The organism is Defluviitoga sp. (assembly GCF_035349255.1).
Classification (GTDB): Bacteria; Thermotogota; Thermotogae; order Petrotogales; family Petrotogaceae; genus Defluviitoga.
The window spans coordinates 1-57,671 of record NZ_DAOPSE010000003.1; the positions used below are offsets into that span (position 1 = coordinate 1).

Sequence of the window (57,671 nt, forward strand, 5' to 3'; positions counted from 1 at the left end):
TAAAAAGTGGCGACCTTCAGTTTGACTATGTTTTCACAGAAAAACCTTTTGATGGATTTAGTTTAGCTATGAAAGGCATAGAAAAAGGATATAGAAAGTTGGTTTCTGTAGGGGGAGACGGTACTTTAAATGAAATTGTCAATGCAATTTTAAGACAAAATTTTGTGGAACCATCTGAAATTGCAGTAGGTTCAATAGGTACTGGTCGAGGGAATGATTGGCGTAAAACAATAGGTATTCCCGAAGATTACAATGAGGCTGTAAACATTTTAAAAAAAGAAAAGTATATTTTTCAAGATGTTGGTAAGGTCAGATATATACAAAAAGGAAAAGAAAAAGAAAGATTTTTCATAAATGTTGCTGGAATGGGTTTTGATGCAGAGGTTACTTATAAAGCAAATAAAAAAAGGGGAAGATTCGCTACAAGTCTCTCCTATTCTATGAATCTTCTTAAAACTTTATTTTCATACCGACCTACGAATGTACAAATAATTGCCGATGAAAAAATAGTCTTTGAAAATATGGCATTAACCTTAAATGTTGGCATATGTAAATACAGCGGTGGTGGCATGATGTTTACACCTAATGCTGTTTATGATGATGGACTTTTCGATTTGACGGTAGTTGAAGATGTATCAATTTTTGTAATTTTAAAAAACTTAAGAAAAATATACAATGGATCTTTCATAAAAAATCCTTCTGTGAAAACTTTTAGAGCAAGGACTATAAAAATCTTTTCGCAAGAAAAATTGTACTTAGAAGTTGATGGAGAATCTCTGGGACATGCACCATTTCATTTTGAAATTTTGCCCCAAACCCTTAAGGTTATTGTTGGTTAATTTTTTATCCAAAAACTATACCAATTAAGGCTGTTGCTATAATGATTACTATTGGATTCACATCTGTAAACACTAACAGCAATAAAACTATTACAAAAATCAACAAATTAATTAAGGAGGTAATATTTGTAATACCTATTGTAAAACCTGATCCCAGGATTAACCCTATAACTGCTGGTGCTAAAAATTTAAGTATATTTTGTGGTGTGTTACCAGTCCCATTTTTAAAAAAAGCGGCAATTAGGAGTCCTACAATTAAAGAAGGTGAAATAACTCCTAAAGTTGCAACTACAGAGCCAAGAACACCATAAACCTTATAGCCAACATAAGTGGCACTATTAACAGATATGGAACCAGGGGTTACTTCAGCTATTGCCACTAAATTTAAAAATTCTTCAATACTCATCCAATTATTCTTTACTAGATGTTCTTGAATAAGTGGAATTATCACATATCCCCCACCAAATCCAAATAATCCTATTTCAAAAAATGTACCAAATAATTTTAGTAAAGTAAGCATGGTTAAAATCCTTTCTTTCTAGTAGTTAATTATTTCTTTTATTAAATCTGCTTGATAAGGTACCGATTATAAAAGCTCCAGCAATTATATAAATAGGATTTACATTGAAAACAGTCGTCAAGAAGAAAGAAGTTAAAAAAATTATAAATAAAATTGTTGACCAATTGATACTTTTTGAAAGACTGAAAGCTGCGTATAGAATAAACGCAGCAACAGCGGGTCTTATTCCACTAAAGGCTTTTTCTAAAAGAGCTAATTCTCCCAAATTTGTAAGAGCAAGAGCAATTAATAAAATAATAACAAAAGAAGGTAAAATAACGCCTAAGGCAGAAACTATGGCTCCTAAGACACCTTCTATATTATATCCTAATAAAATGGATAAATTTACCGAGACAGATCCAGGTATTGCTTGGGTTAGTGAAACCGTTTGTGTAAACTTCTCCTTTTCTAACCATTTATTGTTATCAACTATTTCCTTTTCCATCAGTGGAATCATAGCGTAACCTCCGCCAAAAGTGAAAAGGCCTATTTTCAAAAAAGTAAAGAACATGCTAAATAATTTATTTTTTTCTTTCTCTTTTGTCATTGAATCGTCCCCTAACATTCATAGTATAGTAATTTTTTATATAAAAAAAAGGGGATAAATAATATAAAACCCCATTGAAAATAATCATACTTTTTAAACTTAATTAAATTAGTTGGAATGAAATTGTTATTATAAATTTAATTCAGTATAAAATTTGAAGTAGTCAGCTCTAATTAAACTTTCTCTAAATTCTACAAATCTATCATCCGAGTCATAAGTATATCGCGTTGTTTGAAAGAGAGGCACATTTTCTTCTACTTCCAATAACTTTTGAGCTTCTAAAGAAGGTAAGACAGGTTCTAAATATTCTTTTGCCCTGACACATCGGATTCCTTCTCTTTCCAGTAAATCATACAAAGATTTAGTTTGAAGAAGTTTTTTGTTATCTATTTTTTTAAGATAATCGCATGGTATATAAGAAGTTTCCAAAATTAGAGGGATTTCTCCTACCATCCCGATCCTTGTTATCTCCCATAATTCCAAATGTTCAAATTTTTCAACATCTCCTAATCCTTCAACTTTATTAATAGAAATTAATTTCGTTTTAGAGTTATCTACTTTTGTAGCTATACTTCTACCAAAACTATAAAATTTAAGTAAACTTTGTTCCCACAACAAAGATTGAACCTTATAACCACGTCCTGGATAACTTTTTATTGTTCCTTGATGTTTTAACACTTCTAAAACTTTTCTTATTGTGGTTCTTGTTACATGAAATTCTTCTGCCAATTCGTTTTCTGAAGGAAGATATGAGTTAAGGGGATACTCTCCTTCATATATTCGAGAAGTAATTTCATCTGCAATAATTTTATAAATAGGTACTTTATTATTCGCCATTGTTCCATACCTCTAAAATTAATAAATTTTACTATATACAAATTTGTCTACACAAGCTTGTGTAGACAAATTATATCAAACTATTAAAAAATAATCAATATTATTCACCTTAAGTTTTGTTAATTTTGAATTACATTTTAGAAACAAACTAACTGTTATTATTAAATTAAAAATTGATAAAACAAAAAACATCTCATCAACACTTATTTATTTTGTATAAAGGTGTGCAATATTTGTTGCTGCAAAGGAGTAAGGTTTTGTTTTGCAGTCATAGCCAAGTCCTTTTACGTAGCCAGTTAGAGAATTAAAGATTTCTTTAGATTTCCCGTTCAATCCTATATCCAAATGTATTTCAGGTTTTTTCAATTTTAGCTCTTCTTCAATATATTTTGCTGTTTCTAAACTTAGTTCTGTTTCTTTAATAAGCCTGGTATACATATCATATTTTTTGTTTTCTTTGGTAAGATAATAAAAATAAGTACCTCCACTCCCTATTTTATAAATAACAATAGCTGTTGCGAACACAACATTTCCATTTCTAGAATGGCTGTCAGTCCCAACCCATATTTTTACTTCTTCTTTGGCTGAAAATTTTCTAATGAAATCAGGCATTTCTAATGATTCTACAAAACCCAACGTCGGATTTTTTAATCTGAAGTTAAAATCCCCCTTTTCCTTTTTTACTATTATACAACAAAATACTTATTTTGCAACATTTATATCATTTTTTATAGCAATCATTTTAATAAAAAATTGCCTAATCTCTTTGCGATGTATTATGGATTTGATGAGTACAATAGGTGCGTTTCAAATTTTCTTCTTATACTTTGAAAAATAAAAAATCTAAACATGGTAAAATATAATCGATAAATATTATTATAAAGAAAAAGATAAAATATATTTGGTAAGATAAAAAGTATTTTAACCTTTAAAATAATTATCAATGCCTCTATAAGCCGTGACAACAAATATTCTTTAGAGTTTTATGACATTATTATCGATAGTATCAACTTGATTTGGAGGTGTATACTTGCAAAAAACATACAAAGCATATATAAACTTGTTTTTAGTCACTCTAATATGGGGAAGTACATTCCCACTTCATAAAGCTGTTTTAACTGATGAATATACATTTCCATATTTGTTTATTAGATTTGCGATAGCAGGAATTGTTTCTTTAATCATTTGGAGAAAACAGTCTTTTAAATATGGTATGATACTTGGAGTAATTCTGGGATTGGGCCATGCACTTCAAACTTACGGAATTAATTTTACAGATGCTTCTAAAAGTGGGTTTATCACATCCTTATACATTCCCTTTACTCCAATAATTTCTTTTTTAATTGAAAGAGAAAAACCTAATTTAGTTCAATGGATATGTTTTCCTTTGTCTTTACTTGGTTCTTATATGCTTTTTGGAGGTATTCATGGATTTAATATTGGTGATTTCTTAACCTTCATAGGGGCTATTTTATTTGCATTTCATATTGTGTTAATAACAAAATTTTCTAAAATAGTTCAAGAAACCTCACTCTTAGCTTATCAATTTATTTTTGCGGCTTTAGTTAATTTGTTACTTTCCTTTAGTTCTAATTGGAAATTGACACAACCTATTATTGTAACCACATTATACACATCTATAATTGCGACAGTCCTAGTAAATTTTGTTCAGGTTAAATATCAAAAAGTTGTTGGTTCTAATTCAACAGTTCTTATTTTTATTGGGGAACCTATTTTTGCTTCATTATTTTCTTTTATCTTTCTTAAAGAAAAATTTACAACTTTTCAATTAATAGGTGCAATTCTAATGATATTAGTTATCCTTTTAACTTCTTTTTCTGACAAAATTATAAATCGTTTAGTAAAACCTGTGAGTAAAATAGAACAAAACAATAAACGTTAGGGTATAGAAAGAGGTGAATTTCAGATGAAATATATTGATATCAGGAGTGATACAGTAACTCAACCTACTCAAGAAATGAGAGAAGCAATGTATAAGGCAGAAGTTGGCGATGATGTATACGATGAAGATCCAACAGCTAAAAAGTTAGAAGATTATGCGGCTAAAATCGTGGGAAAAGAAGCTGCACTATTTGTTCCTAGTGGCACTTTTGGAAACCAACTTTGCATTTTTACGCACTGTGAGAGAGGTAATGAAGTTATTCTAGATGATAGTTGCCATATAGTAATTCACGAAGTAGGTGCTTCATCAGTAATAGCTGGAGTTCAATTAAGAACCCTTAAGAGCGATAAGGGAGTTATGTCTCCTCAAGAAATTAGAAGTAAAATTAGAAAAGGTGAACAAGACATTCATTTTCCTTCAACTGGGTTAATATGTCTAGAAAATGCCCATTCAAATGGCAGAGTCATCCCTCTTGAAAATATGAAAGAGATATATGAAATAGCAAAAGAAAACAATATTCCTGTTCACCTGGATGGAGCAAGGGTATTTAATGCTGCAACTTATTTAAATATTGATCCTAAAGAAATTACTAATTACTGTGATTCTATAATGTTCTGCTTGTCTAAGGGTTTATGCGCTCCTGTTGGCTCCATAATCGCTGGTAGTAAAATGTTTGTGGAAAAGGCAAAGAAAAGGAGAAAGTTGATGGGCGGAGGGATGAGACAGGTAGGTTTCTTAGCTGCAGCAGGATTAATCGCTCTTGAGAAAATGAGAGGCCGATTGTATGAAGATCATCAAAATGCAAAGTACTTAGGAAATGAATTAAGTAAAATTCCACAAGTATCGGTAAATTTAGATGATATCCAAATCAATATGGTGTTTTTTACTTTAGATATTGGTAACGCAGATGAGATAGTGAGCTTCTTTTTAGATAAAGGTATAAAAATTAACGCTCCTGAAAACGGCATGTTCAGATTTGTAACAAATTATTGGGTTTCCAAAGAAGACATTGATTATGTGATTAAAACCCTAAAAGATTTTTTATCTTTAAAAGTGAGATGAAAATAAATGGAAAAAAAGAAAGCAGTTGCTTTACGATATAAAAGGGGAGTAGATAATGCACCAAAAGTAGTAGCAAAAGGTATGAATCTTATAGCCCAAAGAATTCTGGAGATTGCTGAAAAAGAAAATATACCTATTATTAAGAATGAAAAAGCGGTAGAAGATTTCTATGCTCTTGATTTAAATGATGAAATACCACCCGAACTTTATGAAATAGCTGCTGAAATCATAGCTTTTGTCTATAAATTGGACCGACAATATATCTAAAAATATCTAAAATAATTTTTTACTCATAAACTCTAAAGAGAGTGCTACCTGACCCGCTCATAAGAGCAAAAATAGTGCCTTCTTCTTTTTCTAAAACTAATTTTTGTAATTCTAACTGTGGGAAAATCCTAAAAGCAACTTGTTCAAAAACGTTGAAGGCATTTTCTTTAGCACCTTCAGCGTTTTTGTTTTTTAATGCATCGTATAGAAGATAGGGATTTCCGTGATGCTTTATTTCTTTCCATTGTTGATCTAAGAGTTCATACATCTTTTTAGTTTCTAATTTCGCTGACATGGGATATATTTCTATCTTAATCTCCAATGGCTCCAAGAACTCTAATATCTCTCCTCTTCCTCTTCCTATCGCTGTCCCTCCTCTTAATAGAAAAGGAACATCACTTCCTATTTTTTTGGCTATTTCAAAAATATCTTCTTCTGGTATATTAAAATTTTTAGACAGAAAATTTAATAAGGCGGCGGAATCAGCACTTCCACCGCCTAATCCTCCTCCTACTGGAAGTTTTTTAATTAATTTTATTTTTAAGTTAAAATCATGAATGCCTGTTTGACTTTTAAACACTTCTATAGTTTTCTTTAAAATGTTTGCTTCCCATGGTATAGACAATTTTGGCTGACTCTCAAATAATTCTTTTTCAGCAAAATCTACAAAAATAATATCATGTTCTTTTATAGATTGAAAAAGTGTTAATATGTCATGATAACCGTCGCTTCTTTTTCTTAGCACATCGAGATAAAGATTAACTTTTCCGTAAGCTTTTAAAACCATGGCTAAATCTTCTCCAATATTGTTGTTTGAAAAAATTTATTTTATTACATATTTAAAATACATTCCAGCCAATGGAGGCAAGGTCAAGATAACGGATTGTTCTCTTCCATGCATGGGAACATCTTGTGAATAAACTTCTCTGGGATTATCAACCCCACTGCCATAGTATTCTTTCCAATCACTATTTAATATTTCTTGATAAACACCCTTTTTTGGAACTCCTATCCGATAATTTTCTCTTGGCACAGGAGTGAAATTAAAAACGCAAACCATTATCTCTTCAACATTTTTAGATTTTCTTATAAATGAAATAACACTGTTATCAGTATCATTGAAATCTATCCATTCAAAGCCATCATAACTATGATCTACTTCAAAAAGAGATTTGTGATCTTTATAAATTTTATTTAAATCTTTTAAAAATAAGCTAATTTTCTGATGGGGTTCGTATTGTAGCAAATGCCAATCTAAACTATGTAAACAATCCCATTCCTTTCTTTGAGCAATTTCAGAACCCATAAAAAGTAACTTCTTACCAGGATGAGCATACATATAAGAATAAAATAACCTGAGATTAGCAAATTTTTGCCAATCATCTCCCGGCATTTTTTCTAAAAGAGACCTTTTTCCATGAACCACTTCATCATGCGATATAGAAAGTATAAAATTTTCTGAAAAGGCATAAAGTAATGAAAAAGTTAGATCATTTTGATGATATTTTCTAAATATAGGATCTTTGCTGAAATATCGTAAAGTGTCATTCATCCATCCCATATTCCATTTATAAGAAAAGCCCAACCCACCAAAATGAACAGGCTTTGTTATTCCTGGGAAGGCTGTAGATTCTTCTGCTATTGTTAATATTCCTGGAAAATACTGGTAAGTAACTGTATTCAGATGCTTTAAAAAATCGATTGCTTCTAAATTTTCTCTTCCTCCATATTTATTAGGAATCCACTCACCATCTTTTCTGCTATAATCTAAATAAATCATCGAAGCAACAGCATCTACCCTTAATCCATCTACATGATATTTTTCGAGCCAAAACAAAGCGTTTGATAACAAAAAGTTTTTCACTTCATGTCTTCCATAATTAAAGATATATGTTCCCCAATCTTTATGTTCTCCAAGTCTAGGATCCAGATGTTCATACAAAGCAGTTCCATCAAATCTACCTAAAGCAAATGCATCTTTTGGAAAATGTCCAGGAACCCAATCTACAAAAACTCCTATACCATTTTGATGCATAACGTCAACAAAATACATGAAATCTTCAGGTTTGCCAAATCGGCTTGTGGGAGCAAAATATCCAGTCACTTGATAACCCCACGAAATGTCTAAAGGATGTTCAGCTATCGGAAGCAATTCGATATGTGTAAAATTATGTTGTTTAACATGTTTTACCAATTTATCAGCTAACTCTCTATAAGTTAAAAACTCATTTCCATCTTTTCGAGCCCATGATCCCAAATGAACTTCATAAATAGTCATTGGTTCTTCAAACCAATTCACGTCTTTTCTTTGTTCCATCCACTTCTTATCTTGCCACTTATGCTTGTCATTTACATCGTAGACTATCGCAGCTGTGTTGGGTCGAACTTCAAAATAGGTCCCATATGGATCCGTTTTTATAAGTAATTCTCCACTTTGAGTTTTAATTTCAAATTTGTACAAATCTCCTTCCACTACACCCGGAATGAAAATTTCCCAAATTCCAGATGATCCAAGCACCCTCATTTGGTGAACTCTACCATCCCAATTATTAAAATTGCCCACAACACTAACCCTTTTAGCATTTGGGGCCCATGTCGCAAATAACACCCCATTGACACCTTTTATTTGCAGAGGATGTGCACCTAATTTTTCGTAAATTTTATAGTGGTTTCCCTCGTTAAACAAATATCTATCGTATTCAGAAATAACGGGCAAAAAAGAATAAGGATCCATAGTTCTCCATTTATTACCATCTTTAGACACATATTCAAATTCATAATCAAAAAATTCTTCACCTTCTATCTTCTTTTCAAAAAGCCCATTAGGATGTATTTTATCTAACTTGATTTTTTTCTCTTTAGCCAACAAATATGCTTCTTCCGCAAAAGGTTGTATAGTTCTTACTACTAAATTTTTTTCGTTTAATTTTCTTAAACCAAGATAGATAAAAGGATCATGGCACTCTGCATTTATTAACATTTTAATCTCATCGTCTGTTAATATTGGCATGGGATCACTCTCCTTCTTTAAAAATATAGTAAACTCCATTTTCTTGTACAATTTTTCCCTCTATTTCCATTTTCATTATTGTTGATAAAATTAAGGATACATCATCGCTTAAAGAATCACAAATTAAATCTAAATTATCCTTTCCATCAGCTATTAATTTAAGTATATTTTGTTCTATAAAAGAACTTTTATCTTTTGATGTATTAGCAGTGTTAACAAAACCGTTGTTTATTCCAAATATTTCTCTGAGTTGTTCAGAAGAAATAATAGGAGTAGCTCCATTATATATTAAGTAATTCGTTCCGTAAGAATTTAAGCGGGTAATATCCCCAGGTACTGCCAAAACTTCTCTTCCGTAGTCAAGAGCATATCTAGCAGTAATAAGCGAACCACTTTTTTTTGAAGCTTCCACTACAATTGTTTTTTCTGAAAGTCCTGCTATTATTCTATTTCTATAAGGGAATGTGTATTTTGCCGGATGAGTCCCGGGAAAGTATTCTGAAATAACTAATCCTTCATTTTTTATTTTAGTGTATAAATTCTCATTTGATTTAGGGTAAATTATATCTATTCCATTTCCTAAAACAGCGATTGTTTTTTTTGAATTCAAATGTGCAATGGAATCTATACCATAAGCCAATCCACTGACAACAGTATAACTGTCGAGTGTATGAGCTATCTTCTCACAAATCATTTTCCCATAACTAGTTGGTTTTCGAGTTCCAACGATCGAAACTTTTTTACTTTTCATTAAAGAAATATCGCCTAAATAGTAAATAACAACGGGAGGATCGTTTGTTTCTTTTAGGAGATCTGGATATGCTTCATCCCAATAAGTCAAAATTTTTAAATCTTTTACATTGTTCAATTTTTTTAAAATAGCTCTCTTTTTTTCTTCAAAATCTTCTTTAAAAACTATAGGTAATCTTTCAGTATCTACAAGTTCTATTAATTCTTGATTGGTTTTCTTATATGCCTCTTTGAGAGTTATCATATCTAAAACGTTCAGTTTGAAGTCCTCCTCCTTAAAAGATTTTTATAGATACTTTATCCCTTTCTGTCGTTAATACTTTTTCTAACTCTAATAACGCGACCATTTCTCGCAAAACATTTTCGGAAGTGAATTTAACTAAATCATATCCTTGAATTACATTAAAAGGATATGCAACAGGATCATTGACTCTATATTGAACAATGTCTTCGATACTTATGATATTTTGGCCTCCTGTAATCATTAGAGCTTCTTTGTCAACGTATACATAAGAAGTGATTCTGCCAAAGCTTGTGGTTCTAAATCCGATCTCAATCTTATTTATTGATCTGACATCTACGAGAACGTGAGATTGAAAAGGATATGGTAGATGTCCATGGATGCCAGGGCCAGTTGTCAAAGAATATACACCAAAAGTTTTAACTAACGCCACTTCAGTAGGATATCGACAATTCTTTCTGGATACTTTTCAAAATCAAATTCGTAATTTTCAAAAATTTATTTAATTGTATCTAAGAATATTGGGGGATGAATCACTAAATTCCTTCCGCCGTTCTTTCTAAAAATTAAAGAAATCAGTTGAGCTTCTTTATTTCTATTTCCATATCCTATATACATTTGCTGAGGTTCAAGATTGTTTCTTTCTAAGATAATAAAAACGTCTGATAAAATTGCTGGGTGTATTACAAAACAACCCAAGCTTTTATTTTTTAAAAGATATTTAGCAGCGTAGAAAAAATCTTCTAACAACGCTAAGTTATCTGCAGATCTAGCCATTCTTCTGTCTTCTCGCTCACTTTTTAATCCATCAAAATAATGTGGAGGATTTGAGATAACTAAATCAGCAAATTCGGTGTTGAAAAATTTTTTTACATCTTTAACGTTTAAATTATAAAACTCAACATTTTTATTACAATTGATTTGCTTATTATTTAAAGACCATGCAAATAATTCTTCTTGAACTTCAATACCATAAATTTGACTACTTTCTGTTAATTTTGATAAAGCTAAACAAACATGTCCAACACCACTGCCTAGCTCTACAATTCTATATCCATTTTTAGCTGGACATGTTGCCAATAAAAAAACACTTGCATGAGTTGGAAGGTGAGATTTATTAGGAGAATAAATATTTAGACTTCTGTAAACTTCATCTATTTTCTTGACTCTATTTTCAAACTCTAATGCATCCATGAAAACACACTCCAAGATATAAATTGATAAAAATTAAACTCTTTTTTTTTTTACATATAACAATTCCCGATATTATTAACAATTATTAAGTAATTATAACACAAAATTAGTATTGTTTCTAGAAATTTTTAACATTAATATTTTCAATCAGTGTTAATTGTTTATATCTTTTAGAAAAAATTGTTTCTTAAAGTGAGGATTTCGAATTTGGAAACATGGCAGAAAGGTACAATCCCCCAATTTGTGTTCTGATAAAATGAAGACAAATTCTTAAGTTTTAATAGTTGTTTAGGGGGGTAGGACACACCTCCATCACCTCGATTAAAATCCAGAGATTCAAATATAATTTAGATTAGATTCAACTTTGAAGTGATCGAATATCTAATTAGAATATAAATTCTATAATAAATTAAATAAATGTTATAATAATGTTTGAGAAGAAAATTAATAAATAGGCACTTTAGATATGAAGATTTTTGAAAAATAAGATTTTGAATTTATAAATGCATGTTTTAAAATTTCTAAAGTGACCAAATCAATAAAATATAGGAGGTAATCATGTCTGACAAAAACAAATACAAAATACTTGTAACCGGTGGGGCTGGGTTTATTGGTTCAAATTTAGTCGATAGATTAGTAGAAGAAGGCCATTCAGTAGTGGTAGTGGACGATCTTTCAACTGGTAAGATAAATTTGTTGTCTCCTTTAGCTTTATTTTATCATCAAGATATTAGGGACTACAAAGTCCTAGAAATCATTTTTGAAACTCATCATTTTGACTATGTTTTTCATCTAGCAGCTCAAATTTCTGTACCAGAATCTGTCGATAACCCAAAAAAAGATGCAGAAATAAACATTATGGGTACTTTAAATATATTGTCCTTATCTTCTAAATATGGAGTTAAAAAGATAATATTTTCTTCATCTGGTGGAGCAATCTATGGGGAGAATGCTCCTATACCTACAACGGAAGATTTTTGTCCAAATCCAATAAGTCCATACGCTATTTCCAAATTAGCTTGTGAACATTACATAAAATTTTTTTCAAAAGAATTTTCACTGAATTATACAATATTAAGATATTCTAATGTTTATGGGCCTAAACAAACTCCTAAAGGCGAAGCAGGTGTAGTTGCAATATTCACAGAAAACATGCTAAAGAACCAAGAAGTTGAAATCTACGGAAATGGGGAACAGATAAGAGATTTTATTCATGTTTATGACGTTGTCGAAGCTAACATTTTATCCATAAACAATGCTGATAACGAAATATTAAATATCTCATGTAATGAAGCAACAAGTATAAACGAGCTTTTTAAAATAATGAAAGAAGAAACTAACTACAAAAAATCTCCTATATATCAACCGAAAAGGCCTGGAGATTTAGAGGTAAGTGTGCTTTCAAATGAAAAAGCCAAACGGATTTTAAACTGGCAACCTTCATTCAATTTAAAAGAAGGAGTGAAAAATACTATTGAATGGTATAGAACCTCTGTATGAAAAAATACGCCCCAAAAACATTGATGAAATTTTAGGAAATGAGAAATTGAAAGAAGTACTCAAGACCTGGGTAAAAAATAAAAAAGTTAGGTCTTTTATCATATATGGGGAACCCGGAACAGGTAAATCTACCATTGTTAAAGCTTTACTAAACGAAATTAAAGACTTTTATGATATATATACTATTTCAGGTGCTCTAGAGGGTAAGAAAACTATTAAAAGTATAATTGAAAAAGAAGATAATCTTTTTTCTAAGCCAAAACTTTTATTTGTTGATGAAATTCACAGATTAAACAAAGCTGAACAAGATACACTTTTATTAAGTATTGAAACAGGAGCTCTTACTCTAATTGGAGCTACAACAGAAAACCCCGCTATAAGCATAAATCCCTCATTGCTTTCTAGGGTTTTAATCTTTAAAACACAGGAATTATCGGAAAAAGATTATGAAATGTTATTTGAAAGAATTAAAGATTATTACAAAGATATAAATATAACCGATGAGGCAAAAAAGGCTCTTGTGGATTATGCTGGAAAAGACCTTCGAAGAATAATCAATTTAATAGAAACTGCTAAGGAAGCTTCTATAAACGAAATAGATCTACAATTTCTCTCTGATTTTACAGGTTTTAAATTAAGCTATAATAAAGATGCAAAATATAGTTTTATTTCTGCATACATTAAAAGTGTGAGGGGAAGTGATCCAGATGCTGCCATTTTGTATCTTGCTTATATGCTTGAAAGTGGAGAAGATCCACTATATATAGCTAGAAGAATGGTTATTCTTGCTGCAGAAGATGTTGGTCTTGCAGATCCAAACGCTCTAAACATTGCTGTATCAGCAATGATAGCTACGGAGCATATTGGTTATCCAGAATGTTATCTTCCCTTATCTGAAGCAACTTTATATTTATGTGCTTGCCCAAAATCCAATTCTGCTTACTTAGCTTATTCAAAGGCTAAAGATTTCATAAACAAAACTAACTTTGAACTCCCTAAAAAATTAATTAATCCACTCAATAAAAAAATGGTAAAGCAGGGATTTGGCGTTGATTATAAATATCCGCATGATTATGGAGGTTTTGTTAGAGAAAGTTACATGCCAGAAAATTACGAAAAAATCCAATTTTTTTACCCGAAAGAGGTTGGCTATGAAAAAAAGATAAAGGAAAGATTAGTTCAACTATGGAAAGATCAAAAAAAATATTTTTGAAAAATGATTTTACCTTTTAACTTAAATTAGTTTAACTAAAATTTTTTTAATTTATAAGAACCAATAGTTGTTAGTTACTTGCTTTTTAATTTGTCTGTTTTTACTTGTAATATTGGATTATATCGTAGTCTACAGACATTTTGAATGATATGACTATATAATTTAACTTATTTACTTGACAACCTAAAGAAAAATGTATTATAATAGTAACGGTTTATGTGAATATCTAAAGTAAACTAAATTAAAATGTCTTAATAGAAACAGCTTTTTTAGTAATATAAAAAATAATAAAGGTATTTTAATCAAAGATTTTTTTCTTTAATCTTATTAAATATTTTTACATGAACAGTAAATTTTATAAAATAATATAATAACTATGTATTATTTGTGAGAAAGTTTTAATTTTATAATAGTTTTTTGCATAAATACCCAAGGATACTATGAAGTTTGGGTAAAGGGGATAAAAAGTCTTTTGAAATAAATTTCTTTATAACTACATATATCAAAAAGTTAATTTCAAAAGACAGAAGAAATACAATTTTAAAAGGAGGGATTCTATGAAAAAAGTGAATACTGTGCTAGTCGTGTTGATGTGTGTGCTCTCTGCTTTAATTTTTGCAGAGAAGGGGCCTATGCCAGATAAGGTATATTTTGATGTAAGAATGCAAGAAGATATTGCTATCCAAGATGTCGCAGCTGGTAACGTCGATGTATTCCTTACCTCGGTAGATGCACCCCTAGTTTATTCCTTGCCAAAATCCACTCTAGACAAACTAGATGTTTACTCGATTCCATCCGGTTCTTGGTCCTTGCTATTTAATCCAGTTCCAAATGAGGCACCATATACAGTAAACGTTGGAGGTAAAGAATACTTCAATCCTTTGGCAATTCGAGAAGTTAGATTTGCAATGAACTTTCTAATAAACAAACAATACATTGTTGATGAAATTCAACAAGGTGCCGGAGGAGTAATGCATGTAATGGCTACTCCAGGGCAACCAGGCACTGAACCATATGTTCAGCTGGCCGCAAAAATGGGTTTTACACCTGAAGGAAACGAGGATTTAGCCCTCGAAATGATCGAAAAAGCTATGAACGAAGCAGCTAATCTTCCAGAAAACAAGGGTAGATTGGTTAAGAGTGGTCAATGGTGGACCTTTGACGGAGAACCAGTCACATTAAAGTTCTTGATTCGTGTAGATGACCCTGAAGGAAGGCTTAAAGCTGGAAGATACATTGCAGATCAGATAGAAAAAGCTGGAATAAAAGTAGATAGATTAGAAAGAGATAGAACTGCAATACAGATCGCTTATTATTCAAATCCTGCCGATCTTGAATGGCATATCTACACTGAAGGATGGGGCGCAGGAGCCACTAGAAAGTATTGGCATCATATTGTTTGTCAAATGTATGCACCTTGGTATGCTAACATGCCTGGTGGTCAGGAACCAACCCACTGGAATTATGTACAAGACGAAATCGATTATCTTACTCAAAAGGTTTACACGGGACAATTTAAAACAGAAGAAGAATACTGGGATGCTATTCTAAGAGCTACAGAACTTGGATTAGAAGATGCTGTAAGAATTTACATTTCATATCAAGATCAATTCTTCCTAGCCAACAAAGATCGCTTCAATAGAAGAATGGTGTATGGCTTAGGAGATGGCTTAAATGAATGGTCTATACTTACAGCAGATACAAAGGATAGAATACTAAGAGTTACTCAACATTCTGCGTTAGGTGCTCTATTTATGAGTGCATGGGATCCTGTAGGAACGAGTGGATTCAATGATGTTTTCTCTATCAATATTGCTGCACCGATGTATGAACGTGGAATGTTTGAAAGTCCGGCATCGGCTGATATTATACCAGCGACTGTAATACCAAGACTTGAAACTTTAGAGACAAAATTTGACGTAGATGAAAACGGTGAACTTGTTGGTTTAATTGAAGTACCCGAAGATGCCATAAAAGTTGATCTTGATACAAAAAAATGGGTCCCTGTTGGTCCTGGGAAAAAATCTATAAGTGTATGTACGTATGATTTAATACATAGCGTTTGGAATCATGGAATCTCAATAAGCTTAACCGATTATATGTATGCTCCCGCTTACGCCTGGGATTTATCAGTAGATTCTGGTTCTGGAGATACCAGATATGATCCTACTTATTCAGCTTCTGCAAAACCAGGTTTAGAGGTAGAAGTTGCTAGAAAAGTTAATCCAGATGGTTCTATAACTGTTTGGTTTAACTATAACTTCCCTGTTGATGAAATGTATCTAGCATCTTGGGGAGCACCAGGTTGGTCAGTTTCTCAATCAGGGCAACCTATAGGAGTATCTTGGGAGATCGTCGAAGCTCTAACTAGGTTAGTCGAGCATGGAGGAGTTTCGGGAAGAGAGTACACGTTCTCAGCTACTGCTGTTAAGGGAAATGTCTATGAAGTCGATGTTATTGAACCCGTATGTGTTGGAGATATAAAAGCTGAACTTCAAAAGATGATTAACGAAAAATACGTTCCTGTCTATATTAAAGACCTTGTAACTCCAGAAGAAGCTGTACAGAGATATCAAACTGCGCTTGATTTTGTTAACAAATATGGTCATGCTTATATTGGAAGTGGACCATTCTACATGTCAAAATATGATCCGGTTGCTCGTTATGTGGAATTAACCGCTGTAAGAGATGAGAGATATCCTTTCGAAAGGGGCTATTGGAACACATTCTTTGAAACAGTAAGATTGAATGTTGATAGTGTGGATCTTGCGTTTGCAGCAATGGGTGGTTTAGACCTTCCTGTATATATTAATGTGTCAGAAGTTCTTTATCCTTATGATACATTCACACCCGCTTCCGAGGGTGACGTTGAAGTTTCATTAATAATACCGGGTGAAGCGACAATGACATTCAAAGCAGAAGTTGAATCTCCAGGTAGATTTGTGGCAATTATACCTGGTAGTGTCCTTGCAAAATTAGAACCAGGCACATATTCAGTGGCAGTGGCAGCTAAATCAGAAGGGGCTATCCCATCAACCTATTCAACTACAATAATTGTTTACTAGTATTAAGAGAAGTAATTAAAGTGAGTTCAATTTAATAATTCTTTTTTCACAGGCTCCCCGATAAGGGGAAGCCTGTTTTTAAAGAGCTCGTAATTGATAAGAGGTGATCGATTTTATGTATTGGAGATATGCTATAAGAAGGATCCTTATGGGTATTATTATTTATGTAATAATCATTTTTATTTATTCCTTCCTTTTCAATACTGTAATGGAAGAAACACTAAATGGACAAATAATTGAACAAGTCAATGGAGAAATGTTAAAGATGTCTCAAGTTGGAACGGACCCTCAATATTTATTAGAATACAGAGAAAGAAGAATTAGAGAACTTAGGGATTTATATCACCTTGACGACCCTTTACTTTCGAGAGTTTTCTGGAGAGCTATAGATACTTTAACCTTTAATTACGGCAAATCAACTATCATGAGATCTTTTAAAGGAGAAACCGATGTTATAAAGATTGTTGTTGAAAGAATACCTAACACGTTGATCCTATTTACAACATCTATAATTTTAGATATATTATTAGGAGTTTGGTTAGGAATTAAAAAAGCTCAAAAAGCTGGTGGCATTATGGACAAAACCACTTCAATAGCAACTATGGCGGTTTATGGATTGCCGTCGTGGTGGTTTGGAATGGTTATGATAATGCTTTTCGCCTTCTCTATACCCATATTTCCTTCTGGAGGCTTAAGTAGCGTTCCACCACCTGAAACTTTTTTTGCAAAATTTGTTGATTTACTGTATCACATGGCTTTACCAGTAATCACGCTTGTTTTTATTGGATTTTGGGGACGAGCTTATTTGACAAGAAACATAGTTTTAGGAAATTTACAAGAAGATTTTATTATGTCTGCAAGAGCTCGTGGGTTACCTGAAAGGTCTGTTTTATATGGGCATGCTTTAAGAACGTCTGCTCCTCCAATTTTAACAATGTCGCTTTTATCCTTGTTAGGCTCTTTTTCAGGAGCGCTCATTTTTGAGGGTATATTTAGTTGGCCAGGCATGGGAAACTTATATTGGGCCGCTGTACAGCAAAATGATATACCCGTACTTTTAGGCAACCTTTCAATAACTACCCTAATATATATTGCGGGTATTGTGGTTTTAGATTTAATCTATGGATTCCTGGATCCTAGAATAAAAGTAGGTGGGAAAGCGTGAGTGCTGAAAAAAAACCTAAAAAATCATCCAGTAGACTAAAAATGCAGCTAGTTGATTTCTGGAATGAATTTAAACAAATTAAATTTGGGATTATAGGAATAATTTTTCTCGTGATTGCAATTTTAGTAACGATATTTGAAAGTTTTTTGATTCCTTTTCCAGAAGCTTCTACACGATGGAGAGATATAACCTACTGGGAAGATAATCCCAGAAATGCGCCTCCAGCGTGGATTAACTGGTTTAGTAAAAAAGATTATACCCCTACTACCTACATAGATGATATAAATTTTGAAGAAAATATAATGTCTCCTACTATGACTTTGATGACATCTGTAATAGAATATGATTATCGTTATGATGTTCCACCTATAGATTTGATTTATAGAGGAAGATATAAAGGATCTTTTACTTTAAACATCGTTTTAGAACGACCTGATGGTAATGTTTTAAATTTAGTAAACAAAAATTTTAGTTCTCCATCATGGAAAGATTTTAGAGTCGCGATTGGTACTGAAGCAAAAAATCCTGTTCAAAGCTTTGCTAAAAAATACCAGAATTCCTCAGTTCAAAGCGTAAAAGTAAATAACGTGCTTTTTGCTCAAGCAAATGAGACAATTCTCTCAAACCCTCAACCTTTGAAGGGCACGTATAAATTTAAAGTTAACATAATAAAAACCTCTGCAGATACAATTATTGAGGAACCAAAACTAGTCTTGTCTGGCGCAGTGTCAGGTATCTTAGGTACAGATAACGCAAAAAGAGATATTTGGAGTGGTTTAATAGCTGGCACTAAATGGGCTCTTTTTATCGGACTCCTGACTTCTGCTATTTCTGTTACAGTAGGGGTCATTTATGGTGTTGTTTCCGCTTATTATGGAGGAATTGTCGATTCCGTAATGCAAAGAATTTGGGAAATTTTTGCAAATATTCCTTTACTCCCAGTTTTAATAGTTTTGGCTGCTATATTTAAACCTAGCATTTGGTCACTAATAATTATGATGTGTTTGTTTTTTTGGGTAGGTCCTGTAAAGACTGTAAGAAGCATGGCTTTGCAAATAAAAGAAGAAACGTATGTAGAAGCTGCTAAGGCTTTGGGTGCATCACATGCCCGAATAATTTTTAAGCATATGGTACCTATTTTAATCCCATACTCATTTGCTAGTATGGCGTTAAATGTACCAAGTGCTATACTTTATGAAGCATCGGTAAGTTTGCTTGGTTTGGGCGATGCTACTATAGTAACATGGGGCCAAATCCTTCATGACGCAATGAACGGAGGAGCCGTTACAAATGGACTGTGGTGGTGGGTAGTTCCACCAGGTATTGCCATAGCCCTTATAGGAATGACTTTTGCATTTATTGGTTTTGCAATGGACACAATCCTAAATCCAAAACTAAGAACGAGGTAGATAAAAATGAGCGATGTTTTAGCTGTTAATAATTTAAAAATATACTATTATACGCGTAAAGGTGTTGTCAAAGCTTTGGATGATGTGAGCTTTACTCTAAAAGAAGGAGAAACACTTGGTTTAGTTGGTGAGTCGGGATGTGGAAAAACCACCTTAGGCATGGGCCTTTTAAGAATGCCTAGCCCTCCGGGGAGAATAGTAGATGGAGAAATTATAATAGATAATGAAAATATTGTTCCTTTAGATGAAAATGAGTTACGTAAAAGAATTAGATGGTCGAAAATATCCATGATATTTCAAGGTGCTATGAATAGCTTAACTCCAGTATATAGCATAAAAAAGCAAATGTTAGAAACTCTCTTAAATCATCGTGAAATGGAAGAAGAACAAGCTCTTGAAATAATTAAAAAATATTTAAATTATGTTGGTTTGTCTGATGATGTCTTAAGAAGATATCCTCATGAACTTTCTGGAGGAATGAAACAAAGGGTTGTTATAGCTACAGCTCTTTTTCTTGAACCAAAAATTATCGTCGCAGACGAACCCACAACAGCTTTGGACGTTGTAGTTCAAGCACAAATAATAAATTTGCTAAAAAAATTAAAACATGAACTAAACCTTTCTTTTATATTTATCACACATGATTTAGCAACAGAAGCAGAAGTTGCAGATAGAATAATGGTGATGTATGCTGGTAAAATAGCAGAAATCGGAACCAATAGTCAAATATATGGTCGGCAAGGACCTTCTCATCCATACACAAAAGGCCTTTTAGGAGCTACTCCAAAGCTACGAGAAAAAGTAGAAGAATTAGCATTTATACCTGGTACTCCTCCCGATCTTCTAAATCCTCCAACTGGATGCAGGTTCCATGAACGTTGTCCCGTTGTTTTTGATAAATGTAGTTTAAATGAACCTCCTTTAAGAGAAATCGAACCGGAGCATTTTGTTGCATGTTGGAGGTGTTACGATGAATGATGAAATAATTTTAAGTGTAAAAAATTTAAAAAAATGGTTTCCTCTAAGAAGAAGCATTGCAGAAGTTTTTAAAGGCAAAAGAAAATGGGTGAAAGCTGTAGATGGCATAAGTTTTGACATTAAAAAAGGAGAAATTTTTGCGCTCATTGGTGAGTCGGGATGTGGAAAAACTACGACTGGCCGTTTAATTATGAAATTAGAAGAACTAACCGCGGGACAGATTATCTTCAAGGGGGTTGATATTTCTTCTTTATCTTCCGCCAAAGATATAAAGAAATATAAAGAAGATGTCCAGATGGTTTTTCAAGATCCATATGCATCAATGAATCCACGATTTAGGGTTAGGGACGTATTGTACGAACCTTTAATTATTCATGAAAAAACCAAAAATCACGCGGAAATGGAACAATTAGCTGTAAAAGCTCTCGAAGAAGTTAAATTGACTCCTCCAGACGAGTTTTTAGATAGGTTTCCACATATGTTAAGCGGTGGCCAAAGGCAGAGAGTAGCTACCGCGAGAACTTTAGTGCTTTCTCCAGATCTAATTATAGCTGACGAACCCGTTTCTATGATCGATCTTTCTACAAGAGCAGAAATTTTGCACATGATGAAAGAAGTTCAAGAGAGATTGAATTTAACTTATCTCTATATTACTCATGATCTCTCTACTGCGAGATACTTTTGTGACAGAATTGCTGTAATGTATCTTGGAAGAATTGTGGAATTAGGTACTTCTGACGAAATTATAGAAAATCCTTTACATCCGTATACAAAAGCCCTAATAGCTGCTGTTCCTGAACCAATCGCTGGTAAAGAAAATATTATTAAAGATATTCCTATTAAAGGAGAAATCCCATCAGCCTCTAATATACCTCAAGGATGCAGATTCCATACAAGATGTTTGTACGCCAAACCAATTTGTTATGAAAGTGATAATGACCCAGAACTTGAAGAAAATTCAAATGACGGGCACTATGTGGCTTGTTATCTACACAAAGAAATAAATTAGAAAGTACAAAATATTAAATAAAAACCCCACTTTTGTGGGGTTTTTAAAATAATTTGTTGTTATCCTTATCTCATTTTTGAGACATAAAAAATAACTTATTATTGTATTTTGTAGTATTAAACCATATGAAGGTGGTTAATTTAATGTATTGTAGATATGCTTTTAAAAGAATATTGATGGGAATTGTAATTTATGTTGTAATTATTTTTATATATTCGGTTCTTTTTAACATAATGTTTGCAGTGAGTAACATATATCTTTTAAAAGAACCAATAATTCCCATGATTTTTTCTAGATGGATTGATACCCTAACCTTTAATTACGGACAATCTATGGTGATTCGGTCTTTTAAAGGGGAAACTGATGTTTTTAAAATAGTATTAGAAAGGGTCCCAAACACTTTGCTTCTCTTTACTTTGGCCACAATTATAGATATTTTTCTTGGAATACGGTTAGGAATAAGAAAAGCACAAAAAGTTGGAGGATACATGGATAAGACAACTTCAATAATCACTATGGTATGCTATGGGCTCCCTACATGGTGGGTTGGATTAGTTATGATCATGCTTTTCGCATTCATTTTTCCTTTTTTCCCCTCTAGTGGAATACTCAGTGTTCCTCCTCCAGAAACCTTTTTAAAAAGGGTTGGGGATGTGTTGTACCACATGTTTTTACCTGTAATGACACTCGTTCTTATACGTTTCTGGGGAAGAGCTTATTTGACAAGGAATATAGTTTTAGTGAATTTACAAGAAGATTATATAATGTCAGCTAGAGCTCGTGGAATACCTGAAAAATCCGTTTTATATGGACATGCATTAAGAACTTCCGCTCCCCCTTTATTAACAATGTCTGTTTTATCTTTGTTAAATTCTTTTTCTGGTGCATTGATATTTGAAGGTATATTTAGTTGGCCGGGCATGGGAACTTTGTATTGGGCTGCAGTACAACAAAACGATATACCAGTACTTCTAGGTAATCTCTCAATAACCACTCTAATATACATAGTGGGTATGATATTATTGGACTTAATATATGGGTTTTTAGATCCTAGAATAAAAGTAGGGAAAAATGGGTAAAAATTATTACATAAATAAAAATTATTCAATAAAAATAAAAACATCCCCTTCAGCATAAAAAGGGGATGAATTATATATTTTCTAAAGCAATTTTAGCCCAAGTTTCTAATTTTGCGTCTTTTAACTTTTCTATTTCACTTTTTGTGAGCCAAGCACTGTGAAAGTTGTCTACTTCCTTTATTTCAGCATGTTTCACGTAACCTTCAAAAAGGATTCCTAAATGTACATTAGAAACATCTTCAGAATTATCTCGTATGATTCCTCTGTAAACATATTTTGCTGGATTAGAAAGCCATATTTCTTCGTTTATTTCTCTTTCCATTCCATTAAAAAATGTTTGTTCTTTTGAAAACCCTTTATCTTTTTCGTTTATATGACCGCCGATGCCCAAAGAAATCATGTTATGGAGCCTTTTTTCTCCTTGTTTTTCGGTTCTCTTTAATACCAAATATTTGCTATCTCTATTTTTAAAAACTGTATATGGGATTATTTGTTTAAAAGATGAGTCATTTTCTATCTTATTTCTTTCAAAAAAATCTCCATATTCTATGATCTTTGAAAATTCGGAAAATTTCAATTTAATGAAATTCGTATTTGTAATAATTATTTGATTAACTAAATTTGTAGGTACTGCAAATACATACTCTTTCATTCTATAATCTCCAAAACAATATTTTCGTTCGAATATATGCAAATTTGACCTGCTATTTGTAATGATTGCCTAACTATCTCTTCAGCATCCAAGTCAGTATTCCTCAGAAGTGCAATTGCAGCAGCATATGCATAAGGTCCTCCAGAACCTATAGCTATAGCATCTTCTTGGGGTTCCAAAACTTCACCATTTCCAGAAATTAATAACATATTTTCTTTATCCGCAACAAGTAACAAAGCTTCTAATCGTCTCAATACCTTATCCATTCTCCATTCTTTTGTTAGATCTACGGCAGCCCTAATTAAATTTCCATTAGAAGATTTGTACTTTGTTTCAAACCTCTCATATAATGCTAAGGCATCTGCTACAGAACCCGCAAAACCTGATATTACTTTTCCTTCTCCTATTCTTCTCACCTTTCTAGCGTTTCCCTTAAAAACAGTTTCTCCCATAGTAACCTGTCCATCTCCCCCTATAACCGTTTTACCGTTCCTTCTCACGCCTAATATTGTAGTACCCTGAAACTGCATTTTTTATTCCTCCTTACAAACTATTCGTTTAATGGCGTCTTAGAAATTCAAAAGTATATGTTTGTGAACGATTCAGATTTAGTCTTTTAAAAAATACCTACTACCTTTTAATCTTCTATATCAACTAAAGATTCGTTTGACATCTTTAATACCCATATCTAAAGAGAATAACTTCGCTCCCTAACCCTTTCTATTTTGACATCCCAAAAAAATTTTTATTCATTTAGTACTCTGCCTTCTAAAAACAGATCGTTATCTTGCCATTTTAAAGTTATCAGACATCTTATTCAACTAATTCTCACCATGATTTTTGATATTTTATTAACTTATAAGCTACTTTCTCTCTGCTTAGATTCTTTTAAAGAAATAGAATGGTTGCTCAAGATAGTCCTGACGATGTCTTCAAATTCTATATCAATAGCTTTTGCAGAAGTTGGCAGGTCACTTAAATCTGTCATACCAGGTATTGTATTAACCTCTAATACATAAACATCATCATTATTGTTTATGATTGCATCAACTCTAAACATATCTTTCAAGGCTATTAAATTTGTAATTATCGCTCCAATTCTATCCACTTGTTTTCTTATTTTTTCTGGAGGAAATAGCCATGGTTTTAAATCGGTTAAACCAGTTGTATACTTAGCTTCATAATCATAAAATTCTTTTTTCGGAATAATCTGTAATAAAGGTAAAAGTATAAATTCTTCATCTTCCTGAACAAAAGAAATGGTGATCTCTTTTCCTTTTATGTATTCCTGAATCAAAATATCTTCAAAATCTAACAAGTCTTGTTTTAAATAGAGATTATACTCCTTCATATCGTGTATTATATAAACACCTTTACTTGAACCACTTTTTCTAGGTTTGATAACCAAAGGAAATTCAAAAGGAGGAGGTATAAAATCGTTTGTCAGAAATGTTTTAGGCATTTTTAAATAATCTTTAAAAAAGAGAAAAAATACATACTTATCATAAGTTATGTAAGATGTCTCAGGATTTGAACATGTATAATCAATACCTAAAATTTCAAAAAGAGATGGAAGTCTCCCATCTTCACCAAAATCACCATGAACAATATTAAAGACAAAGGAATAGTTTTTAATTTGGTCTATAAAGTCTTTGTCAATTGGATCTAAAATCAAAGTATCAAACCCTAGATTTCTAAGACTCTTCTCAATGTTTTTTGCACTCCTAAAAGAAACCTCTCGTTCTAAAGATTTCCCACCAGCAACAATAGGAATTATCACCTTTTACTTCTCCTTTTCTTATTTTTTAAGTTTTTCAAGTTCGAAATATTTCTTATCTTTTTCACAATATAGTTTTTCTTTTCCTTTATTAACTTTATAAAATAGTGTGCTTTCGCATTGAGGACATTTATACTCTGAAGGTTCATCCCAATACATTTCACCACAAGAAGTACATTTATAATATATTCTTCCTTTTTTGCTTCTTAATTTTTCTATTACACCTCCGCAATTTGGACAATTTCCCCTTGCAGTTACATTTTTGGTAAATGTACATTTTGGATAATTACTACAAGCAATGAATTCCCCATACCTTCCATTTTTTAATATTAAATCTCCATCACACATCGGACATTTTTCGCCTATTTTATTATTCTCTCCGTTTACTTTTAAGCTGGTTTCTAAAAATTCTTTGATATACAATTTATTATTTATAGTAACACCAAAAGATTCTAATGGAATTTTTAACGTTTCTTTACATTCCTCACATGAAAGATATAAGCCAAATCTACCAAAATTTAATTTCATCATTTTTTCGCATTTTTTACAAGGAACATCGCTTTCATAATTTAATTCTAATTCTCCATTTTTAATTTCTTTTGTAGCACGTTCAAGAAATTTTTCAAACTCAATATAAAAATCTTCTAAAACCTTTTTACTATTGTTTTTCCCTTCTTCTATCTGATCTAGATCTTTTTCCATTCTAGCTGTGAATTTTACATCAACGATATCAGGAAAAAATTTTTCTAAGAAATCAGTAACAACAAAACCAGTTGTCGTCGGTCTTAGTGAATTTTTATCAATTTTTACTACATACTTTCTATCAAGTAAAGTCAATATTATTGTTGCATAAGTAGAAGGTCTTCCTATCTTTTTAGCTTCAAGTTCCTTAATTAGAGTCGCTTCGGTATATCTATTCGGGGGATTTGTTTCCTTTTCTTCACATTTAAGTTCTTCAAAGGTTATCTCTTCATTTGTGTCTAACTCAAAATAATTTTCTCCATTTGATGACTTCCAAAACTTTTCAAATCCGTCAAAAAGACACTTCTTGGACGTTATTTCAAACGAATATTTCAAGGTCTCATCCTCTATTATGTATTTTTTTTCTTGATATTTTGCAGGCGCAGATTGAGACGCCATAAATCTATTCCAAATCAAGGTGTATAATTTTAAATGATCTCCTGAAATTAGTTTTTTTGCTTTTTCTGGATTTATTGCTACATCTGTTGGCCTGATAGCTTCATGTGCATCTTGTACATTTGACTTTTTACCTTTGTTTACATAATTTCCTACATATTGTTTTCCAAATTTCTTTTCCAAATATTCTGAAGCAGATCTTTTGGCCACCTCAGAAATTCTTGTTGAATCGGTCCTCATATAAGTTATAAACGCAGTTCTTCCCTCAGGGGTCTCTATCCCTTCATATAAATCTTGGGCAATTTTCATTACCTTACTAGAACTCCATCCAAATGTTGATACAGCACTTTGCTGCATTGTACTTGTGATAAAAGGATAAGGAGGACTTTTAAAAGTTTCATTTTCTTCTATGGCGGTAACTTTTAATTTTTTGTCTTTTAAGTATTCAAAAATTTCATTTTTCTTTTTTTCATTAACAGATTCTGGTTTTAATGTCTTACCGTTTTCTTTTGTTAATGGAATTATTAATCCTTTATGGTCTAAAAATATTTTAAAATACTTTTTTGGCTTAAAAGTAAATATCTTTCTTTCTCTGTCTATTATCAACTTTAAGGCTGCCGATTGAACTCTTCCAGCACTTGTATTATAATTTTTGAGAGCCTCCCATACCAAAGGGGAGATCTTATATCCAACTATCCTATCTAAAATTCTTCTTGCAATCTGAGCATCTACTTTATTTAAATCAAGACTTCTAGGATTTTCTACAGAATTTAAAATTGCATTTTTTGTAATTTCTGAAAATACTATCCTGTTTTTTTCCTTAGGATCAAGATCCAATAATTGAGCAATATGCCAAGCTATTGCTTCTCCTTCCCTATCCATATCAGAAGCTAACAAAACTTTTTTGTCCTTCGTTTCTTTTTGTATGTCTTTGATTACTTTTTCTTTGTTTGGAATTATTTGAAATTCCGGTTCAAAGTTATTTTCAATATCCACTCCAAACTCTTTCTCTGGTAAATCTCTAACATGTCCTTTTGAGGCAATAACCTTATACTCTTTTCCAAGGTATTTTTCTATTGTTTTTGCTTTTGAAGGAGACTCAACTATCACTACATATTTAATATTTCCATTATAAGAATTGTTCTTTTTGTTTTTGTCTTTTGTTTTTTCATTATTCTTTTTTGCCATTCATTTACCTCCCTGCAAAACTAAAACTAAGTTTAATCAGTGTATTTTTCAATTTTTATTTTTCTATCAAGTCTTCTATCATATTCGCTCCAAGTGGAGTTTTCGTTTATCTGAAGCGTATTTTTAATGTTTTCTTTTGCACGAGCTATCTTAGAATCAATATTATCACTGAAATTTACTATCATTGCTTCCAAAGTCTTAGGTACAACTGGACTTCCATACTCAATTTCACCATGATGAGACAAAATTATATGAATGATATGTTCGATATCTTCTTTTTCAATTTTTTCTTCTATCTTTTTTGATTCTTCATAAATCAGTTTTGCACCTAAAGGTATATGACCCATCAATTCTCCTTGCTCAGTTTTTTCTATGCCAGTTGGTGTGATAATATATTCCTCAATTTTTCCTATATCGTGTAATAAGGAGCCAGCAATTATTACATCTCTATTAATGTAAACATCTTGTTCACAATAGGCTTCGTATAAACATAAAGATAATTCCGTAACCTTTAAACTATGTTCAATTAATCCATTAGGATATGCATGGTGTACCTCGATGGCTGCTGGAGAAGTTAAAAACATTTCTCTAATAGAATTGTTTTCTATAAATATTGATTTCAGCAGCGCTTTAATTCCTGTATTTTTCACTTGTGAAATATAATTTTCTAATTTGTGGGTCAAAGCTATTAGTTCAGTTTGAGAATTTCTTAAATATTTTTCAGGATTAACTTCAAGAGGATTTAATATCTCGATAGAATCAATATCGTTGACAACATTTATTTGGATCCTATTTTCAAAAAAAACAGTTTTCCCCTTTACTTTTATGACATCTCCCACTTGGATTTTATTATTATTTTCTTCTGGATAATACCAATCAACGGCCCTAATTGATTGACTCTTATCCACTAAAGTGATTAGCAAAAATGCTTTATCAGATTTGGTCTTTTGAAGCCTCTTACTGATAACTTTACCTTCTACTTCTACTTCTTCGTTAGGTTTAAGTTCCGAAATCAATTTAACTTGATTAATTTTTTCTTTGCTATTAGGATCGATGTTATAACTGTCAATTTTTCCTCTTAAAATATCACCCAAGGAATAGTTGTCACACAAGACACTTTCCTCCTCTGATGTAAATTCTTGGTACTCTCTTGGTTATCTTAGAGGTAATTTCGTAATTAATCGTTCCAGCTTTTTGGGCAAGTTCTTCAACAGTAATTCTTTGATCTTCTTGTTGTCCTATCAATACTACTTCATCTCCAACATTTGCATCTATTTCACTAACATCAACAACCATTTGATCCATAGAAATGTTTCCTAACAAACGACATTTTTTACCTTTAATCAATACCTCGGCTTTGTTTGACAGATTCCTAAAATACCCATCAGCATATCCTACAGGGATAATAGCAGTTTTCATTTTTTTTGTTGCTACAAAAGTTCTACCGTAACCAACACTTTCACCAGAATTCAGTTCATTCACTTTAACTATTACACTTTTGAACTCCATAATTGGTTTTAGTTCTTCAATATTATCCAAATTCGACGGCTGCATGCCAAAAGTAGCAATTCCTGGTCTCACATAATCCAAAGAGTATTGAGGGAAAAAAAGAAGACCTGCACTATTAGCTATATGTCTTGTTTTTATGTCAATTCCTTGATCAAGGATAAAATTTAGCAACTCTAAATATTTGTTAAATTGATCTTCTACAAAACCATCTTTTTCGTCAGCAGTTGCAAAATGGGAATAAACTCCTTCAATCTTGATATGATGATCTTTTATCAATTTTGTTAATGTAGGCAATTCTTTTTCTTTTATCCCTATCCTATTTATCCCTGTATCAATATTTAAATGAAATTTAAATTTGCTTATATCTTTTCCTAGTATATCACAAGCTTTTTCTAAAAAATCAATTGATGTTATTGTTGGCTTCAAATAATTTGAATAATCCACTATATTTTTAAAATCTTTAGGGTTAAAATAATTAAAAATGAGAATATTACACAACATACCATTATCTAATAATTCCAAAGCTTCTTCCAAAAAGGCTACAGCAAACATATTATTGCCTTCTTTCAAGGCCTCCCTAGCTAAAGCTATCATACCATGCCCATAAGCATCAGCCTTTACAACCGGCATGATTTTAGCGTTTGTGTAAGAACCCAAAAAGTTTAAATTTTCTAAATATTTATCGATGTTTACTATGGCAAAAGTGTCTCTACCCGTTATATTCATTTTATCAAAGTCGAATGTAAAGAAATTAAACTAACTTTATCGACCTTCAAAAAGCTCCTTTCCTCTTCTTGTATTTCAAAAGCTCTATTAGTAAATTACAATAACCTATTTAGAGTTTATTTAAAACAACATATTCTCATAAGATTAATGATAATTTGCTAAAAAATATTTTTATTAACCCTGATTATTTCAGATTTCAAGGGTGCTATTTTAAAATTAATCATCACATTTATCCTAATCTATAAATAGGTTTCTACATTAAAACAACTTTAGAAATCATTTGTGATAGTTCCAAAATAACTTATATATTATCTTAGAATCTCATAATTTATAAATTATCGATAAAATCGCTTATAAGAATTATACAACAAATTATCTAATTTATCAAAATTTAAAAGTTTTATGTTTGTAAAGGAAACTGTTATAATTAGGTAAGTTAATCTTTTATGTCATAAAATTATGGAGGTTATAACATGGAAAAAATCGATAATTTTAAGGAGTATCTTGCTAAAATTTCACGATATGAACAAGCACTTTCACTTATTTATTGGGATCTTGAAACTTATGCCCCAGATAAGTCAGTATATTATAGATCTAAAGCTTTAGCTGAACTATCAGAAATGCGTTACAATCTTTTTGTTTCGAATAAAATGGCAGAGTTTCTAGCCTATTTTGCCCAAGAAAATATTTTAAGAGATCTTAATGAAACTGACAAAGCCTTAATAAAGGTGGCAGACAAAGAATTTGAAAAAATTAAAAAAATCCCAGCAAAACTAGTCAGAAATTTAGCAGAAACGACAGCTAACGCAAACTTAGCCTGGAAACAAGCAAAAGAAAACGATGATTTTAGTATCTTTCAACCTTATTTAGATGAAATCATAAGGTTAGTAAAAGAAGAAGCTGATTCGTTAGGTTATGAAAAGAACAGGTATGATGCATTACTAGATTTATATGAACCTGGTCTAAAAACTACCGAAGTTTCTGAAATCATTGCATACTTAAAAGAAAATCTCATACTTTTTTTGAATAAACTACTTGAAGAAGGAAAAGAACCACGTGATGATTTTTACAAAGGCAATTTTGATATGAACAAACAAAAAGAATTATCATTAGAAGCACTAAAATTTATGAATTTCGATTTTAGTTCCGGAAGATTAGATACTTCTGTACATCCTTTCACAACAAAAATAGGCCCTAGGGATGTAAGAATTACAACAAAATACAGTACTGAAGACCTTAGATATTCTTTGTTTTCTACCATTCACGAATGTGGACATGCTCTTTATGAATTAAACATTCCAGCCGTTTTTTTTGAAACTCCTTTAGATGAAGGGGCTTCTATGGCTATTCATGAGTCACAATCAAGGTTTTGGGAAAATATTATAGGAAGAAGTCTTCCTTTCTGGAACTATTTTTCAACAAGAATTAAATTAATATTTAATTCTTTTAAAGGTTTATCCAGTAAAGATCTTTATAAAGGAGTAAATATAGTCGAGAGAAGTTTATTAAGAACAGAAGCAGACGAAGTAACTTATAATTTTCATATAATGCTGAGATTTGAAATAGAAGAAGCTTTGATTAACGATAAAATCACCACTAAAGAATTACCTTTAATTTGGAATGACAAAATGAAAGAATATCTAGGAATAGTTCCTCCAAATAATTCTCTTGGTGTTTTACAAGATGTCCATTGGTCTAATGGTTCGTTTGGGTATTTTCCATCGTACATGTTGGGTAACTTGTACGCAGCTCAATTATTTTCCAAATTAAAACAAGATATACCGAGTTATTCATCCGATCTTGAAAAAGGTGAGGCAACATCAATTATAAACTGGTTAAAAGATAATATTCACCAATATGGCAAAATGGTTGAACCACAAGAACTTATTTATAGGGTAACTGGGGAAAAACTTAATCCAAAATATTTTGTCGATTATATAACAAATAAATATACAGAAATCTATAATATTTGATAAAATAGCTGCGGGTTAGATTTTGCATCAACCGGCAGCTATTTTATTTCCTTATTTATTCATTCTTTCATTCATTTTTTTCTTCTTTTTCTTCTTTTGCTAGTTCTTTTAAATTTTCACACACATAATAATAAAACGTTCCTTCTTCATATTCTCCTTTTTCGTTTGTTTTTCCAGCCTTATAATCAGTCATTAATTCTACCGCTTCATCTATGTTGTTAATAGTCCAAATATGAAAATTTTCATCCTCTATATCTTTTTTAATTTCATCCTTTAAAACAATATTGTCTATATTTTTAGCAGGTATGATTACACCCTGATTTCCTGTAAAAACAATATTTTTACAAGCTTGGTAAAAACCTTCTATCTTCTCGGTTATTCCACCAACAGGCAAAACTTCTCCGCTTTGATTCATAGAAGCTGTAATAGCTATGTTTTGTTTTAAAGGAACGTTTGCTATTGAGGACATTAAAGCAAGAGTTTCGGCTACAGTTGCACTATCTCCTTCTATAACAGAGTATACTTGTTCAAAATTTAAAGACACACCAAAACCACTTTGAATAAACCTAGAAAATTTGTGTTTAAAATAGTTTTCTATTACCAAAGAAGATTTTTTATATATTTTCCCACTTAAATCTATATCGCGATGTATATTTATTATCTTTTCCGAGGATGACCTATAACTCTTAGCAGTGATCTTTACAGGATGTCCAAAAGAAAAATCTATCGTGTCAAGTACAGTCAGACCATTAATTTGACCAACTTCATAACCATCAACTTTTATATCTATCTTCTCATTTCTAATAGCTTCGAAAATTTTGTTTCTATGAAAAGAAAACATCTTTTCCTTAAAATCTATTGCATCTTTTATATTTTTAGAATTGATATAATAATTGCCTGGAATTTTACGTGAAAAATTATAAGCGTCAACTAAAAGATTCTTTATCTCACCCAATTTTAAAGATATTTTTTTGTTGCTGCCATTCATTCTGCATGCATGTTTTATTATCTCTTCTACTCCATCTTTTGTTATATGGGAGAGATTGTTTTCTTGAACAGCATTGCTTAAGAATGCCAGAAATTTATTTATATTTTCATCATTTAATTCTACTTCATAGTCAAATTGTGATTTTATTGGAAATAATTTTTCAAATTCACTATCGTATGCTCTCATCATTGTGTATACCCATTCTTCTCCAATTAGAATTACTCTAATATTTAAAGGTAAAGGTTCTGGCTCTAAAGTTTCTACACTGGAATAACCCTCAGCAGCTTGAATATTTTCAATCTTTATCTCATTCTCGGTCAAAACACGCTTCAGAACTTCCCAGGAATACGGCTTCCTGAGAACTTTCTCCGCTTCCATAATTAGATATCCACCATTTGCTTTATGAAAGGCACCCGGCTTTATCATAGTAAAATCAGTCTGAAGAAATCCCATTTGCGAGTAATACTCTATTCTTCCAACTAGATTTGAAAAAGTTGGATTATCTTCTTCCATTAGTGGGGCACCTTGAAGGTAAGAATTATCTACTAAAACATTAACTGCATACCTTTTTTCCTTGAGTGCTCTGATAATGTTTTGATTATCAGAAGTTAACTGTGAGAGATGTAAAGCCATGTCTTCTTTTAAAAGTTGAAGGTATTCAAAAACATCAGAATATTTTAAATACTTTTTCTCTAATGGCTCAAAAAGTTTACTCAAACTAAAGGTTGCCCAATACCTTCTTAAATTTTTAACCTCTTCCCAGTATTCTTTGTCTAATTGAGTTATACGTGACATGGTTCTTTCTATCAATTGCATTAATTTTTCAGAATTCTTTCTAAACTGCTCTTTTATTTCAGCTGGGAGTTGTTCAAACTCTTGTGGAGTAAGCCTTTTCCCATCGAAGATAGGAACACTTATAATACCTCTTTGTGAGGCTTCTAGTATGAACCCCAAACTTTGAGCTTCTTTTCTCAAATCGGACCATAATTTTTCTCTTTGAGAGTTATATTCTCTTTCCAAAGAACTCAAACGATCTTGAAATTCTTCCGTAGACATTGTCTTGTTTAATACTTGGACGGACGAATCAATGATATTTTGCAACTCAGATTTAAACTTTTTTCCTTCTCCCGCAGGCAATCGTAATAGCTTTGGTTTTCTTTCTTCGACAAAATTAAACACATACATTATATCAGGGGGAGTTTTTTGACTTAATGCTATCTTTTCTACAATTTTGCGAGTCATGCTTCTTCTACCACTCCCTGTAGGACCTACTACAAATATATTATTTGAATTATTTGAACTTCTCAAGGCAAAATCAATAATTTCACATGCTCCTTTTTGAATCGTATAATCTTGATAAGAACCTATTTTTATTTCTTGAGTATTTTCTATCTTTAGATCCGGTATTTTTATTGAGAAATCATCTAATTTAAGTTTTTTCATAATATTTTGGCGCCCTGTTTATTATTTAAGCAAATGAAAACAACACGCCTTCCTCCTTCCTTCACAAATTGGCTGTTTCAACTGCACTAAAATCAAATCTATTAAATACTTCATTAATATTCCTTAGATAGTATTGAGGAGAAAACAAATCATCAAATTCTTCCTGTGAGAAATTATCCATAATTTGTGGGTTATGAGAAAGTATTTTTTTAAAATCCTCTTTTTGATCCCAAGCTTTCATTGCACACTCTTGAACCAATTCATAAGCTTTTTCTCTACTAAAACCCTTTTCAACAAGTTTTAAAAGCACCCTTTGGGAATACACTAGATTATATGATTTTTCTATGTTTGCTTTCATTGTATCTTCATGAACTACCAAGTTACTTGCTAAGTAATCAGCTTTATTTAACATATAAAAAGCTAAAATAGTAGCATCGGGCATAAACACTCTTTCGACTGAAGAATGTGAAATGTCCCTTTCATGCCACAACGAAATACTTTCATAAGCAGCCGTAACGTAAGATCTCAACATTCTAGACATACCAGTTAATCGCTCACATAAAATAGGATTTTTCTTATGAGGCATTGCAGAAGAACCTCTCTGCCCTTTTCTAAACGGTTCTTCCACTTCCAATACTTCTGTTTTTTGAAGATGCCTTATTTCGACAGCAAATCTCTCAATAGAAGCTCCTATTAAAGCCAAAATACTAAAAAATTCAGCATGAAGATCTCTAGGAACCACTTGCGTTGAAACTTTACAAGGATAAAGATCTAGTTTTTTTAAAGCAATCTGTTCTACTTGAGGATCTAAATTAGCGTAATTCCCCACAGCACCACTAATTTTACCTTGTGAGATATTACCGATAGTTTGTTTTAATCTTTCTTTATTTCTTTCAGCCTCAGCTACAAAACTCAAAATCTTCAAACCAAAAGAAGTTGGTTCTGCATGGACTCCATGAGTTCTACCAACAATTACAGTATATTTATGACGCAAAGCTAACTTTTTCAACGAAATTATATACCTTTCTAGTTCATTTTCTATTAGCTGCCCAGCTCTTTTAATTGCTAGTGCATTAGCTGTATCTACTACATCTGAAGAAGTTAGACCCATATGAAAATATCTGGCAACATCCCCCATATCTTCGGTGACAACTTGTATAAAGGCTATTACGTCATGATCAACTATTTTTTCCTTTTCTAAAATTTCATCTACATCAATCTTAGCTTTTTGTCTTACTTCTTGAGCTGTCCCACTAGGTACAATACTTAATTCTTCAAAGGCTTCAATGACTGCTAGCTCGACCTCCAACCATCTTTTATATTGAGCTTCTAATGTCCAGATATCTTTAATAGGGCTCAATGAGTATCTATCTATCAAAGTTAACACCTCTTTGGGAATTTATTTCTTGTGACCTTTTTGTTGCCTCTTTTACTGCATCCATAATTGTTCCACGAATACCACGACTTTCTAATACCTCAATTCCCCTAATAGCTGTACCCGCCGGTGAAGTAACCATGTCTTTTAATTCTCCAGGATGCTTGTCACTTTCTAAAACCATCTTCGCAGATCCTAAAACTGTCCTTGTAGCAAGTTCAAGTGAAAGATTCCTTGGTAGCCCCATTAAAACCCCTCCATCTGCCAATGCTTCAATAATAATGTAGACATAAGCTGGCCCACTACCACTCAAAGCCGTAATAACGTCCATCAATTCTTCCTCTACTACATATACTTTTCCAACACTTTCTAAAATGCTTTTAACCATGTCTAATTCATCATCAGAAACATTTTTGTTTTTGCTTATTGCTATTACACCTTCTCCAACTAATATTGGAGTGTTTGGCATAGCTCGGATTATCTTCGTGGATGAAGGTAAAGCCCTTTCTAAATGATTAATAGTTATCCCAGCTGCTATGGAAATAACGATCTTCTCCTTACAAAAAGAGCTTATTTCTTTTAAAACTTTATCAATTACCTGGGGTTTAACTGATAGTAAAACGATATCACACTGCTGGACTGCCTTAATGTTGTCATTTAGAGTTTCAATACTGCAATAAACAGGATTCATCTCGAAATTTTCTACTGATATATCAGTGCCTATTATTTGTTCTTTTTTTAAAATACCAGCGTTAATTAATCCCTTTGCTAAAGTACTTCCCATTTTTCCCAAACCAATTATGCATAATTTCTTATACATTTTTATCTAACCTGCCCATTACCTAAAATTATGTATTTATATGTAGTAAGATCTTCTACACCAACAGGGCCTCTAACATGTAATTTTTGGGTACTAATACCTATCTCTGCTCCAAAGCCAAATTCTTCTCCATCAGTGAATCTAGTGGAAGCGTTCACATACACTGCGGCGGAATCAATTTCGTTTAAAAATTTTATGATAGTGGGATAATCTTCAGTTATTATTGCATCAGAATGTTTTGAACCATAAGTATTTATATGTTGAATTGCATTTTCAATATCTTTGACAATTTTTATAGCAAGAATGTAATCTAAATATTCTGTTGTCCAATCATCATTCGATGCCGGTTTTATTTGAGGTAAAATTTCTAAGGTTTTTTCACAGCCTCTTAATTCAACTTCATTCTTTAAAATTTCGTATAACTTTTCAAGAAATTCTTCGGCTACACTATTATGTACAAGGATAGTTTCTACTGCATTACAAACTGAAGGTCTGCTTACCTTAGCGTTTTCTACTATTTTTAGAGCCTTATTAATATCAGCATATTTATCCACATATATATGACAGTTACCTGCTCCAGTTTGTATTACAGGTATTCTAGAATTTTCTATAATATAATTAATTAGAGAAGGTCCTCCACGAGGAATTAATACATCTACATATTGATATAATTTTATTAATTCATCAACAACTTTTCTATCAGTTACATCAAAAAATTGGACGATTTCTTTTGAAAATCCTGCTTTTTCAATTGCTGAATGTATAACATTCACTAAGGCTTTGTTTGAATTAATAGCTTCAGATCCTCCTCTTAACACTATTGTATTGCCAGACTTTATACAAAGAGCAGCCGCATCAACTGTAACGTTTGGACGAGCCTCATAGATTATGGCAATTACACCTAGCGGGACTACCATTTTACCTATCATTAAACCATTTGGTCTCTTCCACATTTTTACAATGTTACCTAAGGTACTAGACAAATTTGCTACCTTTTCAACACTTTTTGAAATACTAAACACTCGTTCCTCATTCAATTTAAGCCTATCAAGTAATGCTTTAGAAATTCCTTTCTCTTTGGCTGAGGATACGTCTTTTTGGTTTTCTAATAAAATATAATTACTGTTATTTCTTAATTCACTTGCTATTTTATTCAAAATATCTTTTCTACATGAATCAGAAATTAAAGAAAATTCCCCGGAAATTTCTTTAGCTTTTTTAGTTTTTTCAACTACATAATCTTCCAAATTCATGTTGCCCCTCCCTTAACTTAGTTTTTCAAATATTTAGGCTTAAAACTTATTCATAAAACATATAGAACCAAACCCAAATGCCACTGTTTTGAAATCTGAATTTTTTGTTCGCTTTCCTACCAAAATAATCTTCAAATTTAGATTCAGGAGTAATAAAATAAAACTTTCCGTTTGGAAAAGCCCTTAATAGGTACCTCATTTTTTGGTAAGTATCAGCTATATTGTCTTTTTCTTTTATGCCATACGGCAAGTTTGAAACAAAATAAATTATATCATTTGATGGACTGAGCGATTCCATAACTTTTTTTTCAAGATGTATATTAACTCCGGCTAAAGCTGCATTTTCTTTTGCGATAGATATAGCGTTGTAACTTTTGTCGTAGCCATAAATTTTGTAATCTATTTCTTTTTGTTCCCTAGATGGATAAAAATTTTGCTTCAAATCTTTAAACATTTCCCATTTTTCACATATATACTCTCTCTTTAATGTCTTGCCACTAGCCAATAATGCAGCTTCAATGGGAATTGTTCCTGAACCACAAAAAGGATCTATTAATATCTTAGAAGCATCCCATCTGGAAAGAAGGATCATGCTAGCTGCAATCGTTTCTCGAAGTGATGTAGGTACATGTTTAATTCGATAACCTCTTTTAGCAAGTGATCCCTTATGTACTGTATCAAGAGCGATTGTTGCTAGATTATCCTTTAAATATACACAAATGGGATAAACTATCTCATTTTCTTCCCAAATTTTACATTTATAGCTATTTTTTAGTTTTTCATAAATTGATTTTTTAATTATTGAAGCTACTGCTCCAGTTGCAGATAAAATAGAGTTTGTTATCTTAACTTTTTCAATAACTACTTTACCTCTTTTCTCTATATAATCTTTCCAATTAAGATTGTAAACCTTATCAAAAAGATCATCAAAATTGGTAACTTCGAATTCTCCTACTTTTATCAATATCCTGTCAACCGTTCTAAAACTATTTAATATAAGCGGAACATCTTCAAGAGGGGCTAAAAATTTTACTTTGCCCGACACCGAGTCGATTATTTTATATCCGTAAGCTTTTATTTCAAAAGAAGGTGCTGCTTCCAACCCTGATGTACATAACGCTATTAACTCAACCATTTTATGCTCCTTATCTATTGCATTTCATGTTTTTTAAGCCTGTTAGTTACTATTTATTATATCATTTTATTTGAACTTTTATAGATCTCTCTATTTTACTAATTTTATAAAATTAACTAATAATACAATAAAATTTTATAAATGTACATATCTTATATACACTAGAAAAGCAAAAGTTCTTGACTCCTCTTCAAAGTTTTGATAAAATTATTGTAGGATAAAGATTAGAAAAGAAGTTTAAAAAGTGATATAAATAATTCAATTTTTATTGTTAAATAATGCACAAATAAAAGGAGGTCGAGAGTGAATGAACAAAAAAAGAGTACTAGCATTAGTTTTAATCGTTGTTTTAACGGTATCAATGAGTTTTGCCGCTCTCTTTGGAAAATCGAATAATTCGTGGAAAGACGGGACATATGTTGGTTATTCGGATCCAAGTGATAGAACTTACACAAAAGCTGTTGTAACTATTGAAAAAGGAAAAATTGTTGATGTCAAGCTGGAAGAAATTATCAACACAACTGGATTAGCGAAAGATGAATCTTATCCATGGCAACCATGGCATGAGGCAATGGAAGAACTACCAAAAAGATTTATTAAGGCAAACGGTACTAACATAGATACTTATACGGGTGCAACACATTCTTCTGAAATGGCTATTCAAGCTGTTGAAAGAGCTTTAAAAAGGGCAGAAGGATTTGATGGTGTAATAGATGGAACCTATGTAGGGCATTCACAAGTTTCTGAAAGAAACGACAGGGCTAATGCGATAATTGTTGTAAAAGATGGTAAGATAGTTGATGTAATACTAAATGAATATAGGGACATTTATAACACCGGAGAACCTAAAACAGAAGATACTTATCCATGGGAACCTTTCCATGAAGCAAAAGTAGTTATCGCACAAAGAATTTTAGAAAAGGGAACAATTCCAGTTGACACATATACTGGTGCTACAGGCAGTTCAAATATGTGGATGGAAGCAGTTAAGGATGCAATGATAAAAGCTGGATTCAAATTTTAATTTTTTAATTTGTTTAGATAAATTAATTCATATGGAGAACAAAAGGGCTTAAAGCCCTTTTGTTTTTTGCTTAGTTTTTCAGTATTCTCATAAAGCAAAAAACCAAATCAATGTGGTATAATTCTAACGGGAGGTATCATTATGGATTATTGCAATAGATTTAGTGAAAATGTAGCATTACCTGTCTGCTTAATAACCGTTAAGAGTGTTTCGCGCGTTAATTCGATGACCGTAGCATGGTCAACTCCTTTATCTTCAAATCCACCCTTATTTGGATTTTCTATCCGGAAAAATAGATATACTTACCAATTGATCTTAAAAGAAGAAGAGTTTACAGTATCTTTTTTGTCTCTAGAAAAAAGTGATTTAGCAGTGAAATTAGGCAGAATTTCAGGTAGAGAGGGCGATAAGGTATCAGCTATTTCATTGAAATTAAAGGATTCAGAGATAGTTCAAAGTCCCTATGTTGAAGAAGCATACTTTTCAATGGAGTGTAAACTAGAAAATATCTTTGAAACAGGGGATCATGATTTTGTTGTAGGAAAAGTTTTAGCCGTTCATCCCTCTAAAAATATTTTAAAAGAATCACAACCAGCTATATATCTTGGAAATGATACTTTTACAACTATCGATCTATCTCAAGTTAAAAAATTTGAAACTAAAGAAATAGTTGCTAGTATTAGAAATTCTCTAAGCAATAGAGGTGTACAAAATGATTAAAGAAACTCCTTCTGAAGGTTTTATTTTAGACATAGTAGAACCTTTAATATCTTTCCCATCAGTAAGATTAGAAAAAGGTCAAGCAGTCGGAATCTACACTAGTGAACCGAAGTTGATGACAAAATATTTTTTCAAACTAATCTGTGAACCAGAAAAATATGCAAAAAAAGTAACAATAAATGGATTAATCGCAAATGGAACAAACTGGATAGGTAGGTCGTTTACTCATATGGTTGTACCTGAAATTTGGAATGATACCATCTGTAACATCTTGAAAAAGAAACCTAAAAGGCGTCATTTAATATTTATAGGAGCTGCAAAAGATGAAATAGTATCTGAGGAATTAGATAATGTTGCATTCTTTGTTGAAGATTATAAAAAAGAAGGAAGTGTTTTTGTAATAACTGATTCAAAAGAGCTGTTAGAAAAGACCGTCGACAAAGTTCTCAACGAAAAAGGCATTGAGATAGATTTAAACAAATCAGAACTATACAAAGTTATTAGTGAAAAAGAATCAGTTTCTGAATTCAGCAATATAAATCATAATGTTAAAAATTTGAATCTTGGAAATAACTTTATAAATTTGGAGTGAAACTTTAACAACGTTGAAATTATAAAGAACTAAGGGTAGGATAAAAAACTTATCGTTCTCCTACTATTCATGTGTTTGATAAAACTTTACAACTTAAAATATTTTATTTGCTCTACCAAATCTTCTGCTATAATTCTTAACTCTTCACTTAAATTGTTAACGTTTTGACTCATATCTGCCTGTTGTTTGATTGCTTGTGTCATTTCTTCAATCTGTTGAGCTATGTTCATTATAGAAACAGTGGCTGTGTTCATTGCACTATTCATTTCTTGGGCTGCAGCATTCTGTTCCTGTGCACTTGCTACTAAACTTTCAATCATTGAATTAATACTTTCTATTTCTTTTAATATATTCGAAAACCTTTCTTTTACTAAAATGGAACGTTCACTAGCCTCATCCACTACTTTTACTGTATCATCTGTAGCAGAATTTGCTTGTAGAGCACCATCTTGTATCTGATCTAACATTAATCCTATTTTATCGGTGGCTTTTTTGCTTTCTTCTGCTAGCTTTCTTATCTCATCTGCAACCACCGCAAAACCTTTTCCTGCATCTCCAGCTCGAGCCGCTTCTATAGCTGCATTTAAAGCCAAGAGGTTTGTTTGTTCTGTTATAGAATTTATTGCTTCAATTATTTCCCCTATATTTCTAGCTTTTTGAGATAGGCTCTTTACAGCTTGTTGAGTAATACTAGCTTTTTCTTTAGTTTGAAGAATAATTTCAACTATAGACTTTACAGCTTCTTCGCCTTCCTTAGCCGCATTATCAACTATTTCAGCCCTTTGAGCCAAATCCATAGCTGATTTAGATACATTCTGAGCACTTCCAGATACCTCTTCTACTCCAGCTGTTACCTCCTGTATAGACGAAGAAGCATTCTGAGCAGATCTGTTAATTTCTTCCATCTGAGAAGAAAATTCTTCTGTTGTTGAGCTGAGTTCTTGAGAAGTACCTGCTAAATTTTGAGATAAATTATGTATTTGATCAGATTTTCCTGATATATCAGAAACTAAACGAGCTAAATCATTTTGCATCTTCTCTAAAGCAGTCTTTAAAGCCACAAATTCTTTTGCTTTAAATGTTACGTTAGTTTTGAAATTTAAATCACCTTCAGAGGTTTTTGAAACGATTTCTGAGATATGACCGAAAGGTTTAATAAGTACATCTTTTATTAAAAAATAAGATAGAATAATAGTGGCTATCGAAATTATAAGGGCAAAAATTAGAAATCGTCTGAAAAAAAATGCATCGTTTTGGGAAATTAAATTATTAAATTCTTCCATTGATATACCAACAAAAAGAACACCTATCAAATTACTGTTTTCATCTAATAGCGGTTCATAGACTGTTATATAATTATTATTAAGTATTTTTGCTTCACCCAAGTATCTTTGTTTTTGAATTATATAATTATAGGCAGCACTATCTTTTCCAAGGAAAGTTCCAACTGCCCTTGTTCCATCTTTATTTTTTATCGATGTTGATATACGAACAAAATCGTTACCCTGAATTTGAAATATGGTTGCTACAATGTTCATATGATTACTAATCTTATCGACAGCCTCATATCTTTCTTTTACAGGAATACCATCTTTGTCAACTAAAACACCATTTATCAACTTTAATTCTCCATAACTTTGATTGATATACTCTTTAAAAACATTAATTGCTCCCTCAAGCTGTTTTGAATATGTCAAATCAAGCAATTCTGATGTAGAACTTTTATTAACATTAATCGAAACAAACAGTAGAGAGAAAGTGAGCAAAACTACTATCAAGATCTCAATAAGAGTGGTATAGGTAGATAGTTTCATTTAATGATTCCTCCTCTGAATGAAATTAATATACTTTAAAAACCTAATAATATCTTGTCAATGTTTAAGGTGTTATCAAAATACAATAATGATCAGACATACTAATATTAAAAAAGTATGGTTCAAATTTGAAAATTAACAACCTATTAATACCAACTAAAAAAAATAAAAGGCTCTGCTATACTGAACATTAATCTTATCTAAATAATTGAAAATAAAAGTATAGCTTCGAGCCACAACTTTTATCTTGAATTTTATAAAATTACAAATTTCTTTTAATAAATTATCGTCTTTTTATTATAAATCTTGATTTTTTGAATTTGCAGTATTATATCATTTTTTAGTAAAAAATTGATATAATCGTTATGTATACTATGATAACATTTTTGTGATAACATTTCAAAGATATAAAGCTTATAATTGAAAAGAAGATTAATTTTAATATAATATAGAATCAAAAACATAGGAGGAATTAAATGAATCATACTATAAAAGACTTTGAAGAAATCACTAAAGATTTGAAAAATGAATTAGAAAAAATAACTGATTATCAGAGCTATCAAAATCTTAAATCAAAATATTTAGGTAAAAATGGAATGATCAAATCTTTAATGAAAAATTTAAAAAATCTTAATGAAGAACAAAAAAAACAATATGGGAAAAAAATAAACGAATTGAAAAATATAATTGAAGAAATATTTGAAGAAAAACTGAATGAATTAAAAGAAAAAGAAAAGATTTTGAAAGAGAAAGAAAGTTGGATTGACGTAACAATTCCAGGCTCTCCAAGAAAAATTGGAAAACCTAGCTTGATAAGTAAAACTATAAGGGAAATTGAAGAAATTTTTATTGGTATGGGATTTTCTGTTGCTGAAGGACCTGAAATAGAAAATTCTTGGTATAATTTTGATGCCCTCAATACACCCGAATGGCATCCTGCAAGAGAAATGCAGGATACATTTTATTTATCTAACGATAAAAAATATCTATTAAGGACTCACACTTCTCCAGTTCAAATAAGAACTATGTTATCAAATAAACCTCCCTTGGCAATAATATCCCCAGGCAGAGTGTATAGAAAAGATGAACTTGACGCAACCCATTCTCCGGTATTTCATCAAGTTGAAGGGTTATTTGTTGATAAAAATGTTTCAGTTGCACATATTAAGATGTATCTTGAATATTTAGCTAAAAAACTTTTTGGTGACAAGGTCGCTATTCTTCTGAGGCCAAGCTATTTTCCTTTCACTGAACCCAGCTTTGAGGTAGACATAAGTTGCATTTTTTGTGAAGGAAAAGGCTGTAATATTTGCAAAAATTCTGGATGGATTGAAATATTAGGGGCCGGATTGGTTCATCCTAATGTCTTCAAAAGCGTAAATTATGATCCAGACATTTGGGAAGGTTTTGCGTTTGGTATGGGCATAGAAAGAGTCGCCTTATTAAAATATAATGTCCCTGAAATGAGGGAATTCTATAAAAACGACATAAGATTCATCGAATTTTAGCGCTTCCTTAAGGAAGAATAACTCTAGATTAAATCTTATAAAAATTAATTTTGGAGGCAAACAATGAAAATATCATTAGAATGGTTAAATGAATATATAACAATAAATAAAGAGATTCATGAATTAGTAAGAGAACTTAAATTACACACTACAGATGTCGAAACTTATGAAAAAGTTAGAGATAAACTTTCAAATATAATGGTGGGTCAAATTAAAAAAATAGAGGATCATCCCGAAATCGAGAATCTTCTAATATGTAAAGTTGATATTGGGAAAGAAGATATAATTTTAGTAACCGCTGATCTGACTGTAAAGATTGGGGATAAAGTTCCTGTAGCGATTCCAGGAGCTGTTTTAAACGATGGAACTAAAATTGAAGAAAAAGCTTTTAAAGGTGTAGTTTCTCAAGGAATGATGTGTTCTCTAAAGGAATTAGGTATATCAGAAGAGGCAGAAAAAATATATAGAATAATAGACGATGTTGAAGTAGGAACAGACTTCATTGATTACTTCAAGTTGGCAGACGAAATAATTGATTTGGAAATTCTACCAAATAGGCCCGATCTGCTCTCCTATATAGGAATTGCTAAAGAATTACAAGCAATAGATTGTGGAAAAGATTTCGGTATGTTTGATTACACTGAAATTAAAAAAGGACATGGTTTTCCGGTTGAGATAAAATACGATAAATGTAAAAGATATATGGCAGCTACGATAACAAATATAAAAGTTGGACCCTCTCCTTTATGGCTTATTAAAAGGCTGGGAAGTGCAGGTATTAGAAGTATTAATAATGTTGTTGATATTACTAATTATGTAATGCTAGAAACTGGTCATCCTATACATGCCTTTGATTTAGATCTTATTGATAACAAAATAATTATAAGAAAAGCGCTTCCAGGAGAAAAGGTATTTCTATTAGATGGTAAAGAATACACTATGATGGGAGAAGAAACACTTATAACAGACGGCAAAAACATACTGGCTCTTGGAGGTATTATGGGGGGAGAACTGAGTGGCATAAATGAAAATACTACATCAATACTTTTAGAGGTAGCATACTTTGATCCGATTAATATTAGGCTTTCCTCTAGTTACCACAAGATAGTGTCTGACTCTTCCTATAGATTTGAACGTGGAGTTGACCCTAACGATACAGAAATAGTTATGGGTAGATTGATAAAATTACTTACCGAATTAGCTGGGGGAGAAGTATCTACTTTCATTACAGACGTTTATCCTGAAATAATTGCCGAACAAAAAATATTACTAAGAAAGAACTATTTAGATAGAAGATTAGGAATAAGTATTGAAAAAGATGTCGTTTCTCAGATTTTTAACAAATTAAATTTTAAATTTAACCCACTATCAGAAGGATGGGAGATTTTAGTTCCAACAAACAGACCTGATATAACACAGGAGATAGATTTGGTTGAAGAAGTGGGAAGAATTTATGGTTATTCAAATATTCCTTCAAGTTTCCCCTTTACAAAAGGATTAATAGGAACCAGAGGAGAATTTGTTACTTTTAAAGAAAGAGTTGGGGACATAATGCTCTCCAACGGCTATCATGAGGCAAAAACATTCCCGCTTAACAGCGCAAGGAGAATGTGGATGGACGAAAGCCTTGATTTAAAAATTATAAATCCTCTCTCCTCAGAATATGAATATATCTCTTCAAAACTTATTTACGGAGTTTTGGATTCCGCATCTTACAATTTCAGAAATCAAAAAAAGGATATAAAGCTCTTTGAAATAGATAAAGTTTTTAAGAAAGACGACACAAGTCCTACCGGAGCTAAAGAATTTACAAATTTAGCTTTTGTAGCCATTGGAAGAGAAAATGACGAAGACTTCACTGACAAAAGGCTTGTCTCTTTCTACACGGTGAAGGGTGCATTAGAAAACGTCGCTGATGAATTTAACCTAAAACTAGATTACACAAGAAGTTCTTTAAAAGGTTTAATGAGATCTCAAAGCGCAGATGTGCATCTAAATGATAACAAAATAGGATACATTGGTTTATTAGATCCTCAGATTGCTGAAGATCTTTATGAAATAAAAGACCCAGTTTATATTTGTGAGATTAACTTAGACTTTTTATATGAAAATAAAAAAGAAATTAAAAAAATTGTGAGAAGATTTGACTTTCCTGCAATAAGGAGAGAATATGCATTTTTAGTTCCTTTGAATATTGAATTTAAAGAAATTAGTCAGATCATTGAAAATGCAGGAGAAATAATTGAAGAATACAAAATTTTTGATGTTTATAAAGGTAAAAACATAGCACCAGATTACATAAGTATAACTGTATCCATCGTATATCGATCTCAAATTAAAACTTTGACAGACGAAGAAGTAAATAAGGTAGAACGAAAAATGTTAGAACAATTAGGGAAGAAAAAAATAACACTTCGTGAAAAATAAATTCAAAAAATAAACCATACGAAAGGAAGAAAAAAATGAGACGCAGAAGCATTACAAGTTTTTTAATAATGATCAATGTAATAATATTTGTTTTGATGTTTTTGTTTGGTGGACTTAAAGCATTTTCTAGCCCTAGGATATATATACTTTTTGGAGCCCAAATAGGTAATTTGATTTCAATGGGAGAATGGTTCAGACTCATCACTTCTATGTTTGTGCATGGTGGGCTGTTTCATATATTTTTCAATATGATAGCTTTATTTTATGTAGGAAACCTTGTTGAAAGAACGTATGGTCCAGCACGATTTATAACAATATATCTTTTGTCAGGAGTTTTTGGAAATATCTTAACTCATTTGTTTATACCATATGCTATATCAGTGGGAGCTTCAGGTGCAATCTTTGGCTTAATAGGTTTACTATTTGGTGCTGGGTTTAGACGTGACACACCTGTAATACTCAAACCTATAACTGGAACCGCTCTTCTTCCTATTATCTTGATAAATATCATTTGGGGATTTTTACCAGGAGCGAATATAAACAACTTTGCACACTTGGGTGGATTAGCAGTAGGTTTCACGTTCGGTTGGCTCACTCCCATAAGACTTACAAAGACCAGTTATCAAGTTTGGAAGATTCTATCTTATATTGCGTATGGCTTGATCCTTATTAGCTTTGTTATGTTAATAATTTTTGATTTTCGTTATTACATTTTCATCTAATGAAAGATCTTGTGATTTGGAAAGATAAAGTTTGAAATTAAAAAGTATTGCAGGGAGTGCCTAAAACCTTTACAAGACTTAATTAATTAAAAGTGATGAGAATATTACCTATTTAATTATCTAAGTGTAGCGATACTTAACAAAATCACACTTTCTATAATAAAAGTTAAATCAGGGTTCTAAGTTTTTAAGTACTTAAGCAACTATTAAAAATGAGGTGAGTTTTTTGACCATTGAAGAAACAATAGGGAGAAATATAATAGAAGAAAGTATCCAAAAAATTATAGAAATGGACAAAATTATTAATTCTGTTTTAAGAATTGAAAAGGTTGTAGGAAACAAGAATGGTAAATATTTTGGTATACCATTCTTAGTTAAAGATAATATATTAGTTAAAGGAACAAAAACTACTAATGCATCTAAAATTTTAGAAAACTATATTTCTCCATACACTGCCACTGCAGTTCAAAAACTTTTAGAAGCAGGGTTTTCTTTAATTGGGAAAACAAACATGGATGAGTTCGCAATGGGAAATACCAATGAAAATTCATACTTTGGTCCTGTAAGAAATCCTAAAGATCTTAGCAGAGTATCTGGAGGAAGCAGTGGAGGATCTGCTGCAGCGGTTGGTGCAGGATATGTTCCTTTTTCATTAGGTACGGATACCGGTGGCTCTGTTAGACTACCCGCTTCTTTTTGTGGGGTTGTTGGCTTTAAACCATCCTATGGCATGATTTCACGATACGGAGTTACTTCTTTTGCTTCATCTTTAGATCAGATAGGAATTTTATCTAATTCAGTAAAAGACGTCAGTTTAGTTGTTGAAATCATAAAAGGAAAAGATAAAAACGATCCAACCACTCTTAGTCATACTGTTGATCTTACAAGCAATTTGGAAAGAGATTTATCAGATATTAAAATTTGCATTCCAAAAATAGTCTATGACACAGATCTCAACATATCTATTAAAAATAGTTTCAACGAGGCCGTTGATTTTCTAAAGGCGAAAGGTTCAAAAGTTGAAGTTATTGATATTCCGGAATTAGAATATTCTGTAGCTGTTTATTATATTATAGCTCCTTCAGAAGCTTCTTCAAATCTTGCTAGATTTGATGGTGTTAGATACGGTTTTAGAAATGCCTCGTTAGGTTTGAATGATATGTATAGAACCACAAGGGAAATCGGCTTTGGAATTGAAGTAAAAAGACGAATCATTATGGGTACTTTTAATTTATCTGCTGATTATTATAGTAAGTACTATTCCAAAGCTTTAAAAGTTAGGCGCATTATAAGTGATAAATTGTATAATATTCTGGATGAATATGATGTAATGATGACACCAACATCACCGTCAATTCCTCCTTATATGGGCGAAAAATTCAACCCACTTGAATATTATCTTATGGACACATTTACTATACCAGCTAACTTGGCAGGGCTTCCTGCTATAAATATTCCTTTTGGTTTAATCGAAGGACTTCCTTTTGGTATTCAATTCATTGGAAGGCAAATGAAGGATGAAGAACTTCTAGCTATTGCAAATACATTTCACGAAAGTGCCAAAAAGGAGTTTGAAAAAAATGTATAAAACGATAATTGGACTTGAAATACACACTCAATTATTAACTAAAACAAAAGCTTTTTGTTCTTGTAGTACGGATCATTTTAATTCCATTCCAAACCAAAATATATGTCCGATTTGTACTGGTCATCCTGGAACTTTACCCGCATTAAACGAAGAAGCTGTAAAACTCGCGGTTAAAGCTGGATTAATCTTTAATGGGACAATAAATAAATTTTCTAGATTTGATAGAAAAAATTATTTTTATCCGGATTTAGCTAAAAATTACCAAATTACCCAACATTTTTTCCCGATTGTTAGTAACGGATACATAACTATAGAAGGGAAAAAAATTAGAATTAAAAGAATGCATTTAGAGGAAGATACTGCAAAGATGTTTCACGAAGGAGATCAAATATCCACCGCCCAAGAAAGTTTCCTTGATTTTAATAGGTCCGGTATTCCTTTGCTAGAAATAGTTACAGAACCTGATATAGAATCTCCAAGTGAAGCTAGGATGTTTATGGAAAAATTAAGAAACTTGTTGAGATATGCAGAAATTTCAACTGGAGATATGGAAAAAGGGGCACTTAGATGTGATGCAAACATTTCGATAGTAAATTTAGAAAACAATCAAACGAGCAAAAGAGTCGAAATAAAGAATATAAATTCATTTAAGTTTGTAGAAAAAGCTCTCGAGTTTGAGCAAGAAAGATTGATAAAAAATTTAGAAGCTAATATCAAGATGATACAAGAAACAAGAGGGTGGGATTCTACTCGAAAAGAAACGTTTCCTATGAGAACTAAAGAAGACGATGTAGATTACAGATATTTCCCAGAACCTGATTTGCCTCCATTGATATTAACCGATGAATTTATAGATCATATACGTTCTACAATCACAGAGATGCCAGAAGAAAAAGCTAAAAGGTTCATGATTCAATACGATCTACCTCAATATGATGCTGAAATACTAACTTCTGACAAGGAATTAGCAGATTTTTTTGAAAAATGTGTGAAACACGCAAAAGATGCCAAATTTGTGAGCAATTTAATCATGACCGATCTGTTACGAGAATTGAAAGAAAATGATGACGAAATAGAAAACCTTAAGATAAAGCCAGAGTTTTTTGGAGAATTAAAAGAATTAATGGACTCAAATAAAATTTCCTCTAAAATATTAAAAGATATATTCCCTGAAATTTATAAAACGGGAAAAAGTCCAAAGGATATAGTAAAAGAAAAAGGGCTAGAGCAGATAGACGACGAATCTGAATTAAGAAAAATAATTGAAGAAATAATAAAAGAAAATCCTGAAGAGGTTGAAAAATACAAAAATGGCAAGAAAAAATTGCTGGGTTTCTTTGTTGGTGAAGTAATGAAAAAAACAAAAGGAAAAGCCAATCCCCAGAAAACTAATGAAATACTCCTAGAATTATTGGAAAAAGAGTAGGAGGAATCGAATTTGAAAAAAATTGTATTTTGTTTTGCTTTAACAATAATTTCGATAATTTCTTTTACTTTTGTTAATTATACTCCTATAAAACCTAATTTAGACACTAGTGGTTTAAACTTAGCTTTTTTTTCGTCTGAGTTTGAAGGAATAGGGATTGAATTACGATATTATAATTACACAACTCTTTACACAGAAAGTGTGATCTTGAATAGAACTATAAAATTAAAAACAGGCGAAAGTTTGTTTAAAGCTTATATAGATCTTCCAGTATATAATGAAAACTTTGGTGTAGGTTATGAATATATGCTAGAAAAAAGTTATTTTGGTGTTCTTTCTTTAAAGAATTTTCAACGACTAGAAAGTAAAAAATTGTCACATAACTTTTACAATATAACTTTAGGAAAATTTAATATACCTTCCTATTCAATAGGAAATATTTTGTTTCTAAAAGGTAATGATTTCAATTTCTTAAAAGTTGATTCTTTGTTATACAGACCATTTAAAATACCGTTTTCTGTAGGTTATTCTCGTGGGTTTTACCTTTCGTTGCCATTGATACATTTTGATAGTTATTATGTTGATTCTGTAGACATGGGATTTTCTATTATTAAAAAAAATATATATCCCCAAATAGCTGTGTCTGTTCCTCTTAATATACTTAAACAAAATTTACATGTTGGTTCTAGATTTGCTTTTGGTGAAGAGGTATTTTATGAATTTTATCTTTTTAACGAGAATGTCCGTTTCCCATTTTTTTTACTTTTAAATAATGAAGGAGGAGCTATTTTTCTTGAACTGTAAAGAATTAGGGATCTATGTCCATTTCCCTTTCTGTAAAAAAAGGTGCCTATACTGTGATTATACATCTTTCACAGATTTAAATCTAATAGAAGTTTATCTGAACGCACTTAAAAAAGAAATTATTTTAAAAAGCAAAAAACTAAAGAATAGAAAAGTTAAAACTATTTACTTCGGTGGGGGTACCCCTTCCATAATTAAAACAAACTTGATTGAAAACATTTTTCTAACTTTAAAAAATAATTTTGATATTAATTCTTTAGAGGAATTCACTATAGAGGTAAATCCGGATAGTATTAACAAAGAAAAGCTTAGTTTCTATAAGGATATAGGAATAAATCGAATTTCAATTGGATTTCAAAGTACATCAAATAATATATTGAAGACTGTTGGAAGAATTCATAATTATGACGAAGGAATTCACGCTTTTAAACTCACAAAAAAATATTTTGATAATATTAATGTAGATTTTATTCTTGGGTTGCCAGGTGAAACTACAAGCACCATCAGAGAAAATTTGCATTTTATACAAAACTCACAACCATCTCATGTTTCTTATTATTTATTTGATGCTTCTCATAAAACTCCTTTAAAATCCTTGCTTGATAATGGAAAAATGGTTCTTCCGGATGATGATTTTTTAGCGGATCAACTAGATTTGATTTATGATTTCTTAGATAATCTTAATTATAAACATTATGAAATCTCGAGTTGGGCCTTGTTAAACAAAGAATCCAAGCATAACAAGTTGTATTGGAACAATCTAGATTATTTGGGGCTTGGAGTATCTGCTGGAGGACATATTGATCATTTTAGATATGTTAATACCTCTTCTCTGAATAAGTATATAAAACTTATTGATCAAGGAATATTTCCTTATGAATACAAAAATAAAAACGATCAATTTCAGGAATTATTAGAAACACTTTTTATGGGTTTAAGACTCTTCAAAGGAATTAGCTATGATTCATTGGTTGATAGATTCGGGAAAAAATTAACAGATGAAGTAGTGCAAAGTTTAAAGATCAATCTAAAAAGTTACCTGTGTATAGATGATTGTATAAAATTATCAAAAAAAGGTTTGGATTATTCTAGGTATGTTTTTGAAAAAATGTTAGATATACATCTCTGAAGTTTCTAATTTAAGGTAGCTAAATAGTATCAGTCTTTGCTTTTTTTAAAATCAAAATTAGTAAAAAAAACTATTTAATAAAATTTTTAAACTTAAGTCATAAAAATAAAAACAATAAAGTACGAATATTGTAATTCTCGAATATCAAAGCTTTTAAAAAAGCATTAAGGAGGGGGAAAGCTTTTGGAAAAAAAAGAAGAAGTTGATCTATATCTAAAAAATAAAAAGATCTCAAAACAGGACTCAAAAAGTAGAAGTGATTGGGACGACTACTTTATGGATGTTGCTTTATTAGTAAGCAAAAGGTCTACCTGCTCTCATAGGAAAGTAGGAGCAATAATTGTAAAAGACAAAAGAATACTTGCGACAGGATATAATCAACCTCCTTCGGGATTTCCACATTGCGATGAAATTGGGTGTATAAGAGATGACCTAAATATTAAAAGCGGAGAATATCAAGAGATATGCTATGGACTCCATGCTGAACAAAATGCTTTAATGCAAGCAGCTAAATTTGGTATTAGAACTGAAAATTCTAGCATGTATGTAACTCATCAGCCTTGTTCTATATGTGCAAGATTGATTATAAACGCAGGAATAAAAAAGGTCTATTTTAGAGAAAGTTATCCTGATTCACTGGCCAATCTTTTTTTCGAAACATGTGGAATTGAAACAAAAGTGATTTAATTTTAATTAAATTAAAGAGGTGAATTAAAATGCCTTTAGATAAGTATTTTCAATATTTAAGGCAAGATAGGATGACACATATTTGGTGTCCTGGCTGTGGAAATGGCATTATTATGAAAAGCTTTTTAGAGGCGGCGAACAATCTCAATTTGGATAAAAATAAAGTCGCCGTAGTTTCTGGAATTGGTTGTTCTTCAAGAATTACAGGTTATCTTGATTTTAATACTCTACATACCTTACATGGTCGAGCTATCCCTTTTGCTACAGGGGTTAAACTTGCTAAACCTGATTTTGATGTAATTGTAATGGGAGGTGATGGTGACTTATTAGCAATTGGAGGTAATCATTTTTTACATGCCTGTAGAAGAAATATGGATTTAACTGTTATTATTTTCAACAATAATATTTATGGTATGACTGGGGGGCAATATTCTCCCACTACCCCAACTCACGGATGGGCTACAACAGCTCCTTATGGAAATCTCGAGGAACCTTTAGATCCAGTAAATTTAGCTATAACAGCAGGCGCAACCTATGTAGCTAGGTCCACCGTTTTCCATTACATGTTAACTACAAAATATATTGAAAATGCTCTTAAACATAAGGGAATGTCTGTCGTAGAAGTTATAACCAATTGTCATACATACTTTGGAAGATATAACAAAATGTCAAAGCCCACTCAAATGCTCCAATATTTCAAAGAAAATTCTGTGACTATAAGCAGGGCCGAAAAGATGGATAAAAATGAATTAGAAAATAAAATTATCATCGGCGAATTTATTAATATTGAAAAAGAAAGCTACAACGAAAAATATGATAATTTGAAAAAAGAACTGTCATTAGGGGAGGTGTCAAAAAGATGAGTCTTTCCTTTTCAATACCAATAGCAACTAGAATGGTTGGAGAAGCTGGACAGGGAATCATCTTAATGGGTTCTATTCTCGCAAAAGCTTTGGTTAAGGAAGGATATTGGGTAGCTCAATCTCAACATTATGGAGCACAAGTTCGTGGAGGCATCTCCTATTGCGACACATTATTTGATATAGAACCTATTGATTATCCTCTTGCTGATAGTTTTGACATCTTGTATTTAATGCATGGTATTGGTTCTAATCATATAGAGAAACTTAAAAGAAATAGTATTTTATTCTATGATGAAAAATTTGTTGAAAAACTTCCCCCATATATTACAAGGATAACAAGAAAAATTATAAAAGTCCCTGCATCCAAAATTGCTTTAGAAGAATTATCAAATATAAATGTTGCAAATATGATAAGTTTGGGAGTATTATGTTCTGTTACTCAGCTTGTTTCTGAAGATATATTAATTGAAACTGTAAGAGAAAACGTTGCTACAAACTATCGAGATATAGACGAAAAAGCAGTAAGAATTGGATATTCATTGATAGAAAAAAGGTATCCTCTTAAATTTTATGAAAAAATTGAGAGGTTAGGAAGAGGTTATGAATAACAACGATAAAAACAAAACATCGCATAAGCAAAGTTCTTTAAGACAAAGTTTTTCCTATGCTTTTAAAGGATTAATAACTGTATATAAAACAGAAAGAAATTTTCGAATACAGAGTTTGATAGGCTTAGTTGTTTTAATAATCGCTTTTTTTTGTGACCTCTCTACAGCGGAGTTTGTCTTCCTGATATTTGTAGTAATGTTTGTTTTAGTTATGGAATTGCTAAATACGGTTGTTGAAAAGTTACTCGATTTTATCAATCCTTCTTATAATTCAAAAATAAAAAAAATAAAAGATATTTCAGCTGCAACTGTACTAATAACCTCAATTTTTGCAGTAATAATTGGCATAATAATATTTGGTCGAGCGCTGTTCGATTTACCTCCTAAATATGGTATAATAATAGCGATAATTTTTCTTTTAATATTAAACGTAATAGGTATTTTACACAAAAATAAAAATTGATCGGACAATAAAAATGATTTTTTAGAAGAAAAAGGATAAATTTTAAATTTATGCCAGTTACCCTGTAGTATTTTTGCTATTTTGTTTCAAAAAGGAGGAAACTTCCTTTGGATCCAATAAAAGTCCTTATTGTAGATGATTCTGCATTTATGAGAATGGTATTGAAAGATATAATTGACCAACAACCCGACATGAAAGTTGTTGGTTTTGCAAAAGACGGAGAGGAAGCGATAGAAAAAATTCTCTCTTTAAAGCCAGATGTTGTAACTCTGGATATAGAAATGCCTAAAAAAAATGGTTTAGAAGTTTTAACAGAAGTCATGAAAAAATCTCCTACAAGAATAATCATGGTAAGCAGTTTAACTTCTAAAGAAGCCGATATCACTATTGAATGCCTTGAAAAAGGTGCATTCGATTTTATACAGAAACCTGCGGGTAGTACCTCTTGGACTTTCAGAGACGTTCAAGATGAACTTTTAAATAAAATTAGAGAAAGTATGAAGGTTCCTGTTGATAAACTCACTACTGTTCAATTCATCCCTAGAAGGAAAACAAAAAGAAGATTAAACTTTGATATAGTTGGCCAAAAAATTGTTTTAATTGCAAGTTCAACTGGTGGCCCTAGATCTTTAGACGTTATAATACCTCAACTACCTGAGAATTTAAACGCTCCAGTCATCATTATCCAACATATGCCACCAGGCTTCACAAAATCTCTAGCTGATAGGTTAGACAAAATATCTAATTTAAGAGTAAAGGAAGCAGAGGATGGTGAAATTCTTCAAAAGAATATTGTTTATATAGCTCCTGGAGATTTTCATCTTGGTTTAAAAAATGACGAATACAAGGTCAGAATATTTCTTGATAAAAGCGAAAAAATAAATAATGTAAGACCAGCTGCTGACTTTACTTTTGACTTAGCTGCAGAAATATATAAAGAAAATAGCATCGCTGTAATTTTAACTGGAATGGGACGAGACGGTTCAAAAGGCGCTTTTAAAATAAAGCATTATGGTGGCAAGGTAATTTCAGAAGCTAAAGAAACTTGCGTAGTGTATGGGATGCCAAAAGTAGTAGCAGAAGAAGGATATGCAGATTATATACTTCCTAATTATAAAATTCCTGAAAAAATTGTCGAGTTGCTATCTAATTCAAATGGGTCAAGAGGGCGAAAGGTATGAATTCTTTAAATCGAAATTTTAAAAAGTTTTTTCTTATCGGTTTTGTTCTTTTTTGTTTTTCATCTATTTTTTCAAAGAATGTATTCTTTCAGTGGAGAGAACTAGATGCGAGCTCTTATTTTGAGGAAAACGGAAGTACTTACATTGATCTGGAAGTTATTGCAAAACATGCAAATAGATCAATAGAAGTATTTAATTCTACTCTAATTTACATCAGAGGAGAAAAATGGAACGTATTTATCTTTCCACAAAATAGTTTAGCTATTTTAAACAGTAGTGAGTCCTTAAGTTTTTACCCAAACGATTTAAAAATTAAAAATGGAAAAATATTTTTAACTTCAGAATTAATGGCTAAAGTAATGAATTTAGAATTAATTTCTAACGATATGTCAATATATTTAAATATTCCTTTAGCTCGAGTTACTTCTATTACAACAATTATCCAAAAAACTGACGCGAGAATTATAATTGAACTTTCATCAACTCCTGAGGAAATAGGAGTTTATCCTTTAGTTAACAGATCTGGATATCTTTTGAAAATAAGAGGTGCAGAAGTAGCTGATTCCTATATTTATGAAGAATATAAAAACAAAATTAGCTTTATTAAAGCTTATCATTATTCTCCAACAGAAGTGTGGATACAGATAAAGTTAAATAATACTGCAGAGTTAAACGAGATTTTTGAAGATAACAGAATAATACTTGATTTAACTTTTGAAGAAAATATAAGTTTACCAGTTTTAGTATTAGACCCTGGTCATGGAGGTATAGATTCAGGAGCTGTTGGACCAACGAAGTTGTTCGAAAAAGATATCACTTTGGCAGTTGCAAAAAAGGTACAAGAATTGTTGAACCCATATAGTATAAATGTTTATCTCACTAGAACCAGTGACGTTTATGTTGACTTACATGATAGAGCTATGTTTTCAAACGAAAAAGGTGCTGATTTATTCATTAGTCTACATATGAATGATTATCCTTCAGATAAAACAGTTTCTGGATCGGAAGTCTACTATTTTGATTTTTCTGAAAATGCTTACGCCCGAAGAATAGCTTATCGTGAAAATTTAGATATGAACGTTGATAAAAATATAATTCAAACTTGGGTTAGTGATAAAGGAAATAGTCTAAAGCAAAGTGAAAATTTTGCAAAAATCTTAGGCAGTTATATCAATGGAAACGGTATAAGGTTTAGAGGAGTTTATAAGGATGAGTTTGCTGTTTTAGCCTATACTAGATGTCCAGCTGTTTTGTTTGAAATGGAGTTTATAAGCAATCCTGAGGTGGAGAAAAAGTTTTCATCGGAACAGTACATTAATACTTTCGCAGAAATAATAAAGAACGCTGTTATAGAATATTTCAATTTAAAATAACCTAATAAATTCATTTATCAACCTTGTCAATTACGATAGCAGCTGCCACTGCATAATCTCTCTCGTGGGAGAGCGTTATATATATTTCGCCGTCTCCGCCAAATTTACTAAATATATACTTTAATGAAGATTCCTCTAC

At 31.5% G+C, this 57,671-nt stretch carries 51 protein-coding genes (1 of these 51 running past the window's edge); 29 read left to right on the forward strand and 22 right to left on the reverse strand.

Features of this window, described 5'->3' with window-relative positions; all coding sequences use genetic code 11:
- The coding region (locus PKN74_RS01530) for a diacylglycerol/lipid kinase family protein (protein ID WP_472307893.1) at window positions 1-839 on the forward strand (839 nt) is incomplete at its 5' end.
- Window positions 840-843: 4 nt separating this feature from the next.
- Here the strand turns inward: PKN74_RS01530 and PKN74_RS01535 are convergent.
- The 4 genes from PKN74_RS01535 to PKN74_RS01550 all read right to left on the reverse strand — a co-directional run bounded on the left by PKN74_RS01535 (window position 844) and on the right by PKN74_RS01550 (window position 3,394).
- Window positions 844-1,359: a chromate transporter gene (locus tag PKN74_RS01535; protein ID WP_472307895.1), complete on the reverse strand. Its 516-nt coding sequence runs from the start codon at window positions 1,357-1,359 to the stop codon at window positions 844-846.
- Window positions 1,360-1,384: 25 nt separating this feature from the next.
- Window positions 1,385-1,945 carry a chromate transporter gene (locus tag PKN74_RS01540; protein ID WP_472307897.1) on the reverse strand — a complete coding sequence of 187 codons (561 nt, stop codon included), beginning with the start codon at window positions 1,943-1,945 and terminating at the stop codon, window positions 1,385-1,387.
- Window positions 1,946-2,074: 129 nt separating this feature from the next.
- Window positions 2,075-2,782 carry a GntR family transcriptional regulator gene (locus tag PKN74_RS01545; RefSeq protein WP_472307899.1) on the reverse strand — a complete coding sequence of 236 codons (708 nt, stop codon included), beginning with the start codon at window positions 2,780-2,782 and terminating at the stop codon, window positions 2,075-2,077.
- Window positions 2,783-2,989: 207 nt separating this feature from the next.
- The gene (locus PKN74_RS01550; protein ID WP_472307901.1) at window positions 2,990-3,394 is read right to left on the reverse strand and encodes a ribonuclease H-like YkuK family protein; all 405 of its coding nucleotides are present in this window, start codon (window positions 3,392-3,394) and stop codon (window positions 2,990-2,992) included.
- Window positions 3,395-3,812: 418 nt separating this feature from the next.
- Here PKN74_RS01550 and PKN74_RS01555 point away from each other — a divergent pair, with 418 nt between their 5' ends.
- From PKN74_RS01555 to PKN74_RS01565, 3 genes are read left to right on the forward strand one after another with little or no spacing between them, the layout of a single operon-like run.
- On the forward strand, window positions 3,813-4,685 hold the full coding sequence (locus PKN74_RS01555) for a DMT family transporter (RefSeq protein ID WP_472307903.1): 873 nt from the start codon (window positions 3,813-3,815) through the stop codon (window positions 4,683-4,685).
- A 24-nt stretch (window positions 4,686-4,709) separates the two neighbouring features.
- On the forward strand, window positions 4,710-5,747 hold the full coding sequence (gene ltaE, locus PKN74_RS01560; RefSeq protein ID WP_472307905.1) for a low-specificity L-threonine aldolase: 1,038 nt from the start codon (window positions 4,710-4,712) through the stop codon (window positions 5,745-5,747).
- Between the two features lie 6 nt (window positions 5,748-5,753).
- Window positions 5,754-6,014, forward strand: coding sequence for an EscU/YscU/HrcU family type III secretion system export apparatus switch protein (locus tag PKN74_RS01565; protein ID WP_472307907.1), 261 nt, complete (start codon window positions 5,754-5,756; stop codon window positions 6,012-6,014).
- Window positions 6,015-6,033: 19 nt separating this feature from the next.
- Here the strand turns inward: PKN74_RS01565 and ispE are convergent, their stop codons facing one another.
- The 5 genes from ispE to PKN74_RS01590 form a co-directional block, all read right to left on the reverse strand.
- Complete coding sequence (ispE, locus tag PKN74_RS01570; RefSeq protein ID WP_472307909.1) at window positions 6,034-6,801, reverse strand: 4-(cytidine 5'-diphospho)-2-C-methyl-D-erythritol kinase; 768 nt, start codon at window positions 6,799-6,801, stop codon at window positions 6,034-6,036.
- A gap of 36 nt (window positions 6,802-6,837) precedes the next feature.
- Entirely contained in the window at window positions 6,838-9,024 is a 2,187-nt protein-coding gene (gene glgB, locus PKN74_RS01575) for a 1,4-alpha-glucan branching protein GlgB (RefSeq protein WP_472307911.1), read from the reverse strand.
- Between the two features lie 4 nt (window positions 9,025-9,028).
- On the reverse strand, window positions 9,029-10,018 hold the full coding sequence (dprA, locus tag PKN74_RS01580; protein ID WP_472307913.1) for a DNA-processing protein DprA: 990 nt from the start codon (window positions 10,016-10,018) through the stop codon (window positions 9,029-9,031).
- A 31-nt stretch (window positions 10,019-10,049) separates the two neighbouring features.
- Window positions 10,050-10,448, reverse strand: coding sequence for an SPFH domain-containing protein (locus PKN74_RS01585; RefSeq protein WP_472307915.1), 399 nt, complete (start codon window positions 10,446-10,448; stop codon window positions 10,050-10,052).
- Between the two features lie 65 nt (window positions 10,449-10,513).
- Window positions 10,514-11,209, reverse strand: coding sequence for a tRNA1(Val) (adenine(37)-N6)-methyltransferase (locus PKN74_RS01590; RefSeq protein ID WP_472307917.1), 696 nt, complete (start codon window positions 11,207-11,209; stop codon window positions 10,514-10,516).
- Between the two features lie 558 nt (window positions 11,210-11,767).
- Between PKN74_RS01590 and PKN74_RS01595 the strand changes: the two genes are divergently transcribed.
- The 8 genes from PKN74_RS01595 to PKN74_RS01630 all read left to right on the forward strand — a co-directional run bounded on the left by PKN74_RS01595 (window position 11,768) and on the right by PKN74_RS01630 (window position 22,627).
- Window positions 11,768-12,709 carry an NAD-dependent epimerase/dehydratase family protein gene (locus PKN74_RS01595; RefSeq protein ID WP_472307919.1) on the forward strand — a complete coding sequence of 314 codons (942 nt, stop codon included), beginning with the start codon at window positions 11,768-11,770 and terminating at the stop codon, window positions 12,707-12,709.
- Window positions 12,684-13,922 (forward strand): replication-associated recombination protein A, encoded by a 1,239-nt coding sequence (locus PKN74_RS01600; RefSeq protein ID WP_472307921.1) that lies wholly within the window; start codon window positions 12,684-12,686, stop codon window positions 13,920-13,922. The genes PKN74_RS01595 and PKN74_RS01600 overlap by 26 nt, the downstream gene beginning before the upstream one ends.
- A gap of 497 nt (window positions 13,923-14,419) precedes the next feature.
- Window positions 14,420-16,987: an ABC transporter substrate-binding protein gene (locus tag PKN74_RS01605; RefSeq protein ID WP_472308039.1), complete on the forward strand. Its 2,568-nt coding sequence runs from the start codon at window positions 14,420-14,422 to the stop codon at window positions 16,985-16,987.
- A gap of 115 nt (window positions 16,988-17,102) precedes the next feature.
- Window positions 17,103-18,152, forward strand: a complete 1,050-nt coding sequence (locus PKN74_RS01610; RefSeq protein ID WP_472307923.1) for an ABC transporter permease — start codon at window positions 17,103-17,105, stop codon at window positions 18,150-18,152.
- A 41-nt stretch (window positions 18,153-18,193) separates the two neighbouring features.
- Window positions 18,194-19,561 (forward strand): ABC transporter permease, encoded by a 1,368-nt coding sequence (locus PKN74_RS01615; RefSeq protein WP_472308041.1) that lies wholly within the window; start codon window positions 18,194-18,196, stop codon window positions 19,559-19,561.
- Between the two features lie 6 nt (window positions 19,562-19,567).
- Entirely contained in the window at window positions 19,568-20,539 is a 972-nt protein-coding gene (locus tag PKN74_RS01620; RefSeq protein WP_472307925.1) for an ABC transporter ATP-binding protein, read from the forward strand.
- Entirely contained in the window at window positions 20,532-21,548 is a 1,017-nt protein-coding gene (locus tag PKN74_RS01625; protein ID WP_472307927.1) for an ABC transporter ATP-binding protein, read from the forward strand. Before PKN74_RS01620 ends, PKN74_RS01625 begins: the two co-directional genes overlap by 8 nt.
- Window positions 21,549-21,691: 143 nt before the next feature.
- Window positions 21,692-22,627: an ABC transporter permease gene (locus tag PKN74_RS01630; protein ID WP_472307929.1), complete on the forward strand. Its 936-nt coding sequence runs from the start codon at window positions 21,692-21,694 to the stop codon at window positions 22,625-22,627.
- Window positions 22,628-22,697: 70 nt separating this feature from the next.
- On the opposite strand, the gene PKN74_RS01635 is transcribed toward PKN74_RS01630, so the two are convergent.
- The 6 genes from PKN74_RS01635 to alr form a co-directional block, all read right to left on the reverse strand.
- A complete protein-coding gene (locus tag PKN74_RS01635; protein ID WP_472307931.1) occupies window positions 22,698-23,279 on the reverse strand; it encodes an NUDIX domain-containing protein in 582 nt (193 codons plus the stop codon).
- Complete coding sequence (gene hslV / locus PKN74_RS01640; protein WP_472307933.1) at window positions 23,276-23,809, reverse strand: ATP-dependent protease subunit HslV; 534 nt, start codon at window positions 23,807-23,809, stop codon at window positions 23,276-23,278. The genes PKN74_RS01635 and hslV overlap by 4 nt, the downstream gene beginning before the upstream one ends.
- 326 nt (window positions 23,810-24,135) lie before the next feature.
- A complete protein-coding gene (locus PKN74_RS01645) occupies window positions 24,136-25,059 on the reverse strand; it encodes a D-alanine--D-alanine ligase family protein (protein WP_472307935.1) in 924 nt (307 codons plus the stop codon).
- Between the two features lie 18 nt (window positions 25,060-25,077).
- A complete protein-coding gene (topA, locus tag PKN74_RS01650; RefSeq protein ID WP_472307937.1) occupies window positions 25,078-27,381 on the reverse strand; it encodes a type I DNA topoisomerase in 2,304 nt (767 codons plus the stop codon).
- A 32-nt stretch (window positions 27,382-27,413) separates the two neighbouring features.
- Window positions 27,414-28,493, reverse strand: coding sequence for a 3'-5' exoribonuclease YhaM family protein (locus tag PKN74_RS01655; RefSeq protein ID WP_472307939.1), 1,080 nt, complete (start codon window positions 28,491-28,493; stop codon window positions 27,414-27,416).
- Window positions 28,486-29,616, reverse strand: coding sequence for an alanine racemase (alr, locus tag PKN74_RS01660; RefSeq protein WP_472307941.1), 1,131 nt, complete (start codon window positions 29,614-29,616; stop codon window positions 28,486-28,488). The genes PKN74_RS01655 and alr overlap by 8 nt, the downstream gene beginning before the upstream one ends.
- Window positions 29,617-30,089: 473 nt before the next feature.
- Between alr and PKN74_RS01665 the strand changes: the two genes are divergently transcribed.
- On the forward strand, window positions 30,090-31,589 hold the full coding sequence (locus PKN74_RS01665; RefSeq protein ID WP_472307943.1) for a carboxypeptidase M32: 1,500 nt from the start codon (window positions 30,090-30,092) through the stop codon (window positions 31,587-31,589).
- A 67-nt stretch (window positions 31,590-31,656) separates the two neighbouring features.
- On the opposite strand, the gene PKN74_RS01670 is transcribed toward PKN74_RS01665, so the two are convergent.
- From PKN74_RS01670 to PKN74_RS01690, 5 genes are all read right to left on the reverse strand, one after another.
- The gene (locus PKN74_RS01670) at window positions 31,657-34,020 is read right to left on the reverse strand and encodes a Lon protease family protein (RefSeq protein ID WP_472307945.1); all 2,364 of its coding nucleotides are present in this window, start codon (window positions 34,018-34,020) and stop codon (window positions 31,657-31,659) included.
- A 61-nt stretch (window positions 34,021-34,081) separates the two neighbouring features.
- Window positions 34,082-35,398 carry an adenylosuccinate lyase gene (gene purB / locus PKN74_RS01675; RefSeq protein ID WP_472307947.1) on the reverse strand — a complete coding sequence of 439 codons (1,317 nt, stop codon included), beginning with the start codon at window positions 35,396-35,398 and terminating at the stop codon, window positions 34,082-34,084.
- The gene (gene proC, locus PKN74_RS01680; protein WP_472307949.1) at window positions 35,388-36,215 is read right to left on the reverse strand and encodes a pyrroline-5-carboxylate reductase; all 828 of its coding nucleotides are present in this window, start codon (window positions 36,213-36,215) and stop codon (window positions 35,388-35,390) included. Before proC ends, purB begins: the two co-directional genes overlap by 11 nt.
- 2 nt (window positions 36,216-36,217) lie before the next feature.
- Window positions 36,218-37,468, reverse strand: coding sequence for a glutamate-5-semialdehyde dehydrogenase (locus tag PKN74_RS01685; protein WP_472307951.1), 1,251 nt, complete (start codon window positions 37,466-37,468; stop codon window positions 36,218-36,220).
- Window positions 37,469-37,514: 46 nt separating this feature from the next.
- Entirely contained in the window at window positions 37,515-38,603 is a 1,089-nt protein-coding gene (locus PKN74_RS01690; protein WP_472307953.1) for a THUMP domain-containing class I SAM-dependent RNA methyltransferase, read from the reverse strand.
- A gap of 307 nt (window positions 38,604-38,910) precedes the next feature.
- On the opposite strand from PKN74_RS01690, the gene PKN74_RS01695 reads away from it, so the two are divergent.
- From PKN74_RS01695 to PKN74_RS01705, 3 genes are all read left to right on the forward strand, one after another.
- A complete protein-coding gene (locus tag PKN74_RS01695) occupies window positions 38,911-39,627 on the forward strand; it encodes an FMN-binding protein (protein ID WP_472307955.1) in 717 nt (238 codons plus the stop codon).
- Between the two features lie 141 nt (window positions 39,628-39,768).
- Window positions 39,769-40,347 (forward strand): flavin reductase family protein, encoded by a 579-nt coding sequence (locus tag PKN74_RS01700; RefSeq protein WP_472307957.1) that lies wholly within the window; start codon window positions 39,769-39,771, stop codon window positions 40,345-40,347.
- Window positions 40,340-40,939: a hypothetical protein gene (locus PKN74_RS01705; protein WP_472307959.1), complete on the forward strand. Its 600-nt coding sequence runs from the start codon at window positions 40,340-40,342 to the stop codon at window positions 40,937-40,939. The genes PKN74_RS01700 and PKN74_RS01705 overlap by 8 nt, the downstream gene beginning before the upstream one ends.
- A gap of 86 nt (window positions 40,940-41,025) precedes the next feature.
- Here the strand turns inward: PKN74_RS01705 and PKN74_RS01710 are convergent, their stop codons facing one another.
- Window positions 41,026-42,753, reverse strand: coding sequence for a methyl-accepting chemotaxis protein (locus PKN74_RS01710; protein ID WP_472307961.1), 1,728 nt, complete (start codon window positions 42,751-42,753; stop codon window positions 41,026-41,028).
- Between the two features lie 476 nt (window positions 42,754-43,229).
- On the opposite strand from PKN74_RS01710, the gene pheS reads away from it, so the two are divergent.
- From pheS to PKN74_RS01775, 13 genes are all read left to right on the forward strand, one after another.
- Window positions 43,230-44,261, forward strand: a complete 1,032-nt coding sequence (gene pheS, locus PKN74_RS01715) for a phenylalanine--tRNA ligase subunit alpha (RefSeq protein WP_472307963.1) — start codon at window positions 43,230-43,232, stop codon at window positions 44,259-44,261.
- 63 nt (window positions 44,262-44,324) lie between these two features.
- Window positions 44,325-46,688, forward strand: coding sequence for a phenylalanine--tRNA ligase subunit beta (gene pheT / locus PKN74_RS01720; RefSeq protein WP_472307965.1), 2,364 nt, complete (start codon window positions 44,325-44,327; stop codon window positions 46,686-46,688).
- A gap of 35 nt (window positions 46,689-46,723) precedes the next feature.
- A complete protein-coding gene (locus PKN74_RS01725) occupies window positions 46,724-47,410 on the forward strand; it encodes a rhomboid family intramembrane serine protease (protein WP_472307967.1) in 687 nt (228 codons plus the stop codon).
- Between the two features lie 226 nt (window positions 47,411-47,636).
- Entirely contained in the window at window positions 47,637-48,998 is a 1,362-nt protein-coding gene (gene gatA, locus PKN74_RS01730; RefSeq protein WP_472307969.1) for an Asp-tRNA(Asn)/Glu-tRNA(Gln) amidotransferase subunit GatA, read from the forward strand.
- Entirely contained in the window at window positions 48,991-50,424 is a 1,434-nt protein-coding gene (gene gatB, locus PKN74_RS01735) for an Asp-tRNA(Asn)/Glu-tRNA(Gln) amidotransferase subunit GatB (protein WP_472307971.1), read from the forward strand. Before gatA ends, gatB begins: the two co-directional genes overlap by 8 nt.
- 12 nt (window positions 50,425-50,436) lie before the next feature.
- Entirely contained in the window at window positions 50,437-51,228 is a 792-nt protein-coding gene (locus PKN74_RS01740; protein WP_472307973.1) for a hypothetical protein, read from the forward strand.
- Window positions 51,218-52,357: a radical SAM family heme chaperone HemW gene (hemW, locus tag PKN74_RS01745; protein ID WP_472307975.1), complete on the forward strand. Its 1,140-nt coding sequence runs from the start codon at window positions 51,218-51,220 to the stop codon at window positions 52,355-52,357. Before PKN74_RS01740 ends, hemW begins: the two co-directional genes overlap by 11 nt.
- Window positions 52,358-52,540: 183 nt before the next feature.
- Entirely contained in the window at window positions 52,541-53,044 is a 504-nt protein-coding gene (locus PKN74_RS01750) for a deoxycytidylate deaminase (RefSeq protein WP_472307977.1), read from the forward strand.
- Window positions 53,045-53,073: 29 nt separating this feature from the next.
- Window positions 53,074-53,907 (forward strand): 2-oxoacid:ferredoxin oxidoreductase subunit beta, encoded by an 834-nt coding sequence (locus tag PKN74_RS01755; RefSeq protein WP_472307979.1) that lies wholly within the window; start codon window positions 53,074-53,076, stop codon window positions 53,905-53,907.
- Entirely contained in the window at window positions 53,904-54,515 is a 612-nt protein-coding gene (locus PKN74_RS01760) for a 2-oxoacid:acceptor oxidoreductase family protein (RefSeq protein WP_472307981.1), read from the forward strand. Before PKN74_RS01755 ends, PKN74_RS01760 begins: the two co-directional genes overlap by 4 nt.
- Window positions 54,508-54,978 (forward strand): diacylglycerol kinase, encoded by a 471-nt coding sequence (locus PKN74_RS01765; protein WP_472307983.1) that lies wholly within the window; start codon window positions 54,508-54,510, stop codon window positions 54,976-54,978. The genes PKN74_RS01760 and PKN74_RS01765 overlap by 8 nt, the downstream gene beginning before the upstream one ends.
- Window positions 54,979-55,127: 149 nt before the next feature.
- The gene (locus PKN74_RS01770; protein WP_472308043.1) at window positions 55,128-56,159 is read left to right on the forward strand and encodes a protein-glutamate methylesterase/protein-glutamine glutaminase; all 1,032 of its coding nucleotides are present in this window, start codon (window positions 55,128-55,130) and stop codon (window positions 56,157-56,159) included.
- Window positions 56,156-57,532, forward strand: coding sequence for an N-acetylmuramoyl-L-alanine amidase family protein (locus PKN74_RS01775; RefSeq protein WP_472307985.1), 1,377 nt, complete (start codon window positions 56,156-56,158; stop codon window positions 57,530-57,532). Before PKN74_RS01770 ends, PKN74_RS01775 begins: the two co-directional genes overlap by 4 nt.
- Window positions 57,533-57,542: 10 nt before the next feature.
- Here the strand turns inward: PKN74_RS01775 and PKN74_RS01780 are convergent, their stop codons facing one another.
- On the reverse strand, window positions 57,543-57,671 hold the 3' portion of the coding sequence (locus tag PKN74_RS01780; RefSeq protein WP_472307987.1) for a holo-ACP synthase. The gene runs 237 nt beyond the window's last position; the window shows 129 of its 366 coding nt (coding positions 238-366); its start codon lies beyond the right edge, outside the window; its stop codon occupies window positions 57,543-57,545.

What these genes read in the sequence shown, in the direction of transcription:
- PKN74_RS01535 (WP_472307895.1), bottom strand. Translation starts at nt 1,359, where the DNA reads ATGCTTACTTTACTAAAATTATTTGGTACATTTTTTGAAATAGGATTA.
- PKN74_RS01540 (WP_472307897.1), bottom strand. Translation starts at nt 1,945, where the DNA reads ATGACAAAAGAGAAAGAAAAAAATAAATTATTTAGCATGTTCTTTACT.
- PKN74_RS01545 (WP_472307899.1), bottom strand. Translation starts at nt 2,782, where the DNA reads ATGGCGAATAATAAAGTACCTATTTATAAAATTATTGCAGATGAAATT.
- PKN74_RS01550 (WP_472307901.1), bottom strand. Translation starts at nt 3,394, where the DNA reads ATGCCTGATTTCATTAGAAAATTTTCAGCCAAAGAAGAAGTAAAAATA.
- ltaE (WP_472307905.1), top strand. Translation starts at nt 4,710, where the DNA reads ATGAAATATATTGATATCAGGAGTGATACAGTAACTCAACCTACTCAA.
- PKN74_RS01565 (WP_472307907.1), top strand. Translation starts at nt 5,754, where the DNA reads ATGGAAAAAAAGAAAGCAGTTGCTTTACGATATAAAAGGGGAGTAGAT.
- ispE (WP_472307909.1), bottom strand. Translation starts at nt 6,801, where the DNA reads ATGGTTTTAAAAGCTTACGGAAAAGTTAATCTTTATCTCGATGTGCTA.
- glgB (WP_472307911.1), bottom strand. Translation starts at nt 9,024, where the DNA reads ATGCCAATATTAACAGACGATGAGATTAAAATGTTAATAAATGCAGAG.
- dprA (WP_472307913.1), bottom strand. Translation starts at nt 10,018, where the DNA reads ATGATAACTCTCAAAGAGGCATATAAGAAAACCAATCAAGAATTAATA.
- PKN74_RS01590 (WP_472307917.1), bottom strand. Translation starts at nt 11,209, where the DNA reads ATGGATGCATTAGAGTTTGAAAATAGAGTCAAGAAAATAGATGAAGTT.
- PKN74_RS01595 (WP_472307919.1), top strand. Translation starts at nt 11,768, where the DNA reads ATGTCTGACAAAAACAAATACAAAATACTTGTAACCGGTGGGGCTGGG.
- PKN74_RS01610 (WP_472307923.1), top strand. Translation starts at nt 17,103, where the DNA reads ATGTATTGGAGATATGCTATAAGAAGGATCCTTATGGGTATTATTATT.
- PKN74_RS01615 (WP_472308041.1), top strand. Translation starts at nt 18,194, where the DNA reads ATGCAGCTAGTTGATTTCTGGAATGAATTTAAACAAATTAAATTTGGG.
- PKN74_RS01620 (WP_472307925.1), top strand. Translation starts at nt 19,568, where the DNA reads ATGAGCGATGTTTTAGCTGTTAATAATTTAAAAATATACTATTATACG.
- PKN74_RS01625 (WP_472307927.1), top strand. Translation starts at nt 20,532, where the DNA reads ATGAATGATGAAATAATTTTAAGTGTAAAAAATTTAAAAAAATGGTTT.
- PKN74_RS01630 (WP_472307929.1), top strand. Translation starts at nt 21,692, where the DNA reads ATGTATTGTAGATATGCTTTTAAAAGAATATTGATGGGAATTGTAATT.
- PKN74_RS01635 (WP_472307931.1), bottom strand. Translation starts at nt 23,279, where the DNA reads ATGAAAGAGTATGTATTTGCAGTACCTACAAATTTAGTTAATCAAATA.
- hslV (WP_472307933.1), bottom strand. Translation starts at nt 23,809, where the DNA reads ATGCAGTTTCAGGGTACTACAATATTAGGCGTGAGAAGGAACGGTAAA.
- topA (WP_472307937.1), bottom strand. Translation starts at nt 27,381, where the DNA reads ATGGCAAAAAAGAATAATGAAAAAACAAAAGACAAAAACAAAAAGAAC.
- alr (WP_472307941.1), bottom strand. Translation starts at nt 29,616, where the DNA reads ATGAATATAACGGGTAGAGACACTTTTGCCATAGTAAACATCGATAAA.
- PKN74_RS01665 (WP_472307943.1), top strand. Translation starts at nt 30,090, where the DNA reads ATGGAAAAAATCGATAATTTTAAGGAGTATCTTGCTAAAATTTCACGA.
- PKN74_RS01670 (WP_472307945.1), bottom strand. Translation starts at nt 34,020, where the DNA reads ATGAAAAAACTTAAATTAGATGATTTCTCAATAAAAATACCGGATCTA.
- proC (WP_472307949.1), bottom strand. Translation starts at nt 36,215, where the DNA reads ATGTATAAGAAATTATGCATAATTGGTTTGGGAAAAATGGGAAGTACT.
- PKN74_RS01685 (WP_472307951.1), bottom strand. Translation starts at nt 37,468, where the DNA reads ATGAATTTGGAAGATTATGTAGTTGAAAAAACTAAAAAAGCTAAAGAA.
- PKN74_RS01690 (WP_472307953.1), bottom strand. Translation starts at nt 38,603, where the DNA reads ATGGTTGAGTTAATAGCGTTATGTACATCAGGGTTGGAAGCAGCACCT.
- PKN74_RS01695 (WP_472307955.1), top strand. Translation starts at nt 38,911, where the DNA reads ATGAACAAAAAAAGAGTACTAGCATTAGTTTTAATCGTTGTTTTAACG.
- PKN74_RS01700 (WP_472307957.1), top strand. Translation starts at nt 39,769, where the DNA reads ATGGATTATTGCAATAGATTTAGTGAAAATGTAGCATTACCTGTCTGC.
- PKN74_RS01705 (WP_472307959.1), top strand. Translation starts at nt 40,340, where the DNA reads ATGATTAAAGAAACTCCTTCTGAAGGTTTTATTTTAGACATAGTAGAA.
- PKN74_RS01710 (WP_472307961.1), bottom strand. Translation starts at nt 42,753, where the DNA reads ATGAAACTATCTACCTATACCACTCTTATTGAGATCTTGATAGTAGTT.
- pheS (WP_472307963.1), top strand. Translation starts at nt 43,230, where the DNA reads ATGAATCATACTATAAAAGACTTTGAAGAAATCACTAAAGATTTGAAA.
- pheT (WP_472307965.1), top strand. Translation starts at nt 44,325, where the DNA reads ATGAAAATATCATTAGAATGGTTAAATGAATATATAACAATAAATAAA.
- PKN74_RS01725 (WP_472307967.1), top strand. Translation starts at nt 46,724, where the DNA reads ATGAGACGCAGAAGCATTACAAGTTTTTTAATAATGATCAATGTAATA.
- gatB (WP_472307971.1), top strand. Translation starts at nt 48,991, where the DNA reads ATGTATAAAACGATAATTGGACTTGAAATACACACTCAATTATTAACT.
- PKN74_RS01755 (WP_472307979.1), top strand. Translation starts at nt 53,074, where the DNA reads ATGCCTTTAGATAAGTATTTTCAATATTTAAGGCAAGATAGGATGACA.
- PKN74_RS01760 (WP_472307981.1), top strand. Translation starts at nt 53,904, where the DNA reads ATGAGTCTTTCCTTTTCAATACCAATAGCAACTAGAATGGTTGGAGAA.
- PKN74_RS01765 (WP_472307983.1), top strand. Translation starts at nt 54,508, where the DNA reads ATGAATAACAACGATAAAAACAAAACATCGCATAAGCAAAGTTCTTTA.
- PKN74_RS01770 (WP_472308043.1), top strand. Translation starts at nt 55,128, where the DNA reads ATGAGAATGGTATTGAAAGATATAATTGACCAACAACCCGACATGAAA.
- PKN74_RS01775 (WP_472307985.1), top strand. Translation starts at nt 56,156, where the DNA reads ATGAATTCTTTAAATCGAAATTTTAAAAAGTTTTTTCTTATCGGTTTT.